The organism is Ruminococcus sp. 5_1_39BFAA (assembly GCF_964240875.1).
In the GTDB taxonomy this organism is placed as follows: Bacteria; Bacillota; Clostridia; order Lachnospirales; family Lachnospiraceae; genus Blautia_A.
The window spans coordinates 1-47,886 of record NZ_CAXSVO010000029.1; the positions used below are offsets into that span (position 1 = coordinate 1).

47 protein-coding genes and 6 pseudogenes are annotated in these 47,886 nt (G+C 47.2%); 5 read left to right on the forward strand and 48 right to left on the reverse strand.

Translation table 11 applies throughout. The annotated features are described in order from the left end of the window. Positions 1-80: 80 nt before the first annotated feature. The 46 genes and pseudogenes from ACESZH_RS19700 to ACESZH_RS19925 form a co-directional block, all read right to left on the reverse strand. Positions 81-1,655: pseudogene (locus tag ACESZH_RS19700) on the reverse strand (VirB4-like conjugal transfer ATPase, CD1110 family); the annotation flags it as partial. After that, complete coding sequence (locus ACESZH_RS19705) at positions 1,594-2,028, reverse strand: PrgI family protein (protein WP_006861294.1); 435 nt, start codon at positions 2,026-2,028, stop codon at positions 1,594-1,596. The pseudogene ACESZH_RS19700 and the gene ACESZH_RS19705, both read right to left, overlap by 62 nt. 28 nt (positions 2,029-2,056) lie before the next feature. Continuing rightward, positions 2,057-2,614 carry an MT-A70 family methyltransferase gene (locus tag ACESZH_RS19710; protein ID WP_006861293.1) on the reverse strand — a complete coding sequence of 186 codons (558 nt, stop codon included), beginning with the start codon at positions 2,612-2,614 and terminating at the stop codon, positions 2,057-2,059. After that, entirely contained in the window at positions 2,614-3,057 is a 444-nt protein-coding gene (locus ACESZH_RS19715; protein ID WP_006861292.1) for a SpoVG family protein, read from the reverse strand. The genes ACESZH_RS19710 and ACESZH_RS19715 overlap by 1 nt, the downstream gene beginning before the upstream one ends. A gap of 44 nt (positions 3,058-3,101) precedes the next feature. Next, positions 3,102-3,965, reverse strand: a complete 864-nt coding sequence (locus tag ACESZH_RS19720) for a VirB6/TrbL-like conjugal transfer protein, CD1112 family (protein ID WP_373218620.1) — start codon at positions 3,963-3,965, stop codon at positions 3,102-3,104. 6 nt (positions 3,966-3,971) lie between these two features. Further along, positions 3,972-4,067 (reverse strand): annotated as a pseudogene (locus tag ACESZH_RS19725) (Maff2 family mobile element protein); the annotation flags it as partial. An 86-nt stretch (positions 4,068-4,153) separates the two neighbouring features. Next, a complete protein-coding gene (locus ACESZH_RS19730) occupies positions 4,154-5,773 on the reverse strand; it encodes a recombinase family protein (protein WP_074754402.1) in 1,620 nt (539 codons plus the stop codon). 111 nt (positions 5,774-5,884) lie between these two features. Beyond that, positions 5,885-6,073, reverse strand: coding sequence for a transposon-encoded TnpW family protein (locus tag ACESZH_RS19735; RefSeq protein WP_020995296.1), 189 nt, complete (start codon positions 6,071-6,073; stop codon positions 5,885-5,887). Between the two features lie 14 nt (positions 6,074-6,087). Continuing rightward, positions 6,088-6,930 (reverse strand): ATP-binding protein, encoded by an 843-nt coding sequence (locus ACESZH_RS19740; protein ID WP_074754404.1) that lies wholly within the window; start codon positions 6,928-6,930, stop codon positions 6,088-6,090. After that, complete coding sequence (locus tag ACESZH_RS19745; protein ID WP_074754406.1) at positions 6,927-7,679, reverse strand: phage replisome organizer N-terminal domain-containing protein; 753 nt, start codon at positions 7,677-7,679, stop codon at positions 6,927-6,929. Before ACESZH_RS19745 ends, ACESZH_RS19740 begins: the two co-directional genes overlap by 4 nt. Positions 7,680-7,791: 112 nt before the next feature. Then, entirely contained in the window at positions 7,792-8,178 is a 387-nt protein-coding gene (locus ACESZH_RS19750; RefSeq protein ID WP_004452819.1) for a cysteine-rich VLP domain-containing protein, read from the reverse strand. Next, positions 8,168-9,793 (reverse strand): relaxase/mobilization nuclease domain-containing protein, encoded by a 1,626-nt coding sequence (locus ACESZH_RS19755; protein ID WP_002584974.1) that lies wholly within the window; start codon positions 9,791-9,793, stop codon positions 8,168-8,170. Before ACESZH_RS19755 ends, ACESZH_RS19750 begins: the two co-directional genes overlap by 11 nt. Further along, the gene (gene mobC, locus ACESZH_RS19760) at positions 9,765-10,163 is read right to left on the reverse strand and encodes a plasmid mobilization relaxosome protein MobC (protein WP_002584975.1); all 399 of its coding nucleotides are present in this window, start codon (positions 10,161-10,163) and stop codon (positions 9,765-9,767) included. The genes ACESZH_RS19755 and mobC overlap by 29 nt, the downstream gene beginning before the upstream one ends. 521 nt (positions 10,164-10,684) lie before the next feature. Further along, positions 10,685-10,897 (reverse strand): helix-turn-helix domain-containing protein, encoded by a 213-nt coding sequence (locus ACESZH_RS19765; RefSeq protein WP_002586615.1) that lies wholly within the window; start codon positions 10,895-10,897, stop codon positions 10,685-10,687. After that, complete coding sequence (locus tag ACESZH_RS19770) at positions 10,890-11,312, reverse strand: sigma-70 family RNA polymerase sigma factor (protein ID WP_002586616.1); 423 nt, start codon at positions 11,310-11,312, stop codon at positions 10,890-10,892. The genes ACESZH_RS19765 and ACESZH_RS19770 overlap by 8 nt, the downstream gene beginning before the upstream one ends. A gap of 171 nt (positions 11,313-11,483) precedes the next feature. Beyond that, complete coding sequence (locus tag ACESZH_RS19775) at positions 11,484-12,251, reverse strand: class I SAM-dependent methyltransferase (protein WP_002586626.1); 768 nt, start codon at positions 12,249-12,251, stop codon at positions 11,484-11,486. 50 nt (positions 12,252-12,301) lie between these two features. Continuing rightward, positions 12,302-14,221: a tetracycline resistance ribosomal protection protein Tet(W) gene (gene tet(W), locus ACESZH_RS19780; protein ID WP_002586627.1), complete on the reverse strand. Its 1,920-nt coding sequence runs from the start codon at positions 14,219-14,221 to the stop codon at positions 12,302-12,304. A gap of 652 nt (positions 14,222-14,873) precedes the next feature. Then, a pseudogene (locus ACESZH_RS19785) lies at positions 14,874-15,002 on the reverse strand (Maff2 family mobile element protein); the annotation flags it as partial. Positions 15,003-15,241: 239 nt separating this feature from the next. Then, positions 15,242-16,072: pseudogene (locus tag ACESZH_RS19790) on the reverse strand (VirD4-like conjugal transfer protein, CD1115 family); the annotation flags it as partial. Between the two features lie 110 nt (positions 16,073-16,182). After that, positions 16,183-16,374, reverse strand: a complete 192-nt coding sequence (locus ACESZH_RS19795) for a transposon-encoded TnpW family protein (protein WP_373218619.1) — start codon at positions 16,372-16,374, stop codon at positions 16,183-16,185. Positions 16,375-16,759: 385 nt separating this feature from the next. Further along, entirely contained in the window at positions 16,760-18,031 is a 1,272-nt protein-coding gene (locus ACESZH_RS19800; RefSeq protein ID WP_373219958.1) for a VapE domain-containing protein, read from the reverse strand. After that, positions 17,970-18,722, reverse strand: a complete 753-nt coding sequence (locus ACESZH_RS19805; RefSeq protein ID WP_373218618.1) for a CHC2 zinc finger domain-containing protein — start codon at positions 18,720-18,722, stop codon at positions 17,970-17,972. The genes ACESZH_RS19800 and ACESZH_RS19805 overlap by 62 nt, the downstream gene beginning before the upstream one ends. Before the next feature lie 101 nt (positions 18,723-18,823). Further along, positions 18,824-20,068, reverse strand: a complete 1,245-nt coding sequence (locus ACESZH_RS19810) for a serine/arginine repetitive matrix protein 2 (protein ID WP_373218617.1) — start codon at positions 20,066-20,068, stop codon at positions 18,824-18,826. A gap of 772 nt (positions 20,069-20,840) precedes the next feature. Then, a complete protein-coding gene (locus tag ACESZH_RS19815; RefSeq protein ID WP_373218616.1) occupies positions 20,841-21,248 on the reverse strand; it encodes an arsenate reductase ArsC in 408 nt (135 codons plus the stop codon). Then, positions 21,248-22,294 (reverse strand): ACR3 family arsenite efflux transporter, encoded by a 1,047-nt coding sequence (gene arsB, locus ACESZH_RS19820; protein WP_373218615.1) that lies wholly within the window; start codon positions 22,292-22,294, stop codon positions 21,248-21,250. The genes ACESZH_RS19815 and arsB overlap by 1 nt, the downstream gene beginning before the upstream one ends. A 13-nt stretch (positions 22,295-22,307) precedes the next feature. Beyond that, entirely contained in the window at positions 22,308-22,754 is a 447-nt protein-coding gene (locus ACESZH_RS19825; RefSeq protein WP_373218614.1) for a thioredoxin family protein, read from the reverse strand. 22 nt (positions 22,755-22,776) lie between these two features. Next, positions 22,777-23,469 carry a cytochrome c biogenesis CcdA family protein gene (locus tag ACESZH_RS19830; RefSeq protein WP_373218613.1) on the reverse strand — a complete coding sequence of 231 codons (693 nt, stop codon included), beginning with the start codon at positions 23,467-23,469 and terminating at the stop codon, positions 22,777-22,779. Next, complete coding sequence (locus tag ACESZH_RS19835; RefSeq protein WP_373218612.1) at positions 23,466-24,056, reverse strand: thioredoxin family protein; 591 nt, start codon at positions 24,054-24,056, stop codon at positions 23,466-23,468. Before ACESZH_RS19835 ends, ACESZH_RS19830 begins: the two co-directional genes overlap by 4 nt. 10 nt (positions 24,057-24,066) lie before the next feature. Continuing rightward, the gene (locus ACESZH_RS19840) at positions 24,067-25,062 is read right to left on the reverse strand and encodes a permease (RefSeq protein ID WP_373218611.1); all 996 of its coding nucleotides are present in this window, start codon (positions 25,060-25,062) and stop codon (positions 24,067-24,069) included. 102 nt (positions 25,063-25,164) lie between these two features. Further along, positions 25,165-25,485, reverse strand: coding sequence for an ArsR/SmtB family transcription factor (locus ACESZH_RS19845; RefSeq protein WP_373218610.1), 321 nt, complete (start codon positions 25,483-25,485; stop codon positions 25,165-25,167). 129 nt (positions 25,486-25,614) lie between these two features. Beyond that, on the reverse strand, positions 25,615-25,908 hold the full coding sequence (locus tag ACESZH_RS19850; RefSeq protein WP_373218609.1) for a hypothetical protein: 294 nt from the start codon (positions 25,906-25,908) through the stop codon (positions 25,615-25,617). A 2-nt stretch (positions 25,909-25,910) separates the two neighbouring features. After that, a complete protein-coding gene (locus tag ACESZH_RS19855) occupies positions 25,911-26,192 on the reverse strand; it encodes a hypothetical protein (protein ID WP_195937585.1) in 282 nt (93 codons plus the stop codon). A gap of 19 nt (positions 26,193-26,211) precedes the next feature. Next, complete coding sequence (locus tag ACESZH_RS19860) at positions 26,212-26,511, reverse strand: hypothetical protein (RefSeq protein ID WP_373218608.1); 300 nt, start codon at positions 26,509-26,511, stop codon at positions 26,212-26,214. Positions 26,512-26,525: 14 nt separating this feature from the next. After that, positions 26,526-26,714, reverse strand: coding sequence for a hypothetical protein (locus tag ACESZH_RS19865; protein WP_117739482.1), 189 nt, complete (start codon positions 26,712-26,714; stop codon positions 26,526-26,528). A gap of 11 nt (positions 26,715-26,725) precedes the next feature. Continuing rightward, positions 26,726-27,109 carry a TnpV protein gene (locus tag ACESZH_RS19870; protein WP_373218607.1) on the reverse strand — a complete coding sequence of 128 codons (384 nt, stop codon included), beginning with the start codon at positions 27,107-27,109 and terminating at the stop codon, positions 26,726-26,728. Further along, complete coding sequence (locus tag ACESZH_RS19875; RefSeq protein ID WP_373218606.1) at positions 27,106-28,980, reverse strand: recombinase family protein; 1,875 nt, start codon at positions 28,978-28,980, stop codon at positions 27,106-27,108. The genes ACESZH_RS19870 and ACESZH_RS19875 overlap by 4 nt, the downstream gene beginning before the upstream one ends. Before the next feature lie 450 nt (positions 28,981-29,430). Next, positions 29,431-30,450 (reverse strand): annotated as a pseudogene (locus tag ACESZH_RS19880) (type IV secretory system conjugative DNA transfer family protein); the annotation flags it as partial. Beyond that, entirely contained in the window at positions 30,447-30,917 is a 471-nt protein-coding gene (locus tag ACESZH_RS19885) for a PcfB family protein (protein ID WP_040782631.1), read from the reverse strand. The pseudogene ACESZH_RS19880 and the gene ACESZH_RS19885, both read right to left, overlap by 4 nt. A 51-nt stretch (positions 30,918-30,968) precedes the next feature. After that, entirely contained in the window at positions 30,969-31,769 is an 801-nt protein-coding gene (locus ACESZH_RS19890; protein WP_006861277.1) for a hypothetical protein, read from the reverse strand. A 6-nt stretch (positions 31,770-31,775) separates the two neighbouring features. Then, entirely contained in the window at positions 31,776-32,879 is a 1,104-nt protein-coding gene (locus ACESZH_RS19895) for a YodL domain-containing protein (protein ID WP_373218605.1), read from the reverse strand. Then, positions 32,876-35,428 carry an LPD1 domain-containing protein gene (locus ACESZH_RS19900; RefSeq protein ID WP_373218604.1) on the reverse strand — a complete coding sequence of 851 codons (2,553 nt, stop codon included), beginning with the start codon at positions 35,426-35,428 and terminating at the stop codon, positions 32,876-32,878. Before ACESZH_RS19900 ends, ACESZH_RS19895 begins: the two co-directional genes overlap by 4 nt. A 30-nt stretch (positions 35,429-35,458) precedes the next feature. Continuing rightward, positions 35,459-36,373, reverse strand: a complete 915-nt coding sequence (locus tag ACESZH_RS19905) for a hypothetical protein (RefSeq protein ID WP_373218602.1) — start codon at positions 36,371-36,373, stop codon at positions 35,459-35,461. Beyond that, positions 36,374-36,658, reverse strand: a complete 285-nt coding sequence (locus ACESZH_RS19910; RefSeq protein WP_033141604.1) for a DNA-binding transcriptional regulator — start codon at positions 36,656-36,658, stop codon at positions 36,374-36,376. It lies immediately after the preceding gene. A 16-nt stretch (positions 36,659-36,674) separates the two neighbouring features. Continuing rightward, entirely contained in the window at positions 36,675-37,658 is a 984-nt protein-coding gene (locus ACESZH_RS19915) for a DUF3991 domain-containing protein (RefSeq protein WP_373218600.1), read from the reverse strand. A 72-nt stretch (positions 37,659-37,730) separates the two neighbouring features. After that, positions 37,731-38,603, reverse strand: a complete 873-nt coding sequence (locus ACESZH_RS19920) for a DUF6017 domain-containing protein (protein WP_074679971.1) — start codon at positions 38,601-38,603, stop codon at positions 37,731-37,733. Between the two features lie 30 nt (positions 38,604-38,633). Beyond that, positions 38,634-39,155, reverse strand: a complete 522-nt coding sequence (locus tag ACESZH_RS19925) for a DUF5720 family protein (protein ID WP_270270471.1) — start codon at positions 39,153-39,155, stop codon at positions 38,634-38,636. An 813-nt stretch (positions 39,156-39,968) separates the two neighbouring features. On the opposite strand from ACESZH_RS19925, the gene ACESZH_RS19930 reads away from it, so the two are divergent. Then, entirely contained in the window at positions 39,969-41,285 is a 1,317-nt protein-coding gene (locus ACESZH_RS19930; RefSeq protein ID WP_373218598.1) for a hypothetical protein, read from the forward strand. 11 nt (positions 41,286-41,296) lie between these two features. Then, positions 41,297-42,502: a nitrate/nitrite transporter gene (locus ACESZH_RS19935; RefSeq protein WP_373218596.1), complete on the forward strand. Its 1,206-nt coding sequence runs from the start codon at positions 41,297-41,299 to the stop codon at positions 42,500-42,502. Between the two features lie 85 nt (positions 42,503-42,587). Here the strand turns inward: ACESZH_RS19935 and ACESZH_RS19940 are convergent, their stop codons facing one another. Continuing rightward, entirely contained in the window at positions 42,588-44,135 is a 1,548-nt protein-coding gene (locus tag ACESZH_RS19940; RefSeq protein WP_373218595.1) for a PucR family transcriptional regulator, read from the reverse strand. 249 nt (positions 44,136-44,384) lie between these two features. On the opposite strand from ACESZH_RS19940, the gene ACESZH_RS19945 reads away from it, so the two are divergent. The 3 genes from ACESZH_RS19945 (at position 44,385) to ACESZH_RS19955 (ending at position 47,081) form a co-directional block, all read left to right on the forward strand. Beyond that, complete coding sequence (locus ACESZH_RS19945; protein WP_373218594.1) at positions 44,385-45,329, forward strand: NmrA family NAD(P)-binding protein; 945 nt, start codon at positions 44,385-44,387, stop codon at positions 45,327-45,329. A gap of 21 nt (positions 45,330-45,350) precedes the next feature. Next, positions 45,351-46,700, forward strand: coding sequence for an aminomethyltransferase family protein (locus tag ACESZH_RS19950; RefSeq protein WP_117449530.1), 1,350 nt, complete (start codon positions 45,351-45,353; stop codon positions 46,698-46,700). 207 nt (positions 46,701-46,907) lie between these two features. Then, the gene (locus ACESZH_RS19955) at positions 46,908-47,081 is read left to right on the forward strand and encodes a hypothetical protein (protein ID WP_373219960.1); all 174 of its coding nucleotides are present in this window, start codon (positions 46,908-46,910) and stop codon (positions 47,079-47,081) included. 133 nt (positions 47,082-47,214) lie between these two features. Here ACESZH_RS19955 and ACESZH_RS19960 read toward each other — a convergent pair. Further along, positions 47,215-47,634: pseudogene (locus tag ACESZH_RS19960) on the reverse strand (relaxase/mobilization nuclease domain-containing protein); the annotation flags it as partial. Positions 47,635-47,886 lie beyond the last annotated feature (252 nt).

Below are 47,886 nucleotides of genomic sequence, written 5' to 3' on the forward strand. Positions count from 1 at the left end.
AGACATCATTATGGAACTGATATAATAATTCGCTGTTTTTGTGCAAGAGACAGGAACTTTATTTTGCGGGGCGACACTTTGGTGGAAGTCGGGGAAATGTCAATGACCTGCCCCTGGGCTCCAAACTGCTGTACCAGAGGCCCGTACTCATTTTCCGGGTCTGCAATAATGATGTCATCCTCCGTCAAAAGGAACACGTTGACGATCTAACGCTTGGCAGAGAAGGACTTGCCGCTGCCGGGCGTTCCCAGGAACAGGCCGTTTGGATTCTTTAAGTTCTTGCGGTTCGCCATGATCAGGTTATTACTTAATGCGTTCAGACCATAATAAAGAGCCTCGCCCTCCTGGAACAGCTCGCAGGTCGTAAACGGCACGAAAATGGCGGTGCTGCTGGTCGTAAGCCCACGCTCAATTTCAATCTGGTTCAACCCTAAGGCAAGAGAGGACATAAGCCCCTGTTCCTGCTGGTAGTCCAGACGTTTCAGAGCACAGTTATATTTCTGCGCAATACCGGAGGCAGACAGAATATCATTAAACAGCTTTTGCCGTTTGGAAGCGATATTCTCCACCAGCACCGTCACAAGAAACATGCGCTCATTCCGGCTCTGCAAATCCTGTAAGAGATTCTTTGCTTCTTCGCCGTAGGTGGCAAGGTCGGTAGGTATGATGTCCATGTCATACCCGGCACGGACCGCTTTCTTCTGTTCCTCAATGGTCATTTTCTGCAAATCGGACATCTTGCGCTTGATGTTCTTGATCGCCTGGGTCTGGTCAATGGACTGGATATGCAGGTTCACCGTCACGGCGTCGTCCAGGTCCAAAAGCTCCGCCAGCAGCCGGTCCGTCAGTTCCGGCGCTAAAATCTGCAAAAAAGACACCGCCCCGGAATGGTCGGCCACCCGGAAGGTCTTTCCGTCATTCGAGAACGACAGGCCGGAGGGCGCAATATAATCCTTTGTGGAGAGCCCGGTTTTCGGCAGGTCCGCCCAGGTAAAATGAAATTTTTCCTGCCCGTCCGGGTGTAGCTGGCTGTGAAGGAGCTCCAGGCGATCCAGCCCGTCTAACGGCTTTGCCTGTGCTCCCAGGGCTTTGAAATTTGCCAGCACATCAGCCTCGATCCGCTCCAGGCGCATCTTCGCAGTGCGGAGGTCGTCAGCCTCAATCCCAAAGGTGATATATTTCCGCTTTGTAAGGCCGTTGTTGCCTTTTTGGAGCTGGCTCTTTAACATATCCCCATACTCTCTGCGGATTCCGTCATATTCGTCGCCGCGGATGGGAATGTCGATACTGCGGGCAAAATCCTGCATATTGGCCCGCTGGTTGATGAAAGTAAGCTGCACATGGATCGAAGCGTCAAAATAATTGAGGAAATCACAGTAGCCCTCAAAAATCTGCGCTTTGTCATCCGCCTGTGCAAGCTGGTAGTTAATATCAAAAAACTGCACCGTCTTGGTGTAGAGCTTATCCGTCAGCCGGCAGATTCCATCCCGGTACATTTCCTTATAGGGAATACTCTGCTGGACCGTCTGCGGGGCGTCCGTTTTCAGCCCGGCAAAAAAGCCGCCCTTTTTAGGCGGCCTGGTGCGGACAGTCTTATTTCCGCTTGTCTTTGCGTCGGCCCTGGTCTTTTTTGCCTGCCTGATGTTTCTTTGCAGACGTTTTTCCTGGGCCTCCTGCTGTTTGGTTTTTGGCAATCCTCGTAACCTCCTTCTTTGACATGGATTTATACAGGTTTTCCGTCCGGTATGGCCGTTTCTTCGGCCAGAGCTTATGGCGGAGCCTGTTTTTCAGAAGTTTCTCCGCCGGCTGTCCGTCCCGCTCATACATGGCGAAAAAGAAAAAGGGCATCATAAGCCCGATCATCAACAGCACTGCCGCCGAGTTGCCGATAGCGCCGCGGGTAAGGAAATATACCGGCAGCCCCACCAGTGCGGCCAGGCTGAAACAAATGAGCTGGCGCTTCGTCAGGTTAAACGCCAGCTTGGTCTTGACTTTTGTTAAGTCTTTGGGTACGGGTACATAGGGCATGTAAATTCACCTCCATTCATGCTGTATCTTACTGATTTCGTTCCTGCATCGTGACCGTGGATTCCACTTCATTGCCCCACACATCCCAGCCGGGGGTCTGCTGTCTTGCAAAAAGCTCTACCCTGGGCTGGTCGCCCATGAGCTTCACAATCTTATCCCGTACCTCGTCCGGCTTTTTGCTGTGCTGCTCGATATGGGAGATCACAAACTGATGGATTCCCGCGCACTGGCGTTTCGGGTGCCCCCTGGTCGCCAGTAAGCACACCTCCGCATTAGAGCGGGTCCAGAATCCCATCCCATAAAACCAGGAATCCGCTTTCCGGTTCTGTTTCAGCCAGAGGAAGGCCAGCGTCTTATATTTGAATCCCCATGCTTCGATCACCCGGAAGGCTTCATTGAGCTGTGGGAAGGTGGCCCATAGAAAAAGCGCACTGTCTCTGGCCGCAAGGTCTGTAACCGGCAGTGCGCATATTTCTTCTATGCTCATGGTGGGGTAATGGTTTTCCGCCACCCCATTGCCGCGTTTCATATCGTAACGCCAGGGCGGGTCTGCGTACACGATGCCATATTTTCCAGCCTCCGGCATTATCGGGCCTGCTCATTCTTGGCGGGAGCAGATTTTGCCGGCTGCGTCTTGACCTTGCCGGCATTATCCTTCAGGGCACCGGTCAAGGAAGGTTTCTCCGCCGCTCCCTTTGTCGCTTCAAGGGTGGCCTGCAAATTTTCAATCGCCTGGCCGTACCCTTCGATCAGGGCGTCGTTAAGCTGCCTGCGGAAATCCGCCGTCACCGGCCAGCAGACATCCCTCCATTTTCCCTGCTTATCCTGGGTGGAAGGCATGTTGACATACAGGCCGTTTTCACCGGAGCAGATGCGGAAGCCGTCAATCTTGAAACAGTCCCCAATCGTCACATTGGCGTAAGCCAGCAGGTTCCCCATCGGGGCAATCGGGCGCACAGTTACATCCAGCTTCAAGCTTTCACCCGTCTGTGCCTCCGGCTGCATGGGTTCGTTGTTTGTCTTACTCATATAGAAAAGTCCTCCTTCTTGTTAAAATATAGGTTGGTTACACGCTAATGCGAGTTAAAAATACTTTTGGATAGCGAGCCTGTCTTAAACAGGGCAAAGGCCAGCAGGACCGTATAGCCTGCCGTGCCCCAGATTGCGCCGTGAATGTCGCCGGAAGAAGGGATTGACTGGATCAGCACCGCATAAATTGCAACGCAGACCAGGATCAAAAACCCCTGGAAACCTAAAGCAAACAGGGAGCGCAGGTAATTTGTCCCCATCTGCCCCCATTCACGGTTTGCCATTGTGGAAAAGGGTATGGGTGCCAGGCTGACTGTAAGATATATTTCAATCATACGGCCATACACAATGACAAAGATCACGATGGACAACACCCACATGCACAGGTTGATAATGTTGGTCTCCAGCCACAGGCCGATCAGCTCCCACATCCCCATTGCTTCAAGCTGCGTTTCCAGGTCGGCCAGCGCAGCGGTGACGTCCATGTTCCCGTTTATCACGCCGGCGCTCTGGCTCACCACATTCTGGGCGACGTCAAACACCGCCATGACGATAGTAAAGCAGTTGGTGAGCAGGTATGTGGCAACAAAGGTTTTGAAAATCCACTTGAAGATGTTGAACGTATCAAAATCGTGCATGTTGTTCTTTTCCAGGATCATCTGGATCAGTTCATAGACAAGGACAAAAGTCAGGATAATTCCCGCAATGGGAATGACGACGGTTTCAGAAAGATTCTGGATCATGCTGAACACGCCGCCATTCCAGCCCTGCGGTGTCTGTCCTACCTGTGAGGCCACATCCGAGACCTGGCTGTTGACGGACTCAAAGATACCGGTGTATTGTCCTGTAATCGCTTCGATTAAGCCCTCTTTAATCCAGTCTGTTATCCGTTCAAACAGACTGCCCATTGGCTATTAACCGAACAGGCCGGAGAGCAGCGGGATCAGCGTGGCACCCACCAGCGCAATGCCGCCGCCAGCCATAAGCTGTTTCATGCCCTGGGATTTTGCTGATGTGCGATAAAGAAGTAATAGAAGTGTAAAAAATTTTGCCGTTCCTATCCGGCACTTGGCCATTGTGTCGGATAGGTCGGGCGTTAGGCTTCGGGCAAGTCAATTTTGCCGACAAAGCTGTAATAAATCTCAATGTCCTGCCTGCGGGTGCCGTTCTCGTCATAGCTGCACTCATGCACGACGATTTTCTCAATCATTTCCCGCAAGAGGGTGGGTGTCAATTCCTCAAAGGCAAGGTGCTTGCGGACAATCCCCATGAATTTCTCGGCGTTAACGGTGGCCGCCTGCGACTTGTCCAGTTCCGCCTGCAATGCGGCGGTGCGGTCTTTCAGTTCCCGCTGCTCCTGCTCATAGTCTGCCGACAGTTCCATGAAACGCTCGTCGCTGATTTTGCCGTTCACATTGTCCTCATACAGCCGCTTGATAATGCGGCTCACTTCGGCAATCCGCTCCTGCGCCTGTTCAAGCTGCTTGGTGGCTGCGGCGGTCTTTCTCTTGCCGCCGATTTCGTTCTGCTGGATCAGCAGCTTTACAAAACGGCTCTCGTGCCTGGCAGCATACTCCGTCACTTGCCGGAGATTGGAGAGGACACCGGCGGTCAGCAGGTCGGTGCGGATAAAGTGCGCCGTACAGTCGCGGGTGCGCTTCTTGTAGCTGCCGCAGATGTAACAGTCCTGCTTGCGGTTCTTGTTCTGATACCGCTGCTGGTACATCACATGGCCGCAGTCGGCGCAGAACAGCATACCAGAGAACAGCCCCACTTCGTCATAGCGGTTCGGGCGTTTGCGCTGCTTGCGTAACTCCTGCACACGCTCCCATGTTTCCGTGTCAATAATCGGCTCATGGTGGTTCTCAAAAATGGCCTGCTTCTCAATGGGATTTTCTACGCTGTGCTTGGTCTTGTAAGAGGGCTTTTCCGTCTTGAAGTTTACCAGACAGCCGGTGTACTCCCGGTTTTCGAGGATATGAACGACGGTGTTCGTCGCCCATTTACACTCATAGCCGGGGTGGTAGCGGCGTGTGCTGCCTGTCCTGCGGTATTCCAGCGTCCCCGGCGTGGGGATTTGCTGTTCCGTCAGCATACGGGCAATCTTGGTCGGGCCGTTCCCCGCAAGGCAAAGCTGGTAAATCTGCTGGACAACCGGCGCGGTTTCCTCGTCAACGATATAGTTCTCGTCCTCGTCCATGAGGTAGCCATACACCGGCTTGCTGGTAACGGGCTTGCCGCTCATGCCTTTTGCTCTTTTAACTGCCTTGATTTTCTTGCTCGTATCTCTCACCAGCCATTCGTTGAACAGATTTCGCAGAGGGGTAAAATCATTGTCCATGCCGCCGTTTGCGCTGTCCACATTGTCGTTGACAGCGATAAAACGCACGCCCTTTTGAGGGAACAGCATTTCCGTGTAAAACCCTACCTGCAAGTAGTTTCGCCCTAACCGGCTCATGTCCTTGACAATGACCGTACCAACTTTCCCGGCTTCAATGTCCGCAAGCATGGCTTGAAATCCGGGCCGCTGGAAGTTCGCGCCGGAATAACCGTCGTCGGTGTACCAGCGCAGATTGGTAAAGCCGTTCTGTTTTGCGTAGGTTTCGAGTATCCTTTTTTGGTTCGATATGGAATTACTCTCGCCTTGCAGCTCGTCCTCATGGGACAATCTCGGATAAAGGGCGGTAATGAGGTTTTGGGTGGCTTGTCTTAACATAAAATCCTCCGTTTCCGACAGCCAGCCCCACTATTCCGTGGTTTCATTGTACCACGGAACAGCGGGGGCTGTACAGCGGCAAAAGCGTTAAATTTGCTTCTTTACAGTCGGTCAAATTGCCGGTTTTTGCGTAGCAGCGGCTTCCGCTTCCAGTACCCGCGCCATTTTGTCGGCGGCGGTGGTCGTGGTATCTTTCTTGAAATAGCCGGACACGACAAGGACGGAATTGCCCATGCGGATTTCCGTCACGCAGTCGGGGCGGCGGGCGGTGCGGGTGTCGTGCTGCTTGTTATCTGCCATAGGCAATACTCCTTTCAGTCGGTAATCAGTTTCTTCATGCTCTCCATTTTCCGCTTGGCGGTTTCCTGCCGGAAGTTGTCGCCGGTAAAGCGTACCGGGACGCACATGGAAAGCAGCCGGTCATAAATCCGGGAATGGGCGGTGTCCTCCGGGTTTCGCAGGTCGTCCAGCGTGAGGTTGGTCGTGACGATCAGCGGCTTGCCGCTGCGGTAACGGCTGTCAATCACATTGAAAACCTGTTCCAGCCCGTAGTCGGTGCCGCGTTCCATGCCAAAGTCGTCAAGGATCAGCAGCGGATAGCGGCAAAGGCGGGAAATGTACTCGTTGCGCCCCTCAAAGCTGGCGGCAAGGTCATTGAGGATCAGGGCAAAGTTCGTCATGTGGACGGGGATTTCTTTCTCCATGAGGGCGTTTGCGATACAGCCCGCAAGGTAGCTTTTCCCGGTTCCTACGCCGCCCCAGAACAGGCAGCCGATATTGTCTGTCCGCATATCCTCCCAATGCTCCACATACCGGCGGGCAAGCCCGGCCTGCGGGTTCCTGCCGTTGTCATTCTCGAAAGTCCAGTCCCGCATGGCGGGGTCGGTAAAGCCCCGGCGTTTCAGTTCTTCCACGGTGTCAAGGTGCCTGCGCCGCTTTTCGGCGGCTTCCCGTTCCTCGCGGGCGGTTTTCTGGCAGTCGCACTCTGCCGGGTGGCGGTCGCGCCCGAAGATAGCGGCCTTATCCGGCGCAAAATAGGCTTCTTTCGGCTTGCGGCACTTGCCGCAGTACAGCAAACCGTCCTCGCCGGTGTAGTCCTCCGGCTCCGGGGTGGTGGCCGTCATATTCTCCAAAACAGCGTTGATTTCGTTCTTCATAAACTCTCGCCCTCCTTGCATGAGTAGTCTGGTATGCCCTTTTTCGGGGCTTTCTTAGTTGCGTCCTCCTGCGCCCATTTGTAGATGGTGGCGGCATGGCTCTTGTATCGCTTGCCGCTGGACGCGATATGGCAGGATAGCCGGTCAATGTAATAGTCCCATTTGCCGGGCAGGTCTGCTTTCAGCCCGTCCAGTTCCGATTGCGAAAGAAAAACATTTTCATACCGGCCATAGGCGGCGCGGGCGGGTTGTCCCGTATCTAACTCTCGCTCTCTCTCTTTTTCTATCTCTTTCTCTATCTCTATCTCTGGTGGACAAATGTCCGCTTGATATGGTGGACATTTGTCCGCCCCGGCCTTTGGCAAGGCTTTCTGCTCCTGCAAAGCCAGCCTTGCCCGCCGTTTTCGCTCCCCCTCGGTAGAGGATTGGCCGATCAGTAGTTCAATGTTGCTCATATACAGTGCGCCGTTCTGTAACGGCTCCACAAGCCCCAGCTTCATAAAAATCTGCAAGGCCCGTTCTACGGTGCCGACTTGCTGACGGGTAATGGTGGCAATCATCTGCGCGGTGTAGGGGATATTTTCATCAAGCTGCAACTTCCCGCCGTTTTTCAGCGATTTCAGGTACAGTTTCAAGAGGATGTTGGAATAGAGGATACCGTCCTGCATACTTTCCAGCAGCACAATGGCGTCCTCGTCAAAGTAATTCTCTTTCAGCTTGAGGTAGTAGTATTTTCGGTTGTCTGACATGGTTCCTCCTTTGGGTGGATTTGGGGTGTTTGTACGCATTTAGAACGCCGTTTCCGGGGGAAAAGGATAAATGTATCGCGTACCCTTTGACACCCACGAAAAAAGCCTTGATTTATGCGGGTTTGAAAGGCTCTAAAGCGTGACATCTCTGCCTTTGTTTCCGCTTTCTCTCGGCGGCGCGGATTTTCTTCATGCGCCCGGCGCAGTCGGGGCAGTATTTCCCCCGGTTGGATTTGGGGACAAAGGCCGCTCCGCAGACGGCACACCGTTTCCGGCTCCCCCGGTATAAGAGGGCTGCGGACAGCTCCCCGTCAAGGGGCAGGACAGCCACACGGAACCAGCGGCACATGAGGGAAAGGGAAATGCTCTGGACGCACACGCAAGGCTCCCCGTCGTCTAACAGCAGGCAGTTCCCCTCGTCGTAGTTACAGCACTCATGTACCAGCCGCCGCGCCCGCCGGTGCTGGCGGTAGTCCATGCGGGGCAGGTTATCGCTCATGGCTCTGCTCCTTTCTGCGGTGCGGCTCGTCCCGGCGCAAAATCTGGTTGATATTCCGCTTGACGGTCTGCAACTCCTTGAACCGCTGCTTCTGTTCGTGATAGGTGTTATACAGGCCGTCTTTCTCGGAGATAAGCTGCTCGATCTCGGCCTGCAACGCTTTCCGGGCGGGCAGCTTGGTAATGCCATGCGCCTTGAAATACCGGGCGGCTGCGTCGGCTATGATAAAATCGCTCTCATGGGCCTGCCGGTATGCGGCGCGGGCTTTCTCGGATTTCTGCGCTTTCAACCCGTCGCGGGCGGGCTTGGTCTGGGCGTAGGCCAACACCTGCCGCTGCAACTCCTTTTTCCCTTGCAGCTTGGTTTCCAGTGCTTTCAGTTCGCCGCTGGTCTGGCGCATTTCCGCATAGGCGGTATCAACGGCGGCTTCTAACTGCTCCGGGGAAGTAAAGCCGTACTGCTGGTAGACGGACAGCGTTTTGGCGGCCTGCTTCAGATTGTGTATCTTCGCCCAGCGTTCATAGCCCCGGCCTTTGCCCTCGGCCATTTTCTGCTCAATGTCCACAAGCCGCTGCACTCCGTCCTGTTTGGGGGCGGTTTGAGGGGCTTTTGCGGGCTGTATGCCGCGTTTCTCCTGCCAGGGGTATTCAGGTATGGCTGCGGCCTTTTCTATGGCTCTGGCGGCATTCTGCTCCAAAACGGCAAGGACGGCGGTGCGGTCAAAATCGTCGCCCAGCTTCCGGGCGGTGATGGGCTTTGTCCTGTCCGGCGTGAGATAGGACAGCCGCCCCCGGCTCTCCTTGACGGTCACACCCTCCCGCAGCAGCAGAGAGGAAAACTCGTCAAAGCTGGCGGCGGTGGCAAGGGCTTTCCGTATGGTCTGCCGCAGCTTTTCCTTGTTCGTTTCAAACTTGGTCTGCCGGGGCGTGATACCATCGGCAATCATGGGGGCGTTCTGCTTGTCCAGCGCGGCTTGTCCCTTTTTCTGCGCCCAATACTCCCGGTCGGTGATGCGGTTCTTGCTGCCGTTCAAGAGGTCGATTTGGTAAAGCCCCTCCCGGTGGCACATCTCCATGACTTCGGATTTGAAGTAGCGCAGGGCAGCGTCGGTACATCGGTGCTTGCAGCCGGCTTTCGTGTCGGCTGGCCTGTCCATGTAGGGCAGGAACGGCACTTCCTCAATCCGCAGGCTGTTTATGACGATATGCACATGAATGTTGCCGCTGTGGTTATGCCCGTCCGGGTGGGTGCAGACAAGGGCTTGGTGGCCGGGGAAATGTTCTTTACAGAATTGCTCCCCCAACGCCTGCGCCCGGTCTACGGTCAGGCCGTTGTCCGGCCCGTCCCGCGGGTCAAAGCTGATGATGTAGTGGTGGCTTTTCACATCTTCCCGCCGCTGGTTTTTCTCATAGCGGAGATTGGCCCGCATACACGCAACGGCAAAATCCTCCCCGCCGCAGTTCAGCGTAGACAGCCGGTAGTCCTCGCGGGGGATAAGCCTGCCGGTTTCATCAAGGACGGGCTTCATGGTAAATTCGTCATGCTCAAAGAGCAGGTATTGTTCGGCGGCTCCGTAGTCGGCGTTTTTAGAGTTGATATGTTTGAGTGTTGCCAACCGCGTCACCTACTTTCTTTAAGACTTCATACTTGAGGGCGGCAAGGTCGGCTATGGCGGCGCGTACCTCGCCGGACAACGCATGATAGGGCGCGCCGTACTCGTTCAGATACCGGGCAATCTGGTTGAGGTTGCCGCCGATCCTGCCGTACTCGGCTGCGAGCTTCCCGACAGCGGAGAGCAGTTCGTCATTGACCGACGACACATGGAGTACGGGGCGTATGGTGGTACGCCGGATCGCCTGCCGGAGAAATTCCGACTGGCTGATACCATAGGGCGCAAGCCGCGCTGTGAAGTCGGCGTATTCATCTTCGGTCAGCCGGGTTTTCACAACGCGGCTGCGGTGGGGTGTGTTGTATTTTTTTCGCATGGTCGTGACCTCCTTTCTTGCCGCATGAGCGCGGCGGGGATAAGCGGCGCAAGCCGCATAGCAGGGTTTGGGGAAGGCACTCCCCAACAAGTTTCCCGCGAGGGGCAAAACCGCAGAATTGCGGATTTTGGCACCGTGGTAGAAACTTGCTCTCCGTGACTGCAAACTTTCTCTCACTTCCGTCCGCCACTTTTTTGGAAAACTGCAACCACAAAAGTTTGTTTCTCTTTTTCTGCTACTACTAATCCTGTAAAGGGCATTCCTGCCCGCTTTCGCTAAAATGACACCGGACGCAGTGGTTTCTACCCGGTGTTGGAGAAATCCTTTCTCTTTGCCCTCTACTACGGGTAAATGCTCCAAATGCCAAACACCAGGGCAGAAAAATTCCCTCCTCGCTTACTACTACAACCGGCAGGGGGCAAAATGGCCGGGAGCGGAGCCGGACAACAAAAAAAGCAGTAAATCTTTTTCAAGACTTACTGCTTTCGCTGGCCGCGTCGGTGGCGGCTGGTATTCAGTTTTTATGACTTGTCCGGTGGTTCGTCAAGCCGGAACTTGAATTGACAGTCAATTAACCGCTGCTTTACATAGTCCTCCACCTCGGCGTTGACCTGCCCGTTCACTTTTGAGAAATAGCGGATATATCCGGCGTAGTGGAGCAGGACAGCGTTCACGGCTTCTGGGTCGCCCTCACGGGCTTTGAGGATTGTTTCATAGGGGAGAAGTCTACTCATACCGGCTCACCCCCATTTCTTCGCGTAGCCGCTGCAAGGCAAGCTGGATATGCCGCCCCGCTGTGCTGCGTGACCGGCCAATACACGCGCCGATCACGCGCTGCGGCTGGCGCAGAAAGTAATAGCGCAGGATTTCTTCCCGCGTCTGCTCCGGCAAAACAGAGATCGCGTCGGCAAGGGCGGCGTTGCAGAGCAGGACGGTCTGACCGCAGACGGTAAATGGGTATTCCTCGTCCGGCTCCGACGCGGCAAACTGGACAAACTTCTCGTTCATCAGATAGTCAAGGGAAACTTGCCGTTCCCATTGCCGTTTAAGCTTCAAAATCTTGTCCAAGGCGGCACAGCGGATAACAGTCTTGCAAAAGGCGTTGTACCTGCGCTGGATATATTCTTGATAGGCTATCTGGTCGGTCATGGAAATTCCCCTTTCTGAATAATAGTGCGGGGCGGTGGCACTTCTTGCTGTCGCCCCTTGATTGCCTACCAGCAAAGGCGGGCGGGGCTGTCAACGGCTGCGCATATGCGCCGTTCATCTTGACCGTTGACTGGCTCGGCTGGGTTTGCTATTTACCCGACAAACTTGAATTTATTTTAAGCTATCACGTTTTACCTTCTTAAGCCTTACTATCATTACCATAGGAATTTCTTTGTTGGTTTTAAAACATTCTTCATAAAATCCATCAATGACAAATCCAGCTCTAAAACAAAGGTTAAAAATATCTTGTATGGAACGATGATAATAAATCTGCTCTTTCGGTTGCCCTTCAATCGCTATATCATAGTAACTGTGCGGTGTCATATATTTTTCAGTCAACGTGACAAAACAAGGGTGTTGCGTTGCAAAGACAAAAATTCCGCTTTCCTGCAACAGTTCATAAACAGCCATAAGAAGTGGTTCAATATCCGTAATATCCATAATTGCCATATTAGAAACTGCTTTCGTAAAGGCTCGATTTCTTTTTAATTCTAATATACTTTTTCTATCGGTCGCATCCGCCACACAAAATTCAATTTGTTTTGCATATTGTGATTGCCGTCTTTTAGCCAATTCTATCATTTTTTTGCTGTAATCAAAAGCGACAACCGAAGCGCCTCTTTGTGCAAGATACGAAGAATAATTTCCATTGCCACACGCAATATCCAAAATGTAATCCGCAGGATTAGGAGATAGAAGTTCCGTTACTTTGGGACGCACTACCTCTCTGTGAAATTCATTAGATTCGTCACCCATTGCATTATCCCAAAATTGTGCGTTCTCCTCCCAGATTTTTTTACTTTCCTCTGTTCCCATGTTCTCTCCCACTCCCCAAATTTGCTTTTTTGCTTCCATTAAATCTTCCTTACTATATTCCATTGTTACCCTCCATAACTTCTGATTGTTGCCGTCTTGACGATTATGTATCTTTACATTACCTTCTGAAACATATGGCGCACCTTGTCCAGGCGGCTGTTTGGACGGCGGGGCTGGATGACCGGCTGACCGACAGCGGCCTGATATCCTTTCAGCTCTGTAAGGCATACGCTCCGCCCGTTGGTGTAAAAGGCCAGATCAGTACGGTATGCCTGTATACAGCGGGCGGGAATCTCGCCAGTAAAGACAACTTCATCCTTTTTTACCTGGGCCGTTTCGATGGTGGCACAGTATTTCGGTGCATCATGATAAGCCCTGGAAAGGTATTCCTGGGGCGCATAGAGGATGAAGGAGAGATAAGGTTCCAGCAGCTGCGTCCCCGATTCCTTCAATGCCTGTTCCAATACAATCGGGGCCAATGAGCGGAAGTCCGCCGGCGTGCTGACCGGACTGTAATAAAGCCCGTATTCAAAGCAAATCTTACAGTCCGTTACGTTCCAGCCGAACAAGCCCTGCTCCAGCCCGTAACGGATACCATCCCTGACAGCGTTTTGAAAACTCTGGTTCAAGTATCCCAGCGAAACCCGGCTCTCGTATTGTACACCGGAGCCAAGCGAGAGTGGTGTAACAGACAGTCCTATGGATGCCCAAAACGGGTTGGGCGGCACCTCGATATGGATGGTGTGGCTGGCTGCTTTGAGCGGCCGCTCCATATAAATGACGGAGGGTTCCTTTACCACTGTTTCAAGCTTGTATTTTTCCGACAGCAAAGCGGAAACAACCTCCAACTGCACCCGGCCCAAAAAAGAAAGAATGATCTCATGGGTGATGGAATCCACTTCGCAACGCAAAAGCGGGTCAGTATCCGCAAGTTGCGTAAGAGCGTCCAGCAGCCGTTCTCTTTGCGCTGCCGTTTTCGGCGCAATCGTCGTCCGCAGCATGGGGAGGGGGTCCTCGCGCCACCTTTTACGAGGGAGCCGGGTTTGGTCCCCTAATACATCGTTTAACCTCACGCTGTCGCTGGGAAGGATAACAATTTCACCCTGATAAGCGGTGTCTGTCCGAACAATTTCCCCTTTGGATGGAATACGCATCTCTGTGATTTTCAGCTTTTCTCTCCCGGCCAGGGCCACCGTATCCCGCAGGCGCAGCGTTCCGCTGTATAACCGTAGATAGACACGCCGCTGGCCGCAATCGGTGTACTCAACCTTGAAAACGCTGCCGCATAGGGCGGCGCCCCCCTGTTCCCCAATCGGTTGGAACAGCCCTGTCACCGCATCCATCAACGGTTGAATGCCAAGGCCATTTTTGGCGCTGCCATGATAGACTGGGAACAGGGAGGCGTCTTGAACCCGCTGCTGTTCCTCCCGCGCAAGTTTTTCCCGGCTGATTGGTTCTCCTGCGATATACTTTTCCAATAATTCATCGTTATTTTCGATGACCGCATCCCATGCTTCTATGTCGGTATTTTCCTCCAGGACTATTTCCGGGGACAGCGACACCGTCTGCTTGATGATAATATCGGCGGAGAGCTTATCCCGAACAGACTGAACCACGCTCTGCAAATCAACGCCAGCCTGGTCGATCTTGTTGATAAAGATAACGGTGGGAATGTTCATTTTCCGCAGGGCATGGAACAGAATACGGGTCTGGGCCTGCACGCCATCTTTAGCGGAGATCACCAAGATGGCCCCATCTAAAACAGCCAAAGAGCGGTACACCTCCGCCAAAAAATCCATGTGGCCGGGCGTATCCACAATGTTAACTTTACATCTGTGCCACTGGAAGGAAGTGACTGCCGCTTGAATGGTAATCCCACGCTGCCGCTCCAAAAACATGGTGTCCGTCCTCGTTGTCCCTTTTTCGACGCTCCCCGGTTCTGAAATGGCTCCGCTGGCATATAGCAGGCTCTCCGTCAAGGTCGTCTTTCCAGCGTCTACATGGGCAAGAATTCCAATATTGATTATTTTCATGTGATTGTCCTCCCTTTACAGCCCCAAAGGGCATAAAAATCCCCAGCAGTAAAATACTTTTACCACTGGGGATTATAAGTTGCGGACATACACATATACAGCATACACCTGTTTGTGATTGCTGTTTTTGGGGATATGTCAAAATTGATAAGGCAAAAGTATTCTTAAATTGGGTACAAAAAACTAAGCCCCTACAAAAGGAGCTATCATAATCCTTTGTTCCCACTATTTGATTATAGTTTTATTTAAGAATACCTTGCCGCATATTTTTTACTCCTTTTCTGGATTAAATCATTGTATCACATCAGTTTTAGGAAAGCAAGTACCTAAAAGAAATTTTTCTTCCCCTTATATGTAACAATCATACCGGCTTCCTAGCGTTCAGAATGTTTTCTGCTGTCTGCTGTGGTGTTTGGTTGGAATTGTCCAACCAAAAGCCGATCCGTGGTGTTGTCTGCATTTTACTAAATACAAATTCAATGTATACAGAAAGATATAAGGAGTGGGAGGGATTCCGCCGTAGTTGGCATTGTAGGAAAATCCAAAAGTTTAGATTTTCCCACAATGCTTATCTTTTGGTCTTTGGTTCGGAATAGTGTAGTGCTGGCGGTCTATCTCTTGTTTTCGGTTGCTTGCTTCCTTACCGTACATGAGCATTGGCACCAGGGTTGTCATTGCCATAACCTTCCAGAAGGTTGATGACGCCCCATGCGCCGAGGCCAGCGCCCAGAGCAATAACCAGGATTTTCAGGGTATCAATCGCACTTGCAAAAAAAGCCATAAAGTTCCTCCTTTAATTTAAGAAATATTGTTTTTGTGTTGTGGCCATATCAGGCCGGAAACGAAAAAACGCCCCTGTGCTTCAAGAACATTTACAAAAAGCACAGGGGCGGCAGAGTTCAGGATATACCTGAAAAAATATTCAGTTGTCAGGGAGGGGCACGAATCCTCAATAAAACCTCCTTCCGGTGAAAAGAAAAAGCCCGTCAAAGCCAGAAACCTTAACAGGCAGCTACATCATCATATAGCCGGAGCCTCCAAATCCTCCGCTGTGACCTCATAATTGCGGTACAGCTCGCCGGGGCGGACTGGCAGCCTGGTTGACAGAAATTTCTCAATGTCAAAAGCGTTCTTAGGGGCATAATCCGACAGATATTTATAGTTCGGGTGTCTGGTAATATCGTATTTACGGGAGAGGAACGGCCGGACGCCCCTGATCTGCAGGAGGCATTTCCCGCCGTCCATCACGGCCAGCTCGTCCACCGACATTAAATCCTTTCCCAGCTTCTGAAAGTTCTGGCCGTGGGATTCCTGATTTCCTTTGGTGACGCTGGTGTTATACATGTCGATGGTCTCCTTTCCGAGCAGGGAGTTCCAGCTTTTTAAGGTGGCTTCTTCCTTGCCTCCCAAGAAAAGGGAAGCGTCACAGTTGCCGATGATGGTGTCCATATTATCCTTATAAAGCGCCTTTAGCTGGCTCTGCGCCTGCAGGACCAGACAGGCCGAAATCTCCCTGGAACGGATCGTTGCCATCAGCTTTTCCAGGTTTGGAATCTGCCCGATATTGGCGGCCTCGTCGATCAGGCACCGCACATGTACCGGCAGCCTGCCGCCGTACTTGTCATCGGCACGCTCACAGAGCAGGTTAAATAACTGGGTATAAGCCATGCTGACAAGGAAATTGAAGGTCGCGTCCGTATCGCTGATAATAAAAAACAGCGCCGTTTTCCTATCTCCAACCAGGTCAAGCTCCAACTCGTCATACATAGTGATCTCCCGGACTTCCTTAATGTCGAAGGGGGCAAGTCTGGCACCGCAGGAAATAAGGATAGATTTTGCTGTCTTGCCTGAAACAAAATGTCAATAGTTTTTTCATCAAAAAAGGCACTTTTTCGTGTCAAATCAAGGGTAAAACAGCTAAAATACTGATGAAAACGTTCTTTGTTGTTACAACCACTAGGTTACTCATCCATTATTTCCTCTGTTTCCATGAAGTCCGAACGGTTGACTTCATTCATCAGCATCCGGTTGATTTTCTCCTGCATTGTCTCTCTTGCGTTCTCATTGTAATGGAATCGGACAACATAAGTTGTCTGCCCGATTCTTTTTGTAAATGTATTGCTTTCCGTTTTCGGATTCATAACCTGTCCCATAAGCTTCTCCTTTCTTTCATGTGATTTACTGGCGGGCAGGGTGGCAGACTGATCTGCCAAATTGCCTGCCAGTATCCTGTCCATTTGCCCGACAAAGAGAGGACAGTTATTATCCCATCCGGGACGGTATCTCGATCTGGAATTCTGTCTCTCCGTCAATGTCAACAAGGCACTTGAAACTTTTAATAAAATAATCTCTTTATCAAATTCATCCCTACTCTAAATAATATTTTCTTTTTTATATATCTTTGTTGACAGTTAATAAATATGCTGAAAAAGCTGATATTTAAAGGCTTTTCCCAGTCAACAAGAATGTCAACAATCAGTACACAAACAGTCAAAAAAATGGAAATTCAGCTGTTATAACCACCCTCTCCCTGTCAGGCTAATCAAAAGGTATCTTCATCTGCTCACCTTCCGTAAGTTTTATAAAGCCATCTTTGTCCGGTTGGTTGACAGTCTCTGTTTCGTCCTTTCCCTCTCTGGTCCAGCACCGCTGTGTACCAAACCCTTCTTTTGAGAAACGATGATAACCGCCCCTTTTCCATCCAATGATCTGTGTGTCCATGATCTGGCATATCTCATTGGTCTCATATTTCTTTGGTTCTCCATCATAATGGTTAAATGCCTCTTTCCATATCTGTCTGGAGCAGACATAAGTCCCGGCATATCCATCCAGCCATCCCTGAACCTGCCCTGCCATCGTATCTTCCTGCATGAACTGTATCCGGTATTCAATGATCTGACTCTCCATTTCTTTTGGAAGTTTCAGTAGGCTGCCTTTGTCCTTGCAGGAATTGAAGATGACCATTGCTTCCGCCAAAAGCTGGTCGAAATATGCCCTCGATTCTTCTTCATCATCAAGAAGATGTTTTTCCGCCTTTGAGGAATCAACCTCGATTACAAGGAAACGTCTTGCTCCTGTACGGTCAAAGGGAAGGAATTGCTTTGTATTGGTTGTCCCGGCAAACAGACATTGCCTCGGTCTGTCCTCTTCAAATTTCCCATAGGAATTCCGAAATGTGTCTTTCTGCCTGCTTAAAAAAGATTTGATCTCTTCATTGCTCTTTGCACTGATCGCAGCAATCATCTCTGACATTTCCATAATCCAGTGACCCCTGAGCTTTTCATAAATCTTTTTATCTCCCAAATCCCTCAAGTCATCTGAAAACCACTCATCCTTAATAGCCAGAAACCGGAAAAATGTAGATTTCCCTGCCCCCTGTGTCCCTACAAGGCAGAGCATTTCATCTGCCTTACACCCAGGCTTAAAAATACGGAGCAGTGCTTCCATCATAAAATGCTTCAGGCATTCATAGACCATATCCGAATCATCTGCCCCCATATACCGCTTCAATACATAACGGATACGTTCTGTGCCATCCCACTCTAAGCGGTTCAGGTATTCGCAGATCGGATGATACTGTTTGCTGTTTGCTTCCGCTCTCAGGGCTTTATCCATGTTTTTCTCATTGCCCAGACTATAAAACTGTTCAAAATACAGATAAAAGAAATCCCTGGCAGCATCTGTCATAGAGGTGGTCCCATCATTCCACCAGAGTTTCCTGACGATATCGATCCTCTGGTTCAGGAGATTAAATTTCAGACTCCCTTTCAGGAGCGGGTCTTCCCGGAGCACGATCATATAATTCTGCATCGTCCCTTTGACGGTTCCCTGATTTGTCACCGCCAGATGGGATCGAATCTCCCTTATGGCATCCACATCCGCCATCTGCTCCATCACCTGCAAAGCGTCCTTCTCCTTTACATTTTCGCTCAATCTTTTCCACCTCCTTTCCTTTTTCCTTGACGATCATTTTCTTATCCTCTTCATCACCGAACAGAAGAATATCCAGATAATATTCAACGATACCCAACTCCCTCAATGCGGTAACAAAATGCCCGTCCCATTCTTCCTCTGGTGTTTTTGGTGCATAACATTCTTTCCATTCCAGAAGCAGGGTGCGGTAATCCAGATATGCTTTTGTAAGTCTGGCACATTCTGTTTTCCAGTCTGTTTCTGGTGTCTTCCCTTTTTCTTTCACCAGAGACTTTTTCCCAATTTTGGGGGAATCCCTTGCCCTGTTCCCATAGGAAATCCCAAAATCATCTGCCAGCTTCAAAGCAGCCTCTCTGGGTTTTAGCCCGAAGAACTGGGCTGTAAAATCAATCACATCCCCGGTACACCCACACCCAAAACAGTAATATCTGCGGTCAACTTTCATGCTCGGTGTACCGTCATTATGAAAGATGCACCGGATCAATCCGCTCCTGTTGGGCTTAAATCCATAAAGTTCCGCAGCCTGCCTGACCGTCACATTCTGCTTTACTTCTTCAAATACATTCATTTTTTATCCACTCCCTTTCCAACCCGTTCAGATATGACCGGGTTCAAAACAAAAAAGAGCATCCTGACTTTTATCCAAAACTGAATAAATCAAAATGCTCCTTACAGGGAATCCCTGTCATGATATTTTGTTTTTGTTTTCTTTCTGGCAGCATTTTCTTCTGCGACCCGCTTTTTATTGGCAGCCAGTTTTTCAAGGACGCTCGTCCTTGCCTTCTTCTTGACCTGTTCCGTATTCGCTTTCCTGACCTCTGGCTCCTGAAGGGTTTTCTGCACTTTTTCAATAACTGCATTTGCTGCATTCCGTAATTTATCTTTCGCCATCTTAATCACATTTTTGGTAATTGTTTTTGCCTTATCAGAATTATTTGGATTCTGGACAATGTTATTGCAAAGCTGATCCAGAAGCCTGATATCCTCTTCCTGTGTCTGCGCCCTTACTTTTTCAGTAACGACTTCCACCGCCTTGTCATAAGCGATCTCTGATACTTCATCGATCAGGGTTTCATTATCCATGATTCTTTCTTCCTGTTCCTTTATCATCTGTTCCTGCCGGGCAATCTTTTCTTTCTGTGCCTGTATGATAAACTCCTGCTTTTCCAGATATTTCTTTCCGCCATATTCGGGCACTTCCTCAATCTCCAGCCCATACTGCCTGCAAACATCAAACAGAAGATTCCTACAGACCAGATCAAAAGTCATCTTCCGGTTGTTGTTTCTTCCTCTGGGCTTATCTGGATCGGGAAGAGGAATGCCAAGTGCTTCCAATGCCTTTTCCTGTTGCGGACACAGTTCCCCATATTTATTCTCACAGTCAAAAACGTGACGTTCATGGATATGGGGAGTAGTCTCATCCATATGGAGTGCAAAATCCAAAATGTGCACATGGTCTCCAAACATCCCCTCGAACCTTTTCATAAAAGAATCCGCAATATGAAAAAGCTGTTCTCCCGATATATGCTCCCCTTCCTTTCCTATCTGGAATATCGTTTCTTCCGGACAGGTCATTTTATTTTTCAGCAAATCTTCCGTTGTCCGGTTTCTTTCCGGGTGGCGATTTTTCTCATTTCTGGCATTCTGCCCTTTTATAAAATCGCTGTAATGATCTTCATAATACATCTTCTCAATATCATGAAAACTTGCCTCCGGCTCGACCGCTCCCCAATTCCTAAGTGTCTTATCCGAAGGGTTCTGGACATATCCCCGGTAACAGTCCCAATAGATATTCTGTTTTTCCCTCTCCGCATCAATATGCTCGCTGTTGGCTATATCGAATTTTCTGTCATTATGCTTTGGATTATAAACACCATGTTTTCCCGATCTGCCATTATGCCTTGTGGCTCTCATTCTTCTGATTCCCCCTTTCATCCATTCTGCATTTTGTAACTGTTCAGAGCCAAGCAGATTTGTCAAAAAAGAGCAATGAATGCTTGCATTCAAGAGCTCTTTTTTGTAGAAATCTATTTGGCGGATACGCCTCACCGAGGAAACACGCAGTGTTTTCGAGGTTGGTTCTGAACAGATACCTGCATTTTTCCCATTCTGCCCTTCTCTGTGGTCTTTCCATTATCTGCCTCTTGCGTTTCACAAGCTTTTTTTCATGTGGCGGTCATTCCCGAAAATGATTTTGGGTAACACAATTCGCCAGATAATACCCAGTACGACTTGACGCAGGCATCAAATCACTGGGCAAGGCGTTTCACCCTTGACCCGATAATGGGCTTTGCCCCTTAACCCCAGCATGGAGCTGCCGCCCCTTTGCATTCCCTGCACAAAGGGCTCCGCCCTCTGTACACCCGCCGGACAAAATGAAATTTCTGACTCTGTTCCATCTGTCAGAATTTCCGTTTCACCCGGTTTTTCAAAAATCCTCAAATCGGATTTTCTCAAAAAATAAGAGCCGACACTTTGTCACTTTTTGGGGAAAAAGTCCAATTGCATCGGCTCTCATATTCGACCTTACCGGTCATATTCAGTTTTTCTTTGCATCATTTGTCTGGGGTTAATGAGCAAAACAAAAGGCATCGACTTTTTACGGTTGTTGCCCTTTGGGTTCTTTAATATTCTCTTTTTTCACAAACGAGAGACTATAATTTTTTCTATAGAGAAAAAATTGTTTTTATGAATCTATGAGTAATCTCTCCTTCAATTCGAACACTCGTTTTTCTATCTCTTTTATTACAATTTTAAATTCTTCATCCGATTTTCCTGTTGGATCCTCGAGCCCCCAGTTGTCATCAAATCCTCTCCCGATAAAAGGACAACCAACATTACATCCCATGGAAATTGCTATATCAACCTCAGGAATCTCTGAAATAAGTTTACTACGCTGACCATCTGCTTCCATATCAATGCCATAAATATCCTTCATTAGTCTGACAGCGTCTTGATTAATCTGTGGTTTTGTTTCTGTTCCGGCAGAATAACTCTCAAAGACATCTCCTGCCAGATGTTTACCAAGTGCTTCCGCAATCTGACTTCTGCAGGAATTATGAACACAGATAAATGCTACTTTCTTCTTTTCCATTATTTAAACCATCCCTTCGTCTTATTTGCAAACCAGCAAAGCGCAAGCATTACCGGAACCTCTGTCAGAACACCTACGGTTGTGGCAAGTGCTGCAGGACTTGTAGTTCCAAATAGAGCAATTGCTACCGCAACTGCCAACTCGAAGAAATTGGATGCTCCAATCATTCCAGCCGGAGCTGCAATATCATGACTCAATTTTAAAACTTTGGCAGCAACATAGGCAATGGTAAAAATCAAAACAGTCTGTATTGTGAGCGGCACCGCAATTAATATGATGTGTAATGGATTACTTAAAATCACCTCTGTCTGGGATGCAAAAATAAGGACAAGAGTAAGCAATAAACCTATTGTGGTGGCATTGTCAAACTTGCGTATGAATACTTCCTCAAAATACTCCTGCCCTTTATTCTTTATCATAAGTGTCCTTGTCAGAATACCACCTGCAAGAGGAATCACAACAAAAAGTCCTACACTGATAAATAACGTGCTGTATGGAACTGTTACATTTGAAACTCCAAGTAAAAACTTTACAATAGGAACAAACGCTACGAGAATAATCAAATCATTCGTTGCTACCTGCACAACGGTATATGCCGGATTTCCTTTTGTAAGGGTGCTCCACACAAATACCATTGCTGTACAAGGAGCTGCTCCAAGAAGCACTGCTCCTGCTAAGTATTCTGTAGCAAGTTCCGGTGTGATAAATGCCTTAAATACAGTAAACAAAAAGGAACTGCTAATTGTATACATGGTAAATGGCTTAATCAGCCAATTCACAATCCATGTAACAAACAGACCCTTTGGATTCTTTCCAACCTGCTTTACACTCTGAAAATCTACTTTCATCATCATGGGATAAATCATAACCCAAATGAGAATGGCAATCGGAATGGAAATCCCTGCGATGGATAGTTTATCCAAGAATGTAGGAATTGCCGGAAGAAACTTTCCAATCAGAATTCCCACTGCCATACATAACAGTACCCATACACTTAAGTATTTTTGAAAAGAACTAATGCCCTCTGTTTTTGATTCTTTACTCATAAATACCTTCTTTCTAGCATCCAAGCTTTTTTAAGAGTTCCTCCACCTGGGCTGCTTTTAGTACTTTACCCATAGATACTATCTGCTCATTCACAACAATAGCAGGCATACTCATAACACCATAACTCATTACTTTTTCCATATCTGTGATGTACTCAACCTCTGCATCAAGACTCATGTTCGCAACTGCTTTTTTTACATTTTCATGCTGCTCGTGACAGGACTTACATCCGGCACCTAAGACCTTAATATGACACCCGTTTCCTCCACATGCACAGCAGCCGTCTTCTGCAATATAAGTTTTATCCTCACTGACAGAACCATTACATCCACATTCCGGTTCTTCTATAGGTGCTGAACCACAACAACATTCGTTAGCGGACTCCTCCACAGGAGCAGAGCTACAACAGCATTCTCCCTTTACTTCTTCCTTTTTCTTACCAAATCCAAATAATCCCATGTTCATTAATCTCCTTTCTTTCTTAAAAACCTAAATAGAACATATATAGTGCAATCCCCAAAATTGCAATTCCCATCACAATCTTTAAAATCATACTAAACCTATTATATTTTTCGCTTTCATTTATCTTCCGTACAAATCCAAGAGATGTACCTGCAACAATTGTCAATGTGCTATGCCCAAGCGAATAACAAAGCATTAGCACAATTCCTAATAACATATTACTTCCTTTTGCCAGAATACCAAGCAATACAATAAGTACCGGTGTTGCGCACGGAGATGAAAATAAACCTCCAAAAATCCCAGCTAACAGTGCACCTACATATCCTCTCTTCCTATTTTTTGAAAGAAGATTGGTAGAGGGAATAATATTGATGATTTCCCATGTTTGCAATGCCATCAATACCATAAGAATCCCTAAGATAATGTACCACCATGAACTTGATGTTCCAATCAGTTTCCCAGCTGACGAGGCAATTATCCCCAGAGTCGTAAAGGTTATCGCTGTGCCTACCGCAAAGGTTACCGATAGCTTAAATGCTTTTTTTGTATCTTTCTGCCCAGTACCACCCACATATCCAATAATAAGCGGAACATTTGACAATGCACATGGCGTAACAGAAGTAATTATCCCTGCTATCAATGCAAATAGTGGTGAGATCCAGATATTATCCTTTATCGTGACAGACAAACTATTTAATAAATTATCTATCAATCACTCACCCCCATTTCGTTAAGAATCAGTCGCATTTCTTCCTCTGTAAGTCCGCCCTGATGCACGGTAAATACATGCTCCCCGGTATCTCTTGAACTATACATGTCAAATTGTATCTTCTGCGCCAACTCATCACTCGGTACAAAAGGTGTGCCATCCGCATGAAAAAGTATCTGTGTAGGAATAACTTGAATCGGAACATTCTCTGCTGCTTCAGGATTCTTCCAAACATCTACGAATTTTACAAAGGCTATTTCCTGCATCTCTTCATTCATTTTTTCCAACACAGGAGCCATCTGTTTACATGGAATACAGGAATCGGAACCATAATCCACAATGACTGGTAATCCGTATGCCGCCAATGCTTCATAATCAATCAAACCTGTTTCCTCTAGTGAAAAATCTGCTTCTTCTTTGTCTGTATTCCCATTTTCAATCTTATCCGTAACTACATTCTGTTCTGTCTGGGGTTGCTGTGTATCCTTCTTCACATTCGTATCAGTATCTTTTCCATTCTTCAGAAACCATATCCCCAAAATAGCCAAGAGGATAAGCGGTATTATAATGAATCCAACTTTCTTTTTCATTCACATTCTCCTAAACAAGTAGATACTGTATCGCATTGAAAAAATACCCGACAATAATGATTCCAACGGTACAAATCGCAATAAAAATACCAAGCAGTTTTGGCTTTATGGCTTTTTTCAGCATAATCATGGATGGCAAGCTAAGTGTCGTAACACCCATCATAAAGGAAAGTACAACTCCAAGTTTTGCCCCTTTTGCCAAGAGTGCTTCTGCAATTGGAATACACCCAAAAATATCGGCATACATAGGCACTCCTGCGATTGTTGCAATAATGACTCCGAATGGATTTCCATTACCAAGGAATCTCACAATTAAATCTTCCGGAATCCAGTTATGAATAAAGGCTCCGATACCTACACCTATCAGGATATATGGGAATACTTTTTTAAATGTTCCTGCCACTTGTTCCGCAGAATATTTTAAACGGTCTTTTACTGCAAGTTCTTCCTGTGGCACATCAATCTGTTTTGCATTTCTTATAAATTCTTCCACCTGGTTTTCAAGATGCAGTTTTTCAATTAGTGTTCCACCTGCTACTGCTATCACAAGACCAAGAACAACATATACAATTGCTACTCTAGCACCAAAGATACTCATCAGAAGTACAAGCGAGCCTAAATCTACCATTGGTGAAGAAATTAAAAATGAAAAGGTTACTCCAAGCGGTAGTCCGGCACTTGTAAATCCTATAAAAAGCGGGATTGATGAACAGGAGCAGAATGGTGTTACTGTTCCAAGAAGAGCAGCTATAATATTTGCCCCAATCCCATGGAATCTTCCAAGTATCTTCTTTGTTCTTTCCGGCGGAAAATAGCTTTGAATGTAACTGATGATAAATATCAATGTACAAAGCAACACCACAATCTTTATTACATCATAGATAAAAAAATGAATACTTCCGCCAAGCTTTTCTGTTGTATCTAATCCTAATATAATCAATAATTTTCCAATTAAAACACTTAACCATTTCATGCCAAGAATCTGGTCTTGTATAAATGTCCACATACATTCGCCTCCATCTATATAGATGTATATCTATATAATTCTTTTATTTTTTGCTGGCACAATTTGTACCAGCATATTATACATCTCACTATATTTCACTTTCTATTCTATTCCACAACTGCCTTCTGAATTATTATCTTTTGATATAGCTCCACAACAAGTGATTGCTGCAATATAATCCTTATACTCTTTGAACTTCTCACAGTTAATAGAATAGTGTTGCCACTTTCCTTCTTTATAGGAACTAACCAGACCACAGTCTGAAAGCACCTTCATATGATGAGACAATGTAGGCTGTGTTACTTGCAACTCTTCCAGAAGGTGACATCCACACTTTTCTCCTTGTGTTAGCATCTCTATAATTCTCAGTCTATTTGTATCTGACATTGCTTTACAGATAATTGCAACTTCTTCTCTAATCATTTAATCCCCCTTATATTAATTGGCGCCTATGTATAAAATATCACATACATAGACGCTCGTCAATATATAAATATTATTTTTTCATTTTTCTGGCTATAGCAGCATTATGTTGATTAATTTAATAACATTTTAATATAATTCCTTGATAATACTTTTTACAATTTTATGTAATCGAATCCCATCCTTCAGTCCCAACCGATAAAAGAACTGCTCGGCATCTGCTCCACTGTCAAAAATTGCATCACAGTATGCCCGGACTGCCTGTTGTTTATCTTCTGGAAGCAATGCCACTGCTTCCTCATATTTTCGTTCCACATCATCCTCGTCATCCGGTTCTTTCCCAGCTTTCATCTGGCTGAATGCACTCTGCATCCGTTCCTGAATGATATTGTCCACAAATTCATTTAATGCTTCCTCTTTCATCCTCATACATCCCTTTCTATCTCACACACCAGACGTTCATAATCCAGAAATCCCCGAATATACATTTCCCGGCTGATATAGGCTTCTACTGCATGTCTTGCCGATACGATCCGGTCAATGATCGTCCAGAATTCATGACCATATTTCTCAATGTATGGCTTCAATTCATCCATCGTTTTCTCGCATTCCCCTTCCAGTTCGATCAGCTGCGGGTCAATCCGTAAATATGCTTCCAGCCTGATCTCATTCCAGTCGAAGTAGCTTTCCACCAATTCTCTTTTCATAATTGTGTCCCTTTCTGCCTTATTCCTTTGTAAAAGAGCGAATCCATTCTTCTAAAAAGACGATTCCCGCAAGCACAATTTCAACCGTACATGGCAGGAAATAAAACAGGAAGCCAGCCAATACCATTTTCAGGCGTTCCCCGGTACTTTCCAGACCAAAGCCATAGCTTAGCAGGGCGGTCAGAAGAAAAACCCCTGCAATTACCCGGAAGATAACTGCTGATATTCCAGATAGGAACTCCACAAATAGTCTTATTATTACCAGAGCAACCATCACAGGCAACGATATTATTGTTAAAATAAATCGTATGGCTTTCATCCTGTTTCTCCTTCCTATCCGGCATTTTTATCCAGATAATTCTGATACTTCTCAAGTACAGAATCCGTCACACCGTTTTTGTAGATTTTCCGAATATCTGTGATCTCTTCATCCTTTAAAAGTTTCAGCCATTCCAGAAGGTCTTTCCGGCTGTTGGCGAAATTACAACAACGACCATCTGCGTATTCAATCCGGTATCTCATAAGCATCCCCCCTATACATAGACGAGTTCTGTCAGGATTACTTCATCCACTCTGTTGCGGATGTTATTTACCCTGCGGAGCCATTCCATCTGATCTTTTCCCTTTAATTCTTCTGTAACACCCTCTGCTTCCATGATCTGATCCATCATGCTGTCCCTGCGTTCTGCACAGATCTCATTAAAATCAGCAAGATACGTCCAGAGCTTCCCGGTCAGCATAAGCTGGGAATACAAAGCCTGCTTGTAGTCTTTCAGATAATTCCTGCGGAGGCTTCCATAGAAACCAATATCTCTGGTTTCTTCCGCCACACAGATTAGCGGGATATAATAATCTCCCACAAGGATATAATCCAGTCCGTTCTTTTCATCATGTATCATCGGTTTTAATTCTTTCATGCATTTGCCACCCCTTTCTTTGGTTCTGCAGCCGGAAGCATCGACACTGGCACAAACACGCCTTTCGCTATATCTTCCTGCCGGATTGTTTCCTTCTTTGCCTCGATCTCGGCTTTCCTTTTTTCTTTTACTTTGTCTTCGTATTCTTTTTGCTTGCCATTTGCCTTCCGCCTCAGATAATTCTGGTGAAGCCTGTCCTTTCTGGCTTCCCGCTTCCGTAATTCTTCTTCCTCTTCCGGTGTCAGCTGGACTTCCCCAAAATGCGGTGGAAGATACCTTCCCACAAAGTTAAAATAAATCTCAATCTCCTGTGTGGTCTCCTGGCTTCCTTTCCTGTCCCTCTCATGCACCAGAATCTTTTCCACGAACTCATTTAGCATATAAGTGGTCAGTTCATCAAAATTCTGGTATTTGTCCACCAGTGCAATAAATCTTTCCGCAGACCGTCTGCCATTTTCATATCCGGCTACCTCTGCTTCCAGTCCTGTGATTTCCGCTGTCAGTTCTTTCTGTTCTTTGGAATACTGCCCATCAAGGACTGCATAACGTTCATCCGGTAGCTTACCGAGGATATTATCTTCATATATCCGGCAGATCAGTTTTTCCAGTTCCTGCAGACGCTTTTTCGCTTCTGCCAGCCTGTTTTTCAGCCTCACGATATCACTGGACTGCTGGGAACTCTGTGTTGTCTTCACTGTCTCAATGAACTCTTCCCGGTTCAAATGGGAATATTCTGCGATAGCTTTCAGCAGGTCTTTTATCAGCTCCATCACAATATCCGCATTGATCCTGTGCTGTGTCGGGCAGAGTGTTCCAACCGGAACTTTGCTATATGCAGAACAGGTATATTGAGGGATTCTTTTCCCATTATTTACCCGGTGCACATACATTTTTGCCCCGCAATCCGCACAATACATCAGCCCTGTCAGTGGATGTGCTTCTCCCCATCCGTCCGGGTATCTGCGGACATTCTTCCGGATCCTCTGGACATTATCAAAGGTTTCCTGATCAATGATCGCTTCCTGTGTGTCCTCAAATACTGTCCAGTTATCTTCGGACACATAATGGCTCTTTTTGTCCTTAAAATGCTTTCTGGTCTTGAAATTAACAGTGTGACCAAGATATTCCCGCTTTTTCAGGATCCCTGCCACCGTTGACGAACCCCACGCATAGGGATCTTTGATCTCGTCCACTCTTCCCTGCCATAATCCTGCCCCATGTCTTGCCATGTGTACTGCCGGGATTTCCACCTGATCTTCCTTCAGCTTCTTTGCGATCTGGTAAGGACCATATCCATCCATCGTCATCTGAAAGATCCTGCGGACGACCTGTGCGGCCTCTTCATCCACGATCCAGTGTTCCTTATTTTCCGGGTCTTTCAGATATCCGTATGGTGTGGTGCTTGCAACGTGCTTCCCGGAATTGCCTTTTGCCTTAAAGGTAGACCGGATCTTTTTGCTCGTGTCTTTCGCATACCACTCATTCATAATGTTTCGGAAAGGAAGAAAATCATCATCCCCATTCAGGCTGTCATGACCATCATTGATAGCAATCAGTCTGACCTGCTTCTGGCGCAGCATTTCCTGAATCTGACCGACCATCAGGTAATCACGTCCCAACCGGCTCATATCTTTTATAATCACCGTCCCGATCTGCCCGGCTTTGATGGCATCCATCATGCTGACAAATCCCGGACGGTCAAATCTTGTACCGGATATGCCATCATCCGTAAAATGGATATATGGGGTAAGTCCATGGGATTCTGCATATTCTGAAAGCATCTGCTTCTGGTTCGATATACTGTTGCTCTCGCCCATAAGGTCATCATCATGGCTGAGACGTTCATACAATGCGGTAAGTTTCTCCTGCATCCGTTTTCCTCCTTCCTTCATTTTTTATCGCCTGTTTTCATTCCATATCTGTTCCTGTACCGGGTTCCGATGTTTCCGGGACGTATTTGCCAGAAAAGACACGCTGAATGCATATTCAAATCTGGTATCACTATGGACAGGCTGCCCCGTTGTCAAGGTTCGTGTAAGGATCTTCAAAAAAGTTCCTCTCACTTAACCCATCTTTCGGACGCTGTTTTACAAGGTAGTATCGTAACTTTTTTAAATTTCTCTGGATTTTCGTGTCGGTTTGAAAAATTCCTTACACTTATCCAGCCCGGAGAGGCATAATTGTTGCTATCTCACAGAATGTTTTTAAAAAAGAACAATTTTGTTTTTTGGCAAAAAATAAGCCTCAAGAGACTTTTTAATCATTTTGGAGCTCCAATTTCTTAAAAAATGATGATTAAGAAGTCTCTTCAAGCTTATAACACCCGCCGCAAGTTTGTATTTTTTATACTGGCGTAAGGCGAAGTGGTCCGGGTCTTTCTGTTCCAGTGCGTCAAAGAGAAGGTCAACGGCATTTTTGAAACTTTCGTCATCCTCCCGGACCTCCATAGCGTTTATCATTTCTACCAGAGTGGAAAAATTCTGCTCGTTTGTGGGGGCCTCATAATAGATATAGCCGATCAATGCTGTGTAAAGCAAAGTTTCGGCCTTGACCCAGAAATCGTCGCCGGATTTTCCTTCTCCTTTGGTATTTGCGATCAGCACCGTTACCAGTTTCAGAATATCCTTCTCATTGTGAATGTAAGCAAAAGGGTTATAGTGCATACTTTTTGAAAAGTTGATCGTATTGAATACCTTGATCTTATAAGGCTCATACACGATTTTTCCATTCTTTCCCCGGACCGGGTTGCCGTCCTTATCCAGTTTCGGTGTGCCGCGGCTTAACAGCTTTCCCACCTCAATCAAGACCGTACCTTTCGGATCGGTGACGACATAGGAGCTGTGCATCTGCATAAGATTGGGCTTGATAAAAAATCTCGTCTTGCCAGAGCCGGAACCACCGACTACCAGCACATTTTTATTGCGGGCATGGGCCGGATTCTTCGGCCTGCCGGACATCATAAGCCCCTCGGTCTGCGTCAGGATAATGTTGTTTTCCGGTTTCGGGTCCATAAAAGGGGCAATATCTGTTTTGTTGCCCCAGCGGGCGCTCCCGTATTCCACATTTTTGCGGTACTTTTTGGCATCCTTTCCTTTAAGATAGACTGCCAGCCGCACAATCACCGCACCGCATAATCCCACCAGCCAGTCCAGCGCCGCACCGGGCCACATACTCTGAAAAGCCAGTGAGAAACCTTCGGAAAGCCCTAATAATTTCTGTGAGGCATCCGCTCCGGGGGCAAGGCGAACCGCCTCGCCCAGCTTCGCAAAGACCAGAAGGAACAGAAGATAGGGCAGATGGAGGATCACCTGCTTTTTCAGGGCATCGGTATCTATCTTCATCGTTCCGGCCCTCCGTGTTCCTTGTTCTTTACCCGGTCACGGCCAAGCGCCTGCGCCAGCTCCTTAAATTTATGAAGCTGGGAAAGAAGCGACGGCCTGGTGCTGCGGGTAAGATCCTTCCTCGTAAATTCCTTAAAAGCCGCTGTCAGTGCGTCCGCCTGGTTTGCTTTGAAATAGACCGTCCATTTCGGGGGATCGGTCCCCAGCTCTTTTTCAATATGGTAGCGGACCTGGTGTTTCCTGGCGTACCGCTCAAAAGAGCGGATTCTGCCGGACACTTCAATGGTATTGGCTCCAGGGTCTTTATAGGTCAGCCGTTTCATGCTGTTCCTGCCGACTTTCGGGGTAGTGCGTTCCTGCTCCATTTTCCTGAGCACAGCGGCAATCGCAGAACGCAGCACCCGCCCGGACAGCTTTGCCGCCTGGATGGAGACCGAAACGGTCCGCTGTTCCAATTCTTCCTGCATGTGCATCCTCCTTCCTGATAGAATCTGTAATAATAAATAGGAAATAACTGTTTAACGAGCGTCCCCGATCACCTGCTGGCGCGGGGTATGTTCAAAGGCTTTTGCCGCCTGGTTCACCTGGATTTTCGCATGTTTCAAAAGCGTCTTGATGATGGTCGCCGGGTGATCCTGTTCCTCCAGGTGGTCCACCATATTCTTACAGCCCTCCGGGAGATATTCAGCCATATCTTTACAGACATCGGCCAGGTCGCCCATAAAGCCCCAGCAGCTATCCGTGAGTTCGCCGTTTTTGTAAAGCTCAAATCCGTAGCACTCGCCCCGCAGGTAGGAATCATAAGCGGCCACTTCGCTGCGCATCAGATCCTCCGCCTTTTTCCGAAGGGCGCCGGTCATTTTTTCGCCGCCGAACTCTTTTAGGGCATCCTCTTTGGAAACATAAATCCATCCCACCTGCCCGCTGTCCCAGGGATCATTGAAACTTGTGGTCTGCATGGCAAGGCCGCTGTGATCCATCAGATAAAGGGGCAGCGTAATGTATTTTTCGGAGATCACCTTCAGCATGGCGTCATCAACCGCCTGTTCCTCCGTCTTGGGCCCGTGCCGGAACCGGCTGCTCACAATGTTCACCATGTGTTCATAGCGTTTCAGGCCCGCTTCATCATGTCCCACGGTATCTAAATACATCTCCCGCAGGAAATCGTCTTTATCCATGTAATTGTGGCTGTCACCCAGTGCGTAGCGGGAGTGGAAGCAGACCATCGTTCCAAAATGCTCGTCTACCTCACGGGGAGAGATTAAAATATCGTCCGGCTGCACCATCAGGGCATAGGGACCTTCTACTGCCATCAGCATAAGCTATCAGCTCCTTTCCGGCTCTCTGGGCCTTTTATCCGGCGCTTTCGGCTCTGTCTGCGCTGCCTGTTTCCTTGCATTGTCAAGCTGTTCCCGCACCGAAACATCCCGCCTGGCCTCCGGTGCCCCTGCGTCAAAGAAGCCCGGCAGCTCCTTGAAGCCGATACTGTCCACGTAATATGCGGCGTCCGCGCCATTCTCATGCAGGACCACCACATCGGAAACGGAAAGGGAGTGGCCCCTGAAATCTTCCGGGTGGTCGATATTGAACCGCCTGTAAATATCCTCCAGTGTTTCGCCCGGTTCCCGCTGCCTTGCATAGACCATCTGGTAATGATCCCGATCCACGGAAAACCCTTTGCTTTCCAGCCAGTCCAGAGACATAAAACGGAGGTTATCTGTATTGTCCGATAAGCCAAGCTGATAAATAGAATAAGTGCTGATCCCGTACTCTTTTTCATAGGAAGAAATACGCGCTAAAAGCGGCGCTGTTTCTCCCTCCATGTGTTCCTCGCGCTCAAATGCCGCCAGCCTCATTCGGATTTTTCCGGTATCTCCTGAAAGCAGCTCGTCCGCCATGCGCTCTTTCTCTGCATGGGAATCCGGGTACAGGTCTGCATAGGCCCCGCTGTTCTGCCTGAAAAATTCATCCAGGTCAAAGGCCAAATCCGTGGTATCGTCAAGCCTTATGTCATCCCTGCCCGGTTCCTCCATGACAGAAGCCGACTGCTGCTTTTCTTCCGGTGGGAGGGGCTGCTTCACCGCAACGATCTCACCCGCCAGCCGGAAGAACTTCTCCGGGTATTTGAATCGCTCCGTGTATTTCTCTATCAGGTCAGCGGGAAGGTCTGTAAAATCTTCTTCGCCCAAACCGACGATCAAAAAATTGCCGGGAACAATATCGTACAAATGGCCCTCATCATCATAAAGTGCCCGGTTTAAGGGCAGACCTATGAGCTTGCCTTCATCATTGCAGATCAGCCCAACCAGATCGTCAAAGGGATAAGTTGCCTGAATATCTCCGCCAACGGCTGCCTGCAAGGATTCCAGCCCGCCCTCAATTTCAGTCTCATAGGGCGATTTGCCCGGCTCTACCATTAACACCTTCATAGCTGCATATCCTCCTTCTTTTTATTTGCCGCACCGGGAGCAGCAGATGTTTTCTCCTGCGTTTTGGCCGCAGACAGCTTTCCCAGCACGGAAGGTTTCTCCGGTTTTTCAGGCATAGAAATACCGCCCTCCGAAACATCGGCGGCGGTACGGTCTGTTTTTACCGGTTCTTGACCCTCCACCGTGTACCCCGGCAGGAGTGCTCCATATACAGTGAAATGGTGCTCATACTGTTTTGGTATCTGCGGGGAAATTTCCGTGAATAAATGGGAGTAGGCTTTTTTCCGGCCTTCCAGATACTTTTCAGCGGCGGCCTTGTCCGTGTAGCGTTTCTGATTCTGCCCGGCAATCTTTTCGCCATAGCCCTGCTTTGGGGAGTTCACATAGACATCCCAGGTCACATACCAGGCAACCGGTACGCTCTGTTTGGTTTCCCGGTCATATTTGGTATCTTCCCAAATACCACAACTCATGCGGTAGACGCGGTTGCTGATTTCTTCGTCATTCCGCCAGTTGCCGGTTTTGCGCCATTCATTTGCGGTATGCGTCACCTCCGGGGTTCGCAGGTAAGAAAGCGCCCGGTTGATCATCTGCGTGGCGGGCTGTGCCATGACCGAAGGCCGCTCTGCCGTAAATATGGAAATCTGCTCATTCTCTGCTAATGGCTGCGCCGGAAGGGGCAGCGTCACATCCGAATGGGTAAGTATCTGCTCCCGTTTCAGGTCTGCCACGATCTCGTCAAATACCGCATTGATAGCCCGCCGTTCCTCACCTTCAGGATAGGCTTTCAAAACTTCCATTTTTCCGTCTTTATCGGAAACAAAGGTAACGGCACAATCCGCATGGCCCGCCAGATAATCCGATTGATAGGGCAGCTTATCCTTGATGTAACAGGCAAAGGCCCTGGCGGTCATTTCCACGTTACTGTCCCAATAGCCGCCGTCTTTTTCACATTCCTTGCCCATGCGCACAGAATTCCGGTAAAAATCGGTCTCCACACGTCCGATCTGCGGGGCCTCCTGTGCCTGCATCCCGGACAGCATGTGCTCGAATATTTCCAGCCGTTCCCGCTCACTTTTCGGGATCACCCGCCCGGTGACAGACTTCTTAAAGGCACTGATCTGTTCCACGGAGCCGGCCTCGCCGGACAGAAACGCCTCCCTGAGAACCGCGTAAGTTTCCATCTGTTCCTCATTGCCATGCCGTTTCAGAGAACCGAGCACCGCAGAATCCAGCCAGCTTGCCGCATTTTTCCGGGTGCGCTCCGTCTGTGCTTCGGTGCGTTTCGCCGCCTGCTCCGGTGTCTCCGGTTTATATTTCATGGCTTCAATTAACTTCTGAAATTGCGCATAGAGGCGGGGCTGTTCTGAGAGCATCCCCTTTGCGCCCATTTTCGTACCCAGGTAATCGTCCAACCCGTGCCACCATTCATGTGCCAAAGAGCCGGCCCCGTGCATCTTCGTGAGATTGATAACCTTGCGAAGCGGTTCATAGTGGGCTGCCGCATTGCCGCTGCCCCTGGCGCCGAAAGCGATAGCAAGCGTCCCCTGATAGGCAATATCTTTGTCGCTGACCTGCAGGGCTGCCGCCAAATCTTTGAGCGCTTCAAACCCCATGTTGAGGGAAGCCTGCCGGTCATTCTGGTTCATCCAGTTCCCAAACTCACCGCCGCGAAATCCGAAAGTATCAAGGTAGTGCTGACCGGTAATCTCTGCGCCGTTTCTGTAATCCGGCCCGGTTCGCCGCACAGCGATAAGCTGTGGAGGCACAAACCGCGTCTTTCCGCTTTTGCTGCGGCCTTTTGCCAGCTCCTGCACCCATTTCAGGGCAGCCTCCCGCGTTTCAAAATTTGTCTGTAAGATGGAATAGCCCTTCGTCACATACCAGGTATCAGGTTTCCAGTCATTATTTTTGGAATAAGTATTCTTCCCGTCGTTGAAATGGATCGCATAGCCCTTCGGCACCTTCTGGTCTTTGGAAACGCCAAACTGTTCCTTCTGTGCTTTCTGTGTGAAGTTCCGCTCAAAATATCCTGCCGAGCGGACCATCAGGGTATTGGACAGCTTGTTTGTAATGGCCGGGTTCTCACGGCCCTTTTCCGTTGCCTGGTAATGGATTCCGCTGCCCCAGCCCTGCACCTGTTCCAGATACCCGTTTTCCACAAAGAAACGGTCATAGACCTGCATGGCGTCCTCCACGGTGCGGACTTCCGAAACCGCGCCCTGCAGCTCCCGTACCGTCTGGATATATTCTTTCTGCCTTGCAAGGCGTTTCTCCGGCGTATCATCCCTGCGGTAATACTGCGGGGAGGCGTTCAGCCCGTCCCTCGCCTTTTTGATGAAATACACCACGCCAAGGGGAATCCCATCATCAAGCATGGCCTGATAATCCGGTTTCTTCCAGATATTATCCTTTTTTACAAATTTCTCGGCTTCGCGCTCATTCATGGCGTCCAGGTCGTTCACATAGAGCCCCCGGTCCTTCCATAAGTCTTTTTTCGCGCCGCCGATCTTTTCCCCGAAATCTTCATGCTGTATGTTATCCGCCAATCAATATCACCTCCAGTCTGTCATAAAAAATCACCGCTCCGGGGAAGGGCGGCGTTCCTGTGATTTATCAAGCTGCGGGCGTATTCTCATGAGCCGGTCTGTCTCCCTGCGGACCAGCCGGTCAAGCGCGCCCAGGTCCTCCGGGGTAACGGCAAACTCCCGATAATGCTCATACCAGAGGCCCGCCCGGACAGCCGCAATAGGCGCAATCTTTTCCGCCCCTCCGGGAAGGAGGCGGTAGACCGAAGCCCCGTCAAGAAGCAACTGCTTCGCCGTTCCCAGGGGTATGCGGTACATATCTGTGTCCGGGTTCTGCGCCTCCTCCATATACTCCACATTCAGACGTTCCTCCAAATCCTGGGGCATATAGGAAAATGCCTGTGCCTTCCACTGGCTGAACAGGTTGGAATAGTGGTGCTGCCATTCCGTCACCTGCTCCGGCGCATAGAGGTAGCGCCAGGTTTTCAGGGCGTCCTTTTCGCATAGTTCCATTGCCTCCCATTTTTCAATGCCTGCCTCCGCCTTCGTGCCGTCCCGGTATTCCATGTTGACTCCGTAAGGGTAGAGGGTATTCCGTTCTATGTCCTGCCGCAGCGTGTCAAGGTCCGTCATCAGGACATCCCCGTACAGCCGTCCGTCCTCCTTACGCTCTGTGTGGAACAGGAAAGCCCTGGCGCCGGGGTATTCCGTCATGGCGGCCATCCGGTAAAGCTCTCCTGTGGGATAGTAGGCAGACAGGGCATCAGCAAGCCATATGTGGTTTTTTCCCATGATAGCGATAGAATCCGGCCCGGTGTTGGTTGCCAGTGAGCGCAGGTTGAATTCACTTTCCCGCAGGAAATTCCCGGCCAGGATATGGAGTTCATAGGCAAATACGCCTAAATCTGTATCACGGACTAAGTGAATCTGCGGAAGCGCATCATCTTTCATAGTGACCGGTGCCATTTATAGATTCCTCCCATCTGCCGGCGGCTGCCCTCCGGCAATCTTGCCGACGATCTCCGGCCCGGTCTCGTAAATCTGCATGAGCCGCTTTGCTGTTCCGCATGGCTGCGCTGCACCGCTGGTCCAGAGCCGGACCGTGGAAGGGGCGACGTTCATCAGAAGTGCAAAGCCTTTCTCGTTCATATCCAGCTTTTTCATCAGCGCCTTAACCATGTCGGGGCCATAGTCCGGACACCGGGCAGCTTCGGCAATCATCTGTAAAGCGGTGTTCTCTGTGTTCATCATTTCTAAAATCCTCCTGTCAAATTGAAATAGCCGCCTGTTTCTGGCGGCATTGTTGTTGATGGTCTTTCATTTTCTTCGTAACATGGAGCAGCATTTCGTTGTAGTCTTTTCCTATACGGGGCGGGTTGATCCCCACCCGGATATGTTTGAACCGCTGATCTTCATGGAGCATTGCCTTGATCCTCCTGGCATTTTTAAGGCCTCCAAGGTCATTGTCCATGTAGAGGCTGATGCGCCGGATTTCCGGGTGGCGTTTCAAAAATGCAGTCAGCGCCACATGGGAAGTGCCGCCCAAAGACAGCCGGTAGCCGTCCCATTTCCAGCCTTTCAATTCCTGCAGCGTGGCATGGGAAAGGGCGTCAATGGGTGCCTCAAAGACCGCCACATGGCGGCTGCCCGGATTCCTCGGTGGATAGCAGAAGCTATATTCCTTGTCGCTGCCGTAAACATCTTTTCTGAGATTGCCGGTAATGCTCCGCATACAGGCAAACTTCGCTTTGCCGGCTTCATCCTTTCCCACAAACACACAGACCGGCTCGCCATGATACCGTGCCTCATAGAACAGCCCTTTCCGGAAACACCGGCCAATCACATCAGAGCTGATCCCGCGCCGCTGTAAATAGGAAACAGCAGAGGTAGCACACCGTCTGGCCCAGGGGAGAGAAAAAGGTTTCTTCTCCGGTTCTTTCTGCACATGGGCTTTTTCTGTTGCACTCCGATAGGCCGGTGCCTGCTGGATTTCTCTGCCTACCAGCGTATGGACCGCATCCACCAGCCCATAGCCCCGAATCTGGATCAGATAATCCAGGGCGTTGATACTCCGGCCCCGGCTGTTCCAGTACCAGTACCTTTTCCCGGTTACATAGACCAGGCTGTCATGTTCCTTGTGCCGGTAATTGGGCCCGTCCCGTTTCAGTACCCCAGGCTCATGGAACTGCAGGTATGCGAACAGGTCCGCCTCCCGCGCCGCCTGAATCTGTTCTTTGGTTACGCCGGGCATCGTGCCGGCACAGTATTTCTTTTCATCGTGCCCCGCCTCCTTTCCGTGATGAAAAAAGACGCCCAGAGGCGCCTAACAGCCGTACAGGTCATGGTTGACCTCGGCACGGTAATAACTGTCCATTGTTGCTGGGGCATTATACAGCGCCGCCAGCAGGTATGCCTTGATATTCCCGACTTTTGTAGTGTTCTTGTCAATACAGTCAAAGACATACTCCAGGTGGCCGGAATTGATCTTCAGGAAACGGCCCTTTACCACCTCCCTGGGAAAATCATCCCCGGCGATACGGATAAAGGGGCGTTTGGATAAAACCACTTCAAGCATAAGCTCCACGGTCTCGTCTAAGCGTTCTTTCCCATACCGGGAGACCATACAGTCATACTCAATATTTTCTTTGATGATTTTGCTGTATGCGTCTATCAATCCAATCCGATCCATCCCATCCGGGCGGCCTGCCGCCTCCGGCTCTGCCGGATAGATTGATTGATGGGTTCTTGATATATCCGTTTTTGATTTTTTAGTTCTTTGTGGATTAGTATTTAATTGTGCGGGATTTTCCTGTCCAGGTTCCACCTGTTCAGGTTTTGCCTGTCCTGGATTTACCTGTCTTGGATTTTCCCGTTTAGGTGGAAACGTCTGTTTTTCAGCGTTTACAGGCTTTTCATGGATGGTATATTCAATATCTCCGAGCTGCCCGTTCTCATAGCGGAGGCGCTGCCTGGTGAGATACCCGTGCCGCTCCAGTTCCTTCAGGGCGGTGGTGATTGAATCCACACCGTCCTTACAGATATGGGCGAGCCCCTTTGTGGTATAATCCCAATCTTCCGGCAGCGACAGCATGAGGGAGAGAAGCCCCTTTGCCTTTAAGGACAGTTCCGTATTGCGCAGATGGTGGTTACACATGATCGTGAAGTCCTTCGTTTTTTCTACCCGGAATACAGCCATTTCACAGCCTCCTTTCTCCGGTTATTTCCGTTACAAGGCGCGGTCCCTGCGGTCATAGTGGAGGTGCCCGCCTGAGACCTTTGCATGGTTTTTCAGTTTGACCTCACCTCGTTCCTGGCTGTCTAAGAATTTCTGATAGCCGGCATCCGTAAGGAACAGGCGCATCTTATCGCCCTTGTCACCGACAGGGGAATCATACGACAGCACATCAAAGACGATCATGTGACGTACCTCCGGGTCAAAGCGTTCCAGCGCCATGATGTCGTGCCCCTTCAATTTCTCTGCGCCGGATTGCTGCCTGGCCTCGGCAATCTTTTCCCCAATCGTCCGGGGTGGGTAGGGCAAACGGTAATTCTTCTGAATATCCCGCACAATGTCCATGCACTCGGCATCCGTCAGGATGCGCAGCTTTGCCATCAGGTTTTCCGCTGCCCTTCGCTGTTCGGGATTCTTTGTGTATCTGGCAGTCATGTAAAGCTCGTTCAGGACTTTGGATTGATAGTCACCCTCAACCTGAAACAGCAGCCGTTTTTCCATTTCGTTTAATTCCATGTGAATCTCCTTTCTCTTGAAAATGGGTATAAAAAAGGGCGCCCACCTGTAAAAGTGAAACGCCCACGGCAATCAGCGATCCGGCAATACCGGACCGCTGGCACTATTAAATTTTGTCGTTAATGAAACAACCTCCTTTTTTCGATGATTTTCTCGTCGCATTTCAACTTGGAAAAGGAATTGAATAAATGACGGCAAACGCTCAAACCCCTTGAAAATAAAGGCTTTTTCCGTTTGTCGTTATTATACCGTAACGGCATTCCCATGTATCGTTATTGATTAATATGGGATTTACGGTATTAGCAATCGCAGACCGAATGGGACATGCATCAATCTGGCGGTGCTGATTCACGTCGATCACGATTTAGTATGGATATGCCATTGGTTAAATATATAAAATTTTTGTTGAGGTTTCAAAGAGATTTGATTGAATAAACGATATATCAATTATGAAGAGGTCATAAAAACTTTGTAGTATTTTAAAGTGAATCAAGAATAATGGATGAATGTATTTTTTTATAAGATTATCTAATCGGGTTAAAAATAACGAAAAAGGTATTAGTAGTTGAATCATATAACCAATGACAAAGATGATCAATCGTTTTAGAATATAAATATCAAATGTGACTGTTCAGGCGCCGACGGTTAAGAAAATTTGAGTAAATAATTGTGATGCAAGATTAAAAAAAGTGGGATTATTTCTTATCATTACAACAGCAAGATTTCACTGGGCTTTATCAACCCGGACTATGCAAAAGAGGGAACAGAGCTGGGAATGATTTGGGGTATTAGCGGAATAAGGAGGAAAGTGTAGTGGAGAATTATATTGGAGCGAGAGTAGATTATGAGCCAAAGTATAAAGATGTTTTAACCTATTTTCAGAATATTGGGAATCTTTATACTTGGGAGGCTGATCCTTGGTATGAAACTTGTAAATCGTGGGCAGAAACATGTTATATTCATGCAGGGATTAGTGGGGCTGAAATTACATTCCAAGGAAAAGATGCACAGGCGTTTTTATCAAAACTTTGTATGAATAACATCAGCAAATGGAAAAACGGAAAAAATAAACATTTGGTTATGCTTGATGAAGAAGGATTGATAGCAGCTCATTGTCTTAGTATGAAAGACGACGATAATACATATCGGATTACGGCTGCACTTCCATTTGCAGCAATGAAACTGTTGGAGACTGGTGCTTATGATGTGAAAATGACCATGCGTGATATCTTTGTCTTTCAATTTTCAGGACCAAAGTCATTAACAATTATAGAAAAACTTACGAATACGAATCTTCATGATCTAGCATTTTTGCAATTTCGTAAGGTAAGTATTCCGGGACTGAATATTGAAGTGGAAGTAAACAGGATTGGGATGAGTGGAACACTTGCATATGAAATTCGTGGTTTAAAAGAAGATGGTCCCAATGTATATCATGCGGCTTATGAGATCGGAAAACCTATGGGATTAAAGAGGCTTGGATGGCGGAGTTATCCGGTGAATCATGCTTTTGGAGGATATCCGCAAGTTACGGTATCATTTGAGAGCGCTTCCTATAAAGATCCGAAGGTTGTAGAAATGTCACCTGCAAATATTTCATATACTGGAAGTGTTGAACCAGAGAATCTTCGTGCACGTTTCCGTACGCCGGTAGAGGTTGGCTGGCAATGGATGGCAAAATTGGATCATGACTTTATTGGAAGAAAAGCTTTTGAGAAAGAAATGTCAAATCCCCAAAAGATGATTGTATCTTTAATTTGGAATCCGGAAGATATTTTAGATGTACAGGCATCTTTGTATGGAGAGGGGGAGCCTTATAAGCAGATGGAGTATCCTTGTTGCGTTCCGGGCATGTGTGGAGGACATCAGGACTATGTTACCACAAGGGATGGCAAGGTTATTGGTTTATCCAGTAGTGCGGTATATAGTTCCCATTATCATAAAATGATTTCTGAATGTACCATAGATATGGAATATGCCAAAGAGGGCGAAGAAGTGATTGTAAAATGGGGCGATTATGGAAAGCGTATAAAGGATATCCGTGCAGTAATTGCAAAATTTCCATTAAATGATCTGGTTGAGAATAAAAATTATGATATTAGTTCTTGTCCGTATGGCTTTGAAGAATGAAGGGAGTTTCCATGAGTAAAAAAAATAGAAAATGGCTGGTATTTACGATTATGTGTCTTGCATATATGCCGGGAAGTTATGCACAATACCAGTTATCCGTGTTTGCCCCGGAACTAATACAATCTTTTGGACTTACAACATCGCAGTTTTCATCCTTATTTACGGCGCCTATGATTGTAGCAATTTTCTTGAGTTTTGTAGGAGGAATGATTTCTGACAAGGTTGGTTCAAAGAAAGTCATTAATATTTCATTTGTTATAGCTGGAATAGGAATGATTGGGAGAGTTTTTGCAAATAGCTATATGCCATTTTTTCTTTGCATGGCATTAACCGGTTTCTCCAATATGTTTGTCAATATTAATGCATCCAAGATTACTGCAAGTTGGTTTGAGCAGGAAAAGCTAGGGATTTTGATGGGCATATTTGCATTTTGCGGACAACTTCCGGGAGCCTTTGCGACAGCAACGACGGCAGTTTTGTTTGATAGCAGGACATCTGCTTTTATTGTATCAGCAATATTCTGTATTAGTGTATTTGTTTTATGGTTGCTTTTTGTGAAAGATAGGCCAGAGGATACAATGGAAGAAAGGGAGAAGATAGATCAGGAAAATCAACCTTCCATTGGGGATTCTCTTAAGGTAGTACTTTCTAATAAAGGTATATGGCTGGTTTCTATTTGCATTATGATGGTTCTTGGCAGTACGGTAACTTTATCCACTTTTATGCCGGTAGCATTGCAGACCATGTATGGAATAGATTTGAAAGTATGTGGTACGATTGCATCTATGTTGACATTGGGAAATTGTATTGGTTCTATTACAGGTCCCATTGTATTCTCTAAAATCAAAAATGTTAAAGTGTTTGTATCAGGAGCTGCCGTGTTGAGTTTTGCCGGAACTATTATGTGTTGGAGATTTCCGTCCATATTCGTTTTACACATACTGGTTCTTTATACTGGAATTATGCTTGGAGCGTCAATGCCTATTTTCCTTTCCGCACCGGTTTTGTTAGAAGGACTTGGAACTAAATATGCAGGAAGTGCGGCGGGTGTCATCTCTACATTACAGCTTCTTGGAGCTGTTTTGATTCCAACTTATATCTTAACACCGATTGCGGGAGAAAATTATAGTTTGTTGTTTATGCTTGCATCCATATGTATGGTAATTATGTTCCTCTGTGGGCTGTTACTCCCTCAGTTTGGAAACAATCAAAAGTAAGAATCACAAAATAAATGAAAATCTTCCTATGTTGCAATGAAATTGCTGTCGCAAGCCAAATTTCAAGCATAGGAGGATGTCCAAATTAGAGTGTTTCGCAGATGAAGCAGGATATTAATAAATAGAGAAGCATATTTTCATCCAGGTAATCCAGTGAAATATGGAGCAGGTCTTCGATTTTTCGTAGCCGGTAGATCAAGGTGTTTCTATGAAGATGAAGCGTCCGGGCAGTCTCCGCTATATTTCTTCCGTTGATAAGATAGCATTTTAAATTATGAATGAGTGTGAGATCCTGCTCCATATGGCTTTGCCACAGGGATAAAACAGCTGGGTGGCAGAAGCCCGGCAAGGAGTTTTTTTCCTTAAGGACACCATATAAAACATGCGGAAAGGCTTCATCAAACCTTTGAATATGTTTTTGAGGCTCCAAAGGGTAAGATTTCATAAGCCTGCATTGTCCATATGCCACGGAAAGCTCCGTGAATCTAAAAAAACGGGTGCTTATATAGACCTTAAGGGAAAGCCGTTTTAGCAAATCCTCCAGTGCGGCGTATGATTTTTCATAATCAGGATCAAAATCCCGCCTGCGGCAAACCGCAACAATAGAATGTTCAAAATAGAGGACAACTCCATGAGGCAGAATGTTTTTTATCTGATGAATATAGGCAGACTGACGGGTATCCGAGACGTCAGATTCCGGAAGGGAAAATTGATAAAGATACCAAATATCCTCGTTCGTATAATTTCTGGCTTGGAGATAATAAGAGGTAGAAAGCTCATCTGCCGGATATCCCTGTAAAAGCCGTATAACATAATAGTTTTCTTCATCCTGCAAAAGAAAAGGCTGAATCTGGTGATTCATAGCAAGCTCTGTAAAATGAACGACTTCTAATAACAAAGCCTTTTGTGCTTCCGTAAAGGGACCGTTCACATCTGTCGTACCGAATGCTCCAAAGTTTTTTCCCTCAAAATAAAGCGGAGCGGTCAGAGAGTGATGGGATGGATCCTGACGAAAGACGCTGGAGATTAAGCGGTTTCCGCTGTGAATTTCCTGCATAATTCTCTGATGTTCGTCAGGATATATGGATTCTGTCGGTGTAAAGCCGAAATTGATAACCTCGTCCCAGAGAGTTCCCTCGATTTTTTCCTGAAATTTCCCGGTATAATGCAGCAGCTTTCCGGTTGGATCAAAAAGGGCAATCGGGTTGCAAAGAAAGGTGGCCGCATAATCAAGCAGATCTGAAACATCTTTGTTTTCGATAATTATCTTTAGGCATTGCTCATACCAGGCATAGTACTTATCAAAAATATCCAGAAACTCACGGAATACCTTATGAAAAGGCTCGTCCGTATATAAGATGGCGGCATGCTCCATCCAGGAAGGGTTTATCTGTCCCTCCTTTGATCCGGTTTTGGTACAGAAAATCAGGAACCGGGGCTTACGTATATCCCATTCCCTATCAAGGAAAGAGCTCTCTTGTGTTAAATACAGAAAATCATTATCGATTATTTCCATGGAATCATCAAACATGCGGGCATGCCGGAATAATTGATCTAAGCCCGTAGATTTATAAAAAATCCTGTATTTATCAGGAATCCAGTCAAGGATGACAGAAATGCTCATAGATTTCATTGCAAAATACTCCTTTGGTTATTTTTGACGAAAAAAGACGGTATAAATGAATTATATAACTGATGACGGGAGATGGCAACTGCTTTACTATAAATATATAGGAAATACTGTTCAGGCGCCGACAGTTAGAGAGGATATAATATAATTCAGACAAAAGGAAGGAGGCAATAAAAAGAGCGGAGGGAGCATCCTATAAAGGGGTATCGATTTTTTAATATTATAACTATATAGTTGAAAGGATTATTTTTTATGAAAAAGATATTGTTAAATGGAGTAGACGGAAATTTTGGAAGCAGATCAGCCCGTGTATTGCTGGAAAAATATCCTCATGAAGCTTTGATTTTTACGGCTCCAACAAAAAATGGTCTTGAAAAATACCAGGCAATGGGCATTGAAACCAGAATTGCCGATTTTAACAATGCGGAAAAACTGACGGAAGCATTTAAAGATGCGGATACAGTTATTCTGATCTCCATGCCATTCGTTGGACCGAAAAGAAGAGCGGCACATAAAATTGCAATTGATGCGGCTGTGGCGGCAGGTGTAAACAAACTGGTTTATACATCGATTGTAGGAGCCGGACATGAGGATATCAATGCTTACGAAGTAAACGATCATGTATGGACCGAAGGGTATATCAAAAAACAGCCCATCCATTATTTGATTCTTCGGGATTCCCAATATGCGGAAGCAATGGTCTCCACATTTGTGGAAGCAATTGAAAATACAAACGGCATCATCCGTAATAACATGGGGGATGGGAAAATGGCATTTGTTTCGAGGGATGACTGTGCGCTTGCGGCAGCCTGTGCGGCAATGTCTGATTGGGAGGATCGAATTGTTGATATAAATGGAGCTGAGCTTCTGACAATTGCACAGTACATGGCAATCGCCTCGGAGGTTACGGGTAAAAAGACGGAATATCAATATATCAACGATGATGAGATGTATGAGTTCTTTGACTCCATCGGCGTTCCAAGGACAACGGAGGAAATGTGGGCGGACACGGCGAAGAACTTTCCATTTTGCTCAGATGGAATGGTGTCCTTTGGCAGGGCAATCCGTCTGAATCAAATGAGTACATTTACAGATGATTTTGAAAAGCTGACAGGGCAAAAGCCCATCACGGTAAGAGAAATGTTTGAAGATATGGAAAATCATTTAATCGGAACAAGAACATCTACAGATAATTAAAAACAGTAGGAGGACGAAAAAATGGCAGAAATGATGAATCCGGCGCTGGAAGGCGCCACCTTATTGTTCCCACAGGGATCTTTTATTACGGCATATGCTTATACGGGCGTGGAGGATGAGATCAAGGCATATCAGACCAGCGCATGGATTGGAACGGCACTTATGACATCCCCCATTTATGATGTATACGGACCGGATGCCGTTAAATTAATGGGACAGGTCTGTACAAATGATTTTACCACGCTGGGAATGAACGGCATACGCCATGCCGTAATGTGCAATGAGAAAGGTCAGATTCTGACAGACGGCGTTGTAATCCGTATCGGAGAAGATCGTTACAGAACCTACTGGCTTGATCCGGTGATCTCTTATTATGTCAATACATCAGATCTGGATGTGCATGGCGAAAACATGAGCGGAAAGGAATATTTTATCCAGATTGACGGTGAAAAGTCCTTAGAGATTCTGGAAAACGCATTCCAGGCCAATCTTCACGACATCAAATTCGGCAGACATAGAATCCAGGAGGTAAACGGAAAACAGGTACGCATCATCCGGCTTGGCATGTCCGGCAACCTTGCTTATGAAATTCACGGAGATATGGCGGATTATGCGGAGATCTATAATCTGGTATGGGCGGCAGGTGAAAAGCTGGGAGCAAGAAAGCTTGGGCTCCAGGCTTATAACATGTTTAACCATACGGAGGCCGGATTCCCGAATATCAATCTTCACTATCCGCTTCCGTGGCTGGAAACCAGCGAGAAAATGACAGAATATATGCGCACAGTGCCTCAGTTATCCATGTTCAATCTCAATCGAAGGCTTCTCGGAAGTGTGGGGGATGATCTTCAGGCTCGCTTTGTTACTCCCTATGATGTGGGATGGGATTTCCTGATTAAATATAATCATGACTTCATTGGAAAAGAAGCCCTCCTTGAAATGTCGAAAAAGCCACAAAAAAAATGCGTAACCCTGGAATGGAACGCCAAGGATGTGGCAGAAGTCTTTGCAACCATGCTCAGCCCTGGGGAGGAACCCTGCGAGGATATTACCAAACCATGCGCTCTTGAATACTATTTCTGTGTCAGAGAGTTTGGTTTTGAGTACCGGGCGGATAAGGTGCTGGCTGCAGATAAGGAGATCGGGATCACAAGCGGAAAAATCATCTCTTATACCTATAACAGCATGATTTCTTTGGCCTTTATTTCCGCAGAATATGCCAAAGAAGGGACGGAGCTTGAAATACTCTGGGGAACGCCGGGAACCCGCCAGATGAAGGTTCGCGCAAAGGTTGCCAGATTCCCGTATAATCAGGATTATATCCGTAATGAAAAGCGGGATGTTTCGGATATACCTGTTTTTGAAAGATGAAACCGGAGATGATTACATAGGGAAAATAAAATTTATGTGTTCCCCTGCAGAGTTTTCAAGCTTTGCAGGGGATCTGCTGTTTACGGGTTTATTCTTTTAACTTAATACATATACCTGTATTAATTATTGAACATAATATAGAATTTATTTCTCATGTAGCAGATTATCTTGTAGATGTAGGAAGAAATGCAGGAAATAAATCAGGCTATGCAGGATTCTCTTGGGGTTGTTAGAAATGGAAATTCCCTGTTAAAAGGGATTCGGAAAGTGCAGGAACTAAAAGGAAATTCTTCTGCTCCGGTGCACGGAAGGACAGGTGTTTTCCTTGGCGGACTTCATATCCGGCTAACTGCATTTTTTGTAGAAATTCCTCATAGTTGATGGAAGTCCAGATTGCCTTATCAACTGCAACACGTAGTTTGGCTTTCCAACTGGTGCCACGATGATATTCCATGTTCTCTTTATAGCTTTTACCTTTTTCTCCGGTTGGCATACTGGTGGCAAGTCCATTTTCATAGCAAATGCGATTACTGATCCGGCAGATTTTATGGTAGCTCCGCTTATTGGAAATATATTTGTGATGATCAACAAAACTTGCTGCATTAAAGATGATGTGGTTATGGATATGATTTTTGTCAATATGGGTACTGATCACGCATTCATATTTCCCTTTCAGTACTTCATCTGCAAATTGCTGTCCTAAGCGATGGGCAGTTTCGGCATCAACTTCTCCAGGTTTAAATGACTGGATCAGATGAAATGCCAGGTTATCACCTTTGTCCATTCCATTCTTTTTTGCCATTTCTCTTGTCATAGAAAATTCAAGATCTGCAGTTTCCGGAGAACAGCCAAAACTGGAAACCAGAAGTTTTTCATCTGTTTTATCTGGATTCGTGATGTAGTCCAGAGCTTTCTTGTCTGTTGCGTAATGCAAAATATAATGATAGCATATTGCTGAAAACGATCAAGAAATTAGTAAAAGATGCCTTCTGGAATGATAAACTTTCTCGATTGAAAAGTGTTCGAATGGAAGATATTGAGTTTATATCAGAGTTGTTTTTTGTTGTTTTAGAGAATAAAGTCCTTGATTCTTCTCCAAAGGTATTAGATGTTGATGCTCCTTTAAAATAGCATTTTTTAGATTTTGTTGCCTGTCGTCAGGTTGCTCTGTATACTGTCATTATCC

What these genes read in the sequence shown, in the direction of transcription:
- ACESZH_RS19705 (WP_006861294.1), bottom strand. Translation starts at nt 2,028, where the DNA reads ATGCCCTATGTACCCGTACCCAAAGACTTAACAAAAGTCAAGACCAAG.
- ACESZH_RS19795 (WP_373218619.1), bottom strand. Translation starts at nt 16,374, where the DNA reads ATGGGACAGGTTATGAATCCGAAAACGGAAAGCAATACATTTACAAAA.
- ACESZH_RS19805 (WP_373218618.1), bottom strand. Translation starts at nt 18,722, where the DNA reads ATGAATGTATTTGAAGAAGTAAAGCAGAATGTGACGGTCAGGCAGGCT.
- ACESZH_RS19940 (WP_373218595.1), bottom strand. Translation starts at nt 44,135, where the DNA reads ATGAAATCTATGAGCATTTCTGTCATCCTTGACTGGATTCCTGATAAA.
- ACESZH_RS19720 (WP_373218620.1), bottom strand. Translation starts at nt 3,965, where the DNA reads ATGGGCAGTCTGTTTGAACGGATAACAGACTGGATTAAAGAGGGCTTA.
- ACESZH_RS19950 (WP_117449530.1), top strand. Translation starts at nt 45,351, where the DNA reads ATGGCAGAAATGATGAATCCGGCGCTGGAAGGCGCCACCTTATTGTTC.
- ACESZH_RS19800 (WP_373219958.1), bottom strand. Translation starts at nt 18,031, where the DNA reads ATGCAGAATTATATGATCGTGCTCCGGGAAGACCCGCTCCTGAAAGGG.
- ACESZH_RS19765 (WP_002586615.1), bottom strand. Translation starts at nt 10,897, where the DNA reads ATGAGTAGACTTCTCCCCTATGAAACAATCCTCAAAGCCCGTGAGGGC.
- ACESZH_RS19810 (WP_373218617.1), bottom strand. Translation starts at nt 20,068, where the DNA reads ATGAGAGCCACAAGGCATAATGGCAGATCGGGAAAACATGGTGTTTAT.
- ACESZH_RS19710 (WP_006861293.1), bottom strand. Translation starts at nt 2,614, where the DNA reads ATGCCGGAGGCTGGAAAATATGGCATCGTGTACGCAGACCCGCCCTGG.
- ACESZH_RS19850 (WP_373218609.1), bottom strand. Translation starts at nt 25,908, where the DNA reads ATGAAAGAGGAAGCATTAAATGAATTTGTGGACAATATCATTCAGGAA.
- ACESZH_RS19840 (WP_373218611.1), bottom strand. Translation starts at nt 25,062, where the DNA reads ATGTGGACATTTATACAAGACCAGATTCTTGGCATGAAATGGTTAAGT.
- arsB (WP_373218615.1), bottom strand. Translation starts at nt 22,294, where the DNA reads ATGAGTAAAGAATCAAAAACAGAGGGCATTAGTTCTTTTCAAAAATAC.
- ACESZH_RS19910 (WP_033141604.1), bottom strand. Translation starts at nt 36,658, where the DNA reads ATGATGAACACAGAGAACACCGCTTTACAGATGATTGCCGAAGCTGCC.
- ACESZH_RS19925 (WP_270270471.1), bottom strand. Translation starts at nt 39,155, where the DNA reads ATGGAATTAAACGAAATGGAAAAACGGCTGCTGTTTCAGGTTGAGGGT.
- mobC (WP_002584975.1), bottom strand. Translation starts at nt 10,163, where the DNA reads ATGCGAAAAAAATACAACACACCCCACCGCAGCCGCGTTGTGAAAACC.
- ACESZH_RS19770 (WP_002586616.1), bottom strand. Translation starts at nt 11,312, where the DNA reads ATGACCGACCAGATAGCCTATCAAGAATATATCCAGCGCAGGTACAAC.
- ACESZH_RS19905 (WP_373218602.1), bottom strand. Translation starts at nt 36,373, where the DNA reads ATGGCACCGGTCACTATGAAAGATGATGCGCTTCCGCAGATTCACTTA.
- ACESZH_RS19775 (WP_002586626.1), bottom strand. Translation starts at nt 12,251, where the DNA reads ATGGAATATAGTAAGGAAGATTTAATGGAAGCAAAAAAGCAAATTTGG.
- ACESZH_RS19845 (WP_373218610.1), bottom strand. Translation starts at nt 25,485, where the DNA reads ATGATTAGAGAAGAAGTTGCAATTATCTGTAAAGCAATGTCAGATACA.
- ACESZH_RS19935 (WP_373218596.1), top strand. Translation starts at nt 41,297, where the DNA reads ATGAGTAAAAAAAATAGAAAATGGCTGGTATTTACGATTATGTGTCTT.
- ACESZH_RS19825 (WP_373218614.1), bottom strand. Translation starts at nt 22,754, where the DNA reads ATGGGATTATTTGGATTTGGTAAGAAAAAGGAAGAAGTAAAGGGAGAA.
- ACESZH_RS19815 (WP_373218616.1), bottom strand. Translation starts at nt 21,248, where the DNA reads ATGGAAAAGAAGAAAGTAGCATTTATCTGTGTTCATAATTCCTGCAGA.
- ACESZH_RS19870 (WP_373218607.1), bottom strand. Translation starts at nt 27,109, where the DNA reads ATGAAAGAATTAAAACCGATGATACATGATGAAAAGAACGGACTGGAT.
- ACESZH_RS19715 (WP_006861292.1), bottom strand. Translation starts at nt 3,057, where the DNA reads ATGAGTAAGACAAACAACGAACCCATGCAGCCGGAGGCACAGACGGGT.
- ACESZH_RS19730 (WP_074754402.1), bottom strand. Translation starts at nt 5,773, where the DNA reads ATGTTAAGACAAGCCACCCAAAACCTCATTACCGCCCTTTATCCGAGA.
- ACESZH_RS19860 (WP_373218608.1), bottom strand. Translation starts at nt 26,511, where the DNA reads ATGAAAGCCATACGATTTATTTTAACAATAATATCGTTGCCTGTGATG.
- ACESZH_RS19890 (WP_006861277.1), bottom strand. Translation starts at nt 31,769, where the DNA reads ATGCTGATGGCAGTAGAAGGTCCCTATGCCCTGATGGTGCAGCCGGAC.
- ACESZH_RS19920 (WP_074679971.1), bottom strand. Translation starts at nt 38,603, where the DNA reads ATGGCTGTATTCCGGGTAGAAAAAACGAAGGACTTCACGATCATGTGT.
- ACESZH_RS19865 (WP_117739482.1), bottom strand. Translation starts at nt 26,714, where the DNA reads ATGAGATACCGGATTGAATACGCAGATGGTCGTTGTTGTAATTTCGCC.
- ACESZH_RS19735 (WP_020995296.1), bottom strand. Translation starts at nt 6,073, where the DNA reads ATGGCAGATAACAAGCAGCACGACACCCGCACCGCCCGCCGCCCCGAC.
- ACESZH_RS19915 (WP_373218600.1), bottom strand. Translation starts at nt 37,658, where the DNA reads ATGCCCGGCGTAACCAAAGAACAGATTCAGGCGGCGCGGGAGGCGGAC.
- ACESZH_RS19945 (WP_373218594.1), top strand. Translation starts at nt 44,385, where the DNA reads ATGAAAAAGATATTGTTAAATGGAGTAGACGGAAATTTTGGAAGCAGA.
- ACESZH_RS19740 (WP_074754404.1), bottom strand. Translation starts at nt 6,930, where the DNA reads ATGAAGAACGAAATCAACGCTGTTTTGGAGAATATGACGGCCACCACC.
- ACESZH_RS19955 (WP_373219960.1), top strand. Translation starts at nt 46,908, where the DNA reads ATGCAGGATTCTCTTGGGGTTGTTAGAAATGGAAATTCCCTGTTAAAA.
- ACESZH_RS19855 (WP_195937585.1), bottom strand. Translation starts at nt 26,192, where the DNA reads ATGAAAAGAGAATTGGTGGAAAGCTACTTCGACTGGAATGAGATCAGG.
- ACESZH_RS19885 (WP_040782631.1), bottom strand. Translation starts at nt 30,917, where the DNA reads ATGCAGGAAGAATTGGAACAGCGGACCGTTTCGGTCTCCATCCAGGCG.
- ACESZH_RS19895 (WP_373218605.1), bottom strand. Translation starts at nt 32,879, where the DNA reads ATGAAGGTGTTAATGGTAGAGCCGGGCAAATCGCCCTATGAGACTGAA.
- ACESZH_RS19835 (WP_373218612.1), bottom strand. Translation starts at nt 24,056, where the DNA reads ATGAAAAAGAAAGTTGGATTCATTATAATACCGCTTATCCTCTTGGCT.
- ACESZH_RS19750 (WP_004452819.1), bottom strand. Translation starts at nt 8,178, where the DNA reads ATGAGCGATAACCTGCCCCGCATGGACTACCGCCAGCACCGGCGGGCG.
- ACESZH_RS19875 (WP_373218606.1), bottom strand. Translation starts at nt 28,980, where the DNA reads ATGCAGGAGAAACTTACCGCATTGTATGAACGTCTCAGCCATGATGAT.
- ACESZH_RS19745 (WP_074754406.1), bottom strand. Translation starts at nt 7,679, where the DNA reads ATGTCAGACAACCGAAAATACTACTACCTCAAGCTGAAAGAGAATTAC.